The organism is Cupriavidus sp. H19C3 (assembly GCF_049393815.1).
GTDB lineage: Bacteria > Pseudomonadota > Gammaproteobacteria > Burkholderiales > Burkholderiaceae > Cupriavidus.
The window spans coordinates 398,705-454,089 of record NZ_CP184986.1 but is presented as its reverse complement, the minus strand read 5'-3'; the positions used below and the strand labels follow the sequence as shown (position 1 = coordinate 454,089).

The window sequence follows — 55,385 nt, the reverse complement described above, 5'->3', positions numbered from 1 at the left end:
CGCTTCGAGGTACTGTCAATCTTACTATTTTGGACATTCGTCGCACATACTATGGGCTCGCAGGTTCCTTGCCATGGATGGCGTGGCAAACCACGAGGCACGCATGACCGACATCTCGACCGTCATAGCGGAGATCGAAACCGCCGACCGTCATATTGCCGACGGCCGGCGACTCGTGCGCGGCCAGCTTGCGCTGATCCGCCGGCTGCGGGCCGACGGCATGCCGACGGCAGCCGCCGAGCAACTGCTCCAGGCGCTGCGCCAGACGGTGACGACGCTGCGCGGGCACCGCAGGCATCTCTGCCGGTATGCCGCCCGTCCGTCCACGGGGCGCGCCGGCGCCGACGGTAGCGCCCCTACTGCTTCCTGACGCGGATCAACGTGGTCAGCAATGCGTCTAGCGTGACCGGCTTGGCCAGGTGGGCGTCGAATCCCGCCCGCATGGCCGCCTCGATGTCGTCCTGGCGGCCGAAGCCGCTCAACGCGATGGCGTGAATGCCGGCCAGTTCCGGCCGCTGGCGCACGGCGCGCAACAGCTGGTAGCCGTCCATGTCCTGCATGCCGAGATCGGACAGCAACAGGTCCGGCCGCATCACCTGCATCCGCTGCAGCGCGACGGCGCCACTGGTGGCCACATCGACCGATGCGCCTTCGGCCTCGAGCAGCAGACGGAACGTTTCCACGGTCAGCTCGTCGTCGTCGACCAGTAGTACCCGCAATCCTTCCAGCAGGGCGGCGGGAAGCGTGGGCATATGCGTGCCCGACTCGCGCAGGGAGCCGCGCGGCAACTCCACCGTGAAGGTCGCGCCCTGCCCCACCCCGGGGGAGGCCGCCCGCACCGTGCCGCCCTGCAGCGTCACCAGCTCCTTGACCAGCGACAGGCCGATACCGAGTCCGCCACGACGGCCCTTGGGAAAGCCACCCTGCCGGAACATGTCGAAGATATAAGGCAGCGTCTGTGCGTCGATACCGGCCCCGGTATCCTGTATGGTCAGGCGAACACTGGCATCGTCGCTGGCCAGTACGACGGTAATCTTGCCTCCGGACTCGGTGAATTTGAGCGCATTGCTGCCGAGGTTCCAGACCACCTGCTCCATGCGCGTGAGGTCCGCATGCACCCATACCGGCTCGTCCGGGACCTCGCAATGCAGGTTCACGCCGCTGCGCTCGGCGTCGTCGGCAAGTGCGCCACAGACCCGCCTTACCACGGCACCCAGATCCAGCGTCTCGCGCACGATGGACAGCTTGCCCGTCCGGACCCGCGACATGTCGAGCAGATCGTCGATGATCTGCGCCTGGCCCATTACCGTGCGCCGAATCGTATTGGTGGCGCGCTCGATCGCCGGATTGCGGCGCGCCTCGGCCGAGCGCGCGATCAGCTCGCTGCTGGCGCTGATCAGGTTCAGCGGGTGCTTGAGCTCGTGCGAGACGATGGCGAGGAACTCGTCGCGACGGAGCTGCTCCTGATGCCAGTTCGACGCATCCTGCCGCGGCGCGCCTGCCGGCAGCACCTCGTCGAGATCGCGCGCGATCTTGGCAAAGCCGATGACGCCGCTCTTGTCGAGCCGCGACAGCACACCGCTCGAACGGAAGCGCTTGCCGTCCTTGCGCAGATGCCAGCGGTCCTCTTCCACGCGGCCGTACTTGCGCGCCTGTGCCATCTCGTAGGCGGGTATGCCGCGCTCGCGATCCTCGGGCGTGAATAGCACCTGGCCCGAGTGCCCCAGCATCTCCGCCTCGGTATAGCCGAAGATGCGCTGCGCGCCGCTGTTCCAGCTGGTGACCCGGCCGTCGTCGTCGAACGTGATGATGGCGTAATCGCGCGTGCTCTCGGCCACGATATTCATGCGGCGCTCGCCTTCGCGCAGCCGTTCCTCCGCCGCGCGACGCGACGTGATATCGATAAAGGACAGCACCGCGCCGTCGATGCGGTCCTCGGTGGTGCGGTACGGCAGAAAGCGCGCCAGATACCAGCGCCCGTCCGTGCTGTGCAGCTCGCGCTCGAGCAGGCGCAGGGAATCGAACGCCTCGGCGGCGTCGTCGGCCAGCTTGTCGTATTCGAGCCGGTGCGTGATGTCGAGCAGCGAGCGGCCGATATCCGACGGAATAATGCTGAACACATCGGTGGCGCGCGGGGTGTAGCGCTTGATGCGGATATTGCGGTCGACGAAGATCGTGCCGATATCGTTGGCGGTGATCAGGTTCTGCAGATCATCGTTGATCTTGCTGGTCTCCTCGACCTTCGACTTCAGCTCCGCGTTGACGGTGGTCAGTTCCTCGTTGATCGACTGCAGTTCTTCCTTGCTGGTCTCCAGTTCCTCGGTGGCCGAGCGCAGTTCCTCGTTGATGGCCTGCAGCTCCTCGTTGGAAGCCTTGATCTCCTCGGTGGAAGTCTCCGACTGCTCGATGGTGGCCTGAAGCTGGTCCTTGGTCCGTTGCAGTTCGCGTTCGAGCTGGCTGACCACGGGGTCGCGATGCGACTTGTGCGCGTCTTCCGCCCCGTCGCTCATGCTGTCTTCGACCTCGTCGAAGAGCACCAGCACGAAGTCGGCATTGGACTCCGCATCGTGCACCGGGCGCGCGATCATGTTGACGAAGAACCGTCGGCCATCGCGCGTCAGCTGTACCCGGCGCGCTTCCACGCTGTGATTGGTCTGGAGCGCCTGGAAAATCGCCGTGCGCAGTTCCAGCCGCAGTTCGGGCCGCACCACCGCGATGATGTTGTGCGATGGCTCTCCGCCCACGTATTGCAGGAACCGGCCGGCGCGGTCCGACAGGTGCACGATGTCGGAGTCGCGGCTCACCAGCACGCTCGGAGGCGCGTACTGCTCCACCAGACGTTGATGCAGGTCCCCGAACGAAAACTTGCGCTTGCCCGGGGGCGGCGGTACCGCCACGGGCATGCGCGCGCTATGCATGCCCGACGCCGCCAGCGGCATCGGCGCATCGGCGCGCACCGCCACGTTGGCGCGGTAGATACGGGCCTTCTTGTCGACCACCGTGAACAGGTTGGTCACGCTGTCGGCCGCCTCGGAGCTGCCCAGGAACAGGAAGCCGCCCGGCCGCAACGCAAAATGGAAGGTGCGCAGCACGTCGATCTGAGCCTCGCGGTCCAGGTAGATCAGCAGGTTGCGGCAGCACACCATGTCGAGCCGCGAGAACGGCGGGTCGCTGAGCACGTTGTGCAGCGCGAACAGGACGTGCTCGCGTAGCTCCTTCTTGACACGGTAGTGCGATGCATCCTTGGTGAAGAACTGCCGCACGCGCCCCGCATCCACATCAGCCACGATCGATTCGGGATACAGCCCGATGCGCGCCAGCGAGATCGCGCGCTCGTCGATATCGGTGGCAAACACCTGGTAAGGCACCGCCTCATTGCCGCGCTCGGAAGCTTCCTGCAGCAGCATCGCGATGGAGTAGGCTTCCTCGCCGGTGGCGCAGCCGGCCGACCATATGCGGATCGGCTCGTTGGTGGAGCGGTTCTGCACCAGATGGGGAATGACTTCGGTGCGTAGCGCCTCGAACGCTTCGCTGTCGCGAAAAAAATTGGTCACGCTGATGAGCATGTCCTGCAGCAGCAGCGGGGTTTCCTCGGGATGTTCGTGAAGATAGTCGCGGTACTCCTGCAGTTCGGTCAGGCCGTTGACCTGCAGGCGGCGCTCGATGCGGCGCAGGATGGTAGCGCGCTTGTAGTGGCGGAAATCGTGCGAGGTACGCGTGCGCAGGATCACCATGATCTCACGCAATACGCGTTCCGTACTCTCGGCGGCCTCCGCCTGCGCCTGGTCCGGCTCGACGTGCTCGGGCAGCTGGATGCGGCGCGCCGTGATCCAGAGGTCCATCAGCCGCTGGGGAATCTCGGCGACCGGCAGCACGAAGTCGATCATGTCGGTGACGATGGCCGCGCGCGGCATGCTGGCAAACGCCGCCTCGTCGGGGTGCTGCGCGATGGTGATGCCGCCGAGCTCCTTCACGCGCGTAATGCCGACGGACCCGTCCGACCCGGCACCAGAGAAGATCATGCCCACCGCGCGCTCGCGATGGCTGTCCGCGAGCGAACGCAGGAACAGGTCGATGGCCGCGCGGCGGTCGTCGTTCGACCTGGCCTTCTTTACCCGCAGGAAGCTGTCTACCATGGTCAGCACCATCGACGGCGCAATCACATAGACATGGTTGACCTCGATCGGCGTGGCATCGATGACCTGGACCACCGGCATCGCAGTTACCGCACGCAGTACATCGGGCAGCACGCTGGCGTGGTCGGGGGCCAGATGCAGCACAATCACATAGGCCGCGCCCGAGCGTGCGGGCAATGCTTCGAAGAAGGTTCTGAGAGCCTCGATGCCTCCCGCCGAGGCGCCAACGCCGACAATGGGAAAGGTGAGCTGGCTGGGGGTGGATGCAGGGCGCGTTTTGGCCATCGTCTGGATTCGGAATTGGGCTCGCGGAACCGTCCGCGAGGCTCCGCCGGCCGAGGCCGAGGGGCCGCCATGCGGCGCCTTCTGGCATCCCCCACCCTGCGGGTGACGCCACGGCCGCCATGATACTCCGTGCCGGCGCGGGCGCGGCAGTGGGCCGCCCCGGCGCCCATCCAGCTTCCCTACATCGAGATGACGACCTTGACGCAGCCATCCTGCTTGTCGCGGAACGTCTTGTACATGTCCGGGCCGAGATCGATCGGTACCCGATGCGTGATCACGAAGCTTGGGTCGATCTGCCCTTCCTGGATCCGGCGCAGCAGGTCGTCGGTCCAGCGGTTCACGTGAGTCTGGCCGGTGCGCAGGGTCAGACCCTTGTTCATGAGCGCGCCCATCGGGATCTTGTCGACCAGCCCGCCATAGACGCCTGGGACCGACAGCACACCCGCGGGCCGGCATACATAGATCATCTCGCGCAAGACGTGCGGGCGGTCGGATTCAGCCATGACGGCCTGCTTGACGCGGTCGTACACGGAATCGAGCGAGGCGGTCGCATGGGCCTCGAGGCCCACGGCGTCGATGCACTTGTCCGGGCCCTTGCCGCCGGTCTGCTCGTTGAGCGCCTCGACCACGCTGACCTGCTCGAAGTTGAGCGGGGTAGCACCAAGACGCTCGGCCATGGCGAGCCGCTCGGGTACCCGATCGATGGCAATCACGCGCTCGGCGCCGAGCAGCAGCGCGCTCAGGATGGCGAACTGTCCCACCGGCCCGGCGCCCCATACGGCGACGATATCGCCGGGCTGGATATCGCATTGCGCGGCGGCCTGCCAGCCGGTGGGCAGGATATCGCCGAGGAACAGCACCGATTCGTCACTGAGCCCGTCCGGAATCTTTACCGGCGCGACGTCGGCATAGGGCACACGCACGTATTCGGCCTGCCCACCCGCATAGCCGCCGGTCAGGTGGCTATAGCCGAACAGGCCCGCCGTGCTATGGCCGAAGACCTTGTCGGCGGTCGCCTTGTTGCGGTTGGTCCGCTCACACACCGAGAAATTGCCGCGCCGGCATTGATCGCATTCGCCACAGATGATCGTGAACGGCACCACCACACGGTCCCCCACCTGCAGACGGCGGTTCTCGGCGCCGACTTCGACCACCTCCCCCATGAACTCGTGGCCCATCACGTCGCCTTCCTTCATGCCGGGAATAAAGCCGTCGAACAGATGCAGGTCCGATCCGCAGATCGCGCAGCTCGACACCTTGATGATGGCGTCGCGCGGGTGCTCGATGGTCGGGTCGGGCACCGTATCGCACCGAATGTCATGCTTGCCATGCCAGCAGAGCGCTTTCATCTCGATCTCCTTGTCCGCGGTTGGCCCGTCTGGGCTTGCGGCATCCATGCAACTGCCATTCCAGTGCGGAAAAAGGCCCGCCACCATGGACGGGCCAATCAGGGAGAAAGCGCCCGGCAGGGACCGGGCACAAGGGATTCAGCATGCGGCGTGCCTGCTGTCCAACTGCCGGCGGCGATGCGCTCCAGCGCGCGCGCGGCGTGCAAACTTGCAGAGGTCATCTCCAATACTGCAAAAGCAGGATGCAACGCGGCTCATCCGCGGCGTCCGGCCGGAGAGACGGACCGCTATCTGGGTCTGGACTTGCCCGATACGCCGACGATGGCTTCGCGGCGCGCACGCAGCGCATGGATCGACTGGCGCAGCGCGACCGCACTGCCGCCATCGCTGCCGGCAGTCGCATTACGCGCTTCGCATTCCTTCAGGCGTGCCTCGCTATCGGCGATATAGCGGTCCAGCACTACCAGGTCGCGGAGGCGTTTTCCTTTCAGCATGGATTGTTCTCCTCCTGCTCCATCGACGACAAAGCGTGAAAATCCGGTTCCGGGATGCGCCCTGCATGGACATTCGGTGCGGGCGGCACGGCGCGCGCGGCACGGGCATGGATATAGCTTCGCACAGCACCGGCACGGTTTGTCCTGTCCGTTACCGAAGCATTACGGACGGGTACGGAGACGGTGCCGCGCACTACCCTGCAAGGGTCGCGTGCGTGCCAGAGCCACCCCACGAGATCCCTTGGTCCTCGATTCTGTCGCCCGTCCGCGTGACGGGCTTTTTTTGTTCGTGCGGCGCCGCCTCCAGCCGCACCTTCAGCCGCACCTTCAGCCGCCATGCGTCGAACGGCGCCTTGACCTTCATGTCGTTGTCGAAATAGCAGAAGACATCGCAGCGCACACGTGATCGCAGGCCGGGGCCGCCTCGTCGCGAAAACGCAGCCAATGGGTGAGATAGCGCGGCCCCTTCACGCTGAACACGAAGTTTCGCGGCACCGCGTCATGCCATGTCCGGTAGCTCTCGATCGACTGCAGCGAATAATGGGAGCCGTTGATCTCGATGGTATCGGCATGGCGCGCGGCGAACGCGAGTTCATCGGACTGACGCAGCCCCACGGGGTAGAACGCCCCGCGCCAGCCCGCATACCGCCAGCCCGAGATGCCGATGCGGACTGTCACGGGCGGGTGCGGACGGGCGCGGCGGCACGCCCCGTCAGGCAGCCTGGCCCATCAGTTCGAGCTTGCGCTGCTCCAGGCGCTCGGCAATCTCGCGCAGGTCGATCTTGGCCTTGATCACGGCGGGGAACAGTTCTCCCTCCTCCTCTTCGACATGGTGGCCAACGTACTCGGTGAGGACCTTGTAGTTGGCTTCGAGCATATCGGATTTGCCGGACTCGATCTGGGCGATCAGGTCCTTGGCCACGCCGTGCTCGACCTTGGCTTCGTCGAGCATGTCATCGAGCTTGTCGGAGGCGCCGCGCAGCGACGGATAGAAAATTTCTTCCTCGATCTGCGCGTGCACGGTGAGCTGGCGGCACGTCTCCATGGCGATGGACTGCTTTTCGCCGTCGTCCCTGGCGTCCTCGAATTGCTTGAACAGCTTCTTGACGGCGCGATGGTCATCGGCGAGCAGACCGAGGGCGGCACGTTGGTCGACGGGTACTTTGGATTTGTCCATGATGATCTCTCTCTCTGAATTGTGGGGATGGAGGCGGCAGCGTAGGGTGGCGGTCCGTGCGGGATGCGCGGAGAATCCATGCGTCCCCGGTGCATTTTCCCGCCGGCGCCGGTACGAGCCCCGGGAAGGCTTCTGCAAATCGCGTTCCAAGCCATCATGCGGCCGATAGACGGCCTCGCGCGCGCGCTTTTGTAAGTTCTGCGTACCGCCCGCGTGACCGGGGTTCGCCAATTACATACTTGCGCCACGCCGATGGCACGCGTCACCAGCGCCGCCGATGTGGCGCGCGGACACCAGACCCCGTGGCTAGACCCCGTGCGCGGCGCGAATCTCGTCGGCCGCGCGTTCGCCGATCACCACGCAGGGCGCCATCGTATTGCCGCTGGTCACATGCGGCATGACGGAAGCGTCGGCAATCCGGAGTCCTTGCATGCCGTAGACATTGAGCTGCCCGTCCACCACCGACATCGCGTCGCGACCCATTTTGGCCGTACAGGACTGGTGCCAGTACGTGACCGCCGCATTGCGAACGTACTGCGCCATGGCGGTTGCGTCGAGCTTGCCCGGCAAGGCCTCGCGCACGGCCACGTTGGCAAAGGCGGCATGGCCGCCCAGCGCGCGCGCGAGTTCGATGCTGGCAATCGCGGTACGCAGGTCGTCCGGGTGCGACAACGTGTTGGGCGCGATGATCGGTACATCGTTGACGTCGGCGCCCGACAGCGTGACACGCCCGCGACTCTGCGGGTGCGCAAGACCGGCGAACATGGTCCAGCCATGCGCCGGCACGCCCATGCAGGCCACCTCCGCGCTCGGTACGGGAAACTCGAGCTGGCAATGGAACAGGTCCGGCAAGCGCTGCTCCGCCGCCGTCGACCAGTACAACGTGACCTCCGAACCGCCAAAGCGGACCGGCAGCGGCTCGCGGTACTCGAAAATGACGCCGCATGCCACGTGGTCCTGGTGGTTCTCGCCGACACCGGGCAGGTGCTGCACGATCGGAATCCGGTGCCGGCGCAGTTCCGCCTCGGGGCCGATCCCCGACTGCATCAGCACCTTGGGGGTCTGGATCGCGCCCATCGACAGCACCACCTCGCGGTCGGCCAGGAACCGTTCGCGCCGCCCCGCGCGGATGGCCTCCACGCCGATCACGCGCGTGCCGCGCAGCAGCAGCCGCGACACCATCGTATCGGTCAGCACGGTCAGGTTGCCGCGTCCGCGCCGCCCGTGCACGTAGGCGCGATAGATCGACGAACGCTTGCCGTCGCGGACGATGAGATCGTTCACGGCGCAACCGCCGCGGCCTTCCATCATCTCGCCGTTGGGATCGTCGAATACGGGCAGGCCGTGCGCGCGCGCGGCCTCCACCAGCGCCCGCGCCGCCGGCTGGTCATCCGATGCCGGTGCCACGTAGACCGGTCCCTCGGTGCCGCGCCGGAGCGGGTCGGCCTTGCCCTGGTAGGTCTCGATGCGCCGGTAGATCTCCAGCACCGACTCATACCCCCACTTCGGATTGCCGGTGGCCTCGGCAAAGTCCTCCCAGTCGTTGCGATGTCCGCGTGCCCACACCATGACGTTGATGCTGGAGCCGCCGCCCAGCACCTTGCCCATGCTCAGCGGCATGGCCCGGTCGTTGAGATGCGGGTTGGGTTCGCCCATAAAGCTCCAGTCGCGCGCCGAGGCCAGGTTCAGCGGCCATTGCGAGGGCATCATCACCTCGGGCACGTCGTCGTCGCCGCCGGCCTCGATCAGCAATACGCGCAGGTCCGGGTTCTCCGCCAGGCGCCCCGCCACGACGCAGCCGGAAGGACCGGCGCCGCAGACGATAACGTCGAAATGGTGGCCGGGGCCGGCAAGGGATGGGGAAGTGGAAGCGTGATCGGTCATGGCCTTCAGTGGAAATCTTCGGTGGAGGAATGCGCTCTCGCGCCGCCTGTGCACGGCGCCCCGGCAATCTGTGCCGCCCGCGAAGTCTATTTCAAATAAAATAATTCCATCAATTTTGTATGAATTTTCTTGCCGATTCGCACGATCGGATCGGCACCACGCCGGCCTGACAGGCGCCGCCCGACGCCCATGTCGGTTCGTCGCTACACTACGCAGCACACTGCCATCATGTTTTTCATGGAAGACCACGTCCTCACCACCTCCCAGGCCGCGCGGCTGCTGGGAATTTCCGTGCGCACCGCACAACTGCTGATCGAGGCCGGCACGCTGCCCTCGTGGAAGACACCCGGCGGCCATCGGCGGGTCTATCGCGCCGAGGTGCAGGCCTTGCTGTCGCGCAGCCAGGCCGCACCGGCGCCGGAATCGGCCATGGTGATGGTGGTGACCGCGGAGCGGCGACAGCCGCGCTTTGCCGCGGCACTCGCAGCCCACGGCGCGCTCGACGTGCAGATGCGCGCGGACCTGTGGGCGGCCATGCTGGAGCTCGGAGCGCTCGCGCCCGCGGCGGTGGTGATCGACCTGGCCGACAGCACCGAGCTCGCGCCGGACGCCGCGCTGGACAGCGACGCCCGCCTCGCGATGCTGGCGCGCCTGGCCGCTGATACGCGCCTGGGCGAGACGCTGCTGGTGCTGGTCAAGCCTGTCGCGCGCAAACTCGATCCGGCCGCGCTGCCAGCACGCGTTCGCGTTGCCACGCTGCGCGAGCTGCCCGGACTGCTGGGCGGAATCGCGGGCAAGGCCGGCGATCGCAATGGAAGCGATGGGGGCCGCGGCGTGGACCCGCGCGGTGGTGGTGGCGGTGGCAGCGGTGGCAGCGTCGGCGGTGACGGCAGCCCCGACGCGCTCGCCAGCCTCGGACTGGAATTTCCGGTGACTTATCCGGTGGCGCCCAACGAAGGCCGGCGCCTGCGCGCGGTGGAGCGCTCGGGCCTGCTCGATACGGGCGCCGATGCGGCATTCGACCGTATCACGTGGCTGGCCGCCCAGGCGCTCGACATGCCCATCGCGCTGATGACGCTGGTCGCCGCCACGCGCCAATGGTTCAAGTCGCGCCGCGGCATCGCGCTGACCGAATCGCCACGCAGCGTTGCCTTCTGCAATCACACCATCCTGCAACGACGCGTGTTCATGGTGCAGGACCTGTCGCAGGACCCTGCCTTTACCACCAGCCCGGTCGTGGCAAGCGCGCCGTACTTCCGCTTCTACGCGGGCGCGCCCGTGCTCGATGCGGACGGCTTTGCGCTGGGCTCCATCTGCGTGATGGACTATCGTCCGCGCACGCTCGATGCCGCGCAGTGCCAGATGCTGGAGGCGTTTGCCGCGATCGCGTCGAGCGAAGTGCGCGCGCTGAGGGTAGACCGCGACCTGCGGCGTACGCGCGAACAACTGCAGCGGCGCGAGCGTCTTGCCGGGTAGATCGCCTCCAGCGCCTCCCAACACCGCAAATCATGTGTCGCGCGCATGCGCCCCCATGTGACGGACAAGCGCCGGCAGCACCGGGGGGCGAACGAGCGTTCTTTCCGTCCGGCGTAAAAATCCGCGCCGCAGCTTAATTGACGCGACCTTCGCGCCTCTCTATCGTGGTCTCCATATAAGTCATACAAGATTCATGGAGCGAGACATGTCCCACCTGTTCCGTACGTCGTAGCCGTTGCCGTGGCCAACGTGGCCCCCGGTCGTCCTCGCATGCCGGGCATGCATGCCGGGTAGCCCGTCGGTCGCCCGGAACGCGGGTTGACCGCATTCGCGGCCGCCACGGTCCGCGGTTCCCACGTGTCCAATGGGCCCTCCGCCCCGGTCGCGCATCGTGCCGCGGCCATGGCCCGGCCCTTCCCTTCCTTACCGCATATCGCATCTGGCGAGGCGTGCTGGCGCGCGTTCGCCGTGGAGTCCCTCATGTCGCAACATGTTCTGTCCATCTCGGTGCTGGCGCTGATGTTTGTGGTCGCGACCGTCCTGCCGATCAACATGGGCGTGCTCGCCTTCGTCGGCGCATTCCTGGTAGGCACCTTCGTGGTGGGCATGTCGGCCAAGACCATCTTCATGGGTTTTCCCGCCGACCTGTTCCTGACGCTGGTCGGCATTACCTACCTGTTTGCCGTGGCGCAGAAGAACGGCACCATCGACTGGCTGGTCAGGCTATCGGTACGCGCTGTGGGCGGGCGCATCGCTGCCATTCCATGGATCATGTTCGGCATCGCGGCGCTGCTGACCTCGGTCGGGGCCGTCAGCCCGGCGGCGGTGGCGATCATCGCGCCGATCGCGCTCGGCTTTGCCGCGCGCTATGGCATCAATCCGCTGTTGATGGGCCTGATGGTCGTGCACGGCGCGCAGGGCGGCGGTTTCTCGCCGATGAGCATCTATGGCGGCATCACCAACAAGATCGTGCACAAGGCCGGCCTGCCGTTGAACGAGATGGCGACCGCCTTTGCCAGCCTTGGCTTCAACCTGGCGGTGGCCGGCGGCCTGTTCTGCCTGCTCGGCGGCCTCAAGCTGATGCGCAAGGGCAGCCCGGCCACGCACGCTACCGCGGCCACCCGAGCCGGCGCCGGCGTGATGGCGATGAACGACCCGTTCAGCGCCCGCGCCATGGCCGGTGCCACCGTGGTCGCGCATCCGGATGACATCGCCGGGCATGGGGGGCATGGCAGCCCTGGCGCCACTGCGGTCAGCGCGGATGCGGCCGGCACGCTCTATCAATACCTGACCGTCACCTGCCTGGTGGCGCTGGCCGTGCTCACGCTGTACTTCAAGCTCGATATCGGCTTTGTCTCGCTCACGCTCGCGCTGCTGCTCACGCTGATGGCGCCCAATCTGCAGAAGCAGGCGCTGAGCCAGGTGTCGTGGCCCGAGATCATGCTGATCGTCGGTGTGAGCACGTACGTTGGCGTGATGGAAAAGATGGGCACCATTGCCTATGTCGGCGACAGCGTGGCCGGCTTGACGTCGCCGCTGATCGCCGCGCTGCTCCTGTGCTTTATCGGCGCGGTGGTGTCGGCGTTCGCGTCGTCCACCGCGGTGCTCGGGTCCCTGATTCCGCTGGCGGTGCCGTTCCTGCAAGGCGGGGACGTCAGTGCCATCGGCTTTATCGCCGCCATGGCGGTGTCGTCGACCATCGTCGATGTCAGTCCGTTCTCGACCAACGGCGCGCTGGTGCTGGCCAATGCGCAGGGCGTGGACCGGCAGGCGTTCTTCCGCAAGCTAATGGTGTATGGCGCGCTGGTGACGCTGATCGCGCCGGTCGTACTGTGGTTCCTGTTTGTGGTGTTGGGCGCCTAGTGCAACTTCGGCATGCAGGATTTACACAAGGGCGCGCGGACGGGGCCGCACGCGCGCCGCGGCCGCGGTACGGAATTTGCCTGTCGTGACGGAGCACGTAACGAGGACCGCTACAGGAGAACGCCATGACCGCATCGAACCAGGATCGCGACAACCGCATGCCGCAGCACAAGGACGAGAAAAGTCCATGGCCGGGCTGGAAGCCCGGCATGGCGGACACCGGCCCGTCGCGCCACCGCAGCGACCAGCCCGACCGCCCCGACAAGATGGACGAAGGCGGCGATCTTGCCGCCCACGATTTTCTCGAGGATCAGGCGGGTAACCGGCAGGACCAGGCACCGGACCCCGCCAGACAGGAACCGGCCAGGCCTCAGATCCGCAAGTAGCGCAAGCCACGGTATCGCGGCGTAACGCGATGCGGGTGACCCGATGCGCGTCACCCGATGCACGTCATGCGCCGCACTCGGCGGCAACGAGGCGACGAGGCAACAAACGCGGCAACAAAGGCGGCAACAAATCAGCGCGCCACCGCAAGCGCGCCGCCGCGTCGGGCGCTTGCCAGCGACAGCGCATACACGCCGAGGCCGCCCAGTGCGAGCACCAGGCCGACCCAACCGGTCGAGGTCCAGCCGTAGCCGGCCGCGATGGTCGCGCCGCCGAGCCATGCGCCCAGCGCGTTGGCCATGTTGAACGCCGAATGATTGAGTGCCGCCGCCAGCGTCTGCGCGTCGCCGGCCACGTCCATCAGGCGGATCTGCAAGGCCGGCCCGATCGCCACGATGGTGCCGATCAGCAGTACATTGGCCGATGCCAGCCAGGGATGGTGCGCGCTGTAGACGAAGGCCCCCAGCACCGCCGCCGACCACACCAGCATGCCGCCGATCGCCGGCATCAACGCCTTGTCCGCCAGCTTCGAGCCAATCAGGTTGCCGGCCACCATGCCCACGCCAAACAGCGCGAGGATCAATGGAATGGTGTCCACCTGCAGATGCGCGACGTCAAGCATGGTCGGCTTGATATAGCTGAACACGGCAAACATCCCGCCAAAGCCGATCGCGCCGATGCCGAGCGTGAGCCATACCTGCTTGCGCGCGAGCGCCGACAATTCGCGCAGCGGACTCGCCAGCCGGTCGCCCGGCACGTACGGTACCCACAGCCAGACCAGCAGCACCGTCAGCATGCCGATGGCCCCGACCATCGCGAACGCGGCACGCCAGCCGAGCCATTGACCCAGCGCGGCGGCAATCGGCACGCCCACCAGCGTCGCCGTGGTCAGCCCCAGCATCACCATGCCGACGGCCTGGGCGCGCGCATGGCGCGGCACCAGGCTGGCGGCCACCAGTGCCGCCACGCCGAAGTACGTGCCATGCGGAAAGCCGGTCAGCAGACGCGCAACCAGCATCGAGCCATAGGTCGGCACCATCGCGCTGGCGAAATTGCCGAGCGCGAAGACCGCCATCAGCGCCAGCAGCAGGTTGCGCCGCGGCCAGCGCGCGCCGAGCACGGCCAGCAACGGCGCGCCGATCACCACCCCGAGTGCGTAGGCGCTGATCAGGTGTCCGGCGGCGGGAATCGAAATGGACAAATCGCGCGCCGCGTCGGGCAGCAGGCCCATGATGACGAATTCGCCGGTGCCGATTGCAAAACCGCCCACGCCCAGCGCAAGCAGGGCCTTGCGGCTGGTGCCGCGGTCGGGGGTATCGGAGAGCGATGGCGGGGGGGTCTGGTCTGGCTTTTCCGGTGTTACTACCATGAGGAGAGATCGCTTGCGTTATATCGTTATCTTCCCTGGCGGGAAGGCGATATTGTCCGCTAAACGGGCGCGCTCTGCAGGCGCGGGACAAGCGCGCCACCTTCGTCTTCAGCGCCGCGCTCGTCAGCGTCGCGCTCGTCAACGCCCCCCTTCAGCGCACGCCCTTCACCGTGCACGCCCTTCAGCGTGCACGCCCTTCAGCGCGCGGAATACCTCCCCCAGCCCGGCATGCAAGCGTTTGTCGCGCCGGATCACGACCGCGAGCTTGCGGTGCAGCCGCGGCGAGAGCGGCCGGACTACCACCTCGGCGCGCGCGGCTTCGCGCCGCACCGCCATGGCCGGCAGAATGGCGCAGCCCAGGCCCGCCGCCACCAGTTCCTTGATGGCCTCCACGCTGCCCAGCGACATCACGGGCTTGACGCCGATGCCGTCGCGGGCGAACCAGGCATCCGCGAGCCGGCGCGTATTGCCGCCCTCGAATGCCAGCAGCGGCCGCGTGGCGAGCGCGGCCGCCGTCATGCGCGCCGGCAACGCCATGCTCGCCGGCGCGAACAACAGGAATTCATCCTCCATCACGGGCGTGACGTCGAGGCTGCGGCTCGCTACCGGCAGCGTGACCAGGCCGATATCGAGCAGGTTCTCTTCCACCGCCTTGACCACATCGGCGGTATTGCCGGTGGTCACGGCAAGTTCGAGATCGGGATGACGTTCGCGCAGGTCGCGCAGCAGCGGCGGCAGCAGAAAGATGCACGCGGTGGCGCCCGTGCCGATGCGCACCGGACCGGCCGGCCCCGCCGCGCGATGGGTCACGGCTTCCACGGCGGCGTCGACCGCCGCATGGATCGGCGCCGCATGCGCCAGCAGCTCGGCCCCGGCCGCGGTGACATGCACCCGGCGACCGACGCGCTCCAGCAAGGGCGCGCCGAGGCTACGCTCCAGCTGCCGGATCTGCTGGCTGACCGCCGGCTGCGTCAGTTCCAGCCGTTGCGCGGCCGCCGAGAAGTTCCCGTGCGCCACCACCGTGACGAAGGTATGCAGGTAATCGAGATTGAGCCGTTTCATCTCAAACAAATGCTTATGCATTGCATAAATCAACAAACCTTTATTTATGCTAGTCATTCCGGCATCATGGCGCAACATCATGCTTGCCGGGGCTTGCCGGCCCCTGCCTGTTCCCCTGCCCTGCCCGCATCGAACCGACCGCACATGTCCGCCCCGCTCGCATCCCCTCGCTCCACCCTTCACGTGCACGTCCGCGATGCCGCCGACGACGACATGGCGGCGCTTCACGCCATCTACGCGCACCACGTGCTGCATGGCCTGGCCAGTTTCGAGGAAGTACCGCCCACGGAGGACGAGATGCACGCGCGTCGCGCCGCGGTGCTGAAGCACGGCTTGCCGTACCTCGTCGCGGAACTCGACGGACGGGTGGTGGGATATGCGTATGCCACGCTGTACCGGCCGCGCTCGGCCTACCGGCATACGATCGAGGATTCGGTCTATGTGGCCGACGGCCTGGCGGGCCGCGGCGTCGGCAGCGCGCTGATGTCGGCCCTGATTGCCCGCTGCGAGCAAGGGCCGTGGCGCCAGATGATTGCCGTGATCGGCAATAGCGGCAATGCCGGCTCGATCGGGCTGCATGCACGCCATGGCTTTCGCCATATCGGCACGCTGCCCGATATCGGCTTCAAGTTCGGCCGGTGGGTCGACTCGGTGCTGATGCAGCGCGAGCTAGGCGAAGGGGCCCGCTCGCTGCCGCGCTGATCGACTCGCTCCAGGCCGCCCCTGCTGCCCTCAGCGCCCGCGCAGCCACGCGCCCAGCTGATCCACCAGCATGTTGGTGCCATGCTCGCGCGCACCGGCGTCGTCGTAGCCATCGAGGAACGCGCCCTGCTCGGTCAGCACCAGCTGCGTGCCGCTGCCGTTCGGCTTGAGTTCGAACGTCGCCAGCGATACCGAGATCTTGCGCGTATCGATATGCATCTCGTACGCATAGACCAGGCGCGCGTCCGGCACCACGTCGAGGTACGTCGCATCGAAGGTCGATACCATGCCGCTGGTCCAGCGTCCCTGCACATGCTCGCGGCCGCCCGGGCGCACGTCCATGGTGCGCGCCAGGATGGTCTGGTCGGCGCCCCCGCGAAACCATTGCGACTTGGCGTCCAGCTCGGTGAGCGCACGATAGACCTGCGCCGGCGTGGCATCGAAATTCCGCTCGATGCGAAACTGCCCATGCACCACGGAACGCGCTGCCGGCGTGGTGGCAACGATGCGCGCAACTTCCTGCTCGAGCTTGTCGAGCGTCTGGCGCCAGCCTTCCTGCGCGCCGCGCGTAAAGTCGCCCGCCGAAGGATCGAGCGCCGTGTATTGCTGCGTCACCTCCATGCGCGTACCGCCTTTGACCGGCTCGAAACCGACCGTGGTGAGCGCGGAGAACAGGGGCTTGCCGTCGCCCGAGACCACCGTGATATCGATCACCAGCCGGGCATGCGGCACGATTTCGACGTAGTGGCCGCGCATCCAGTGGTCCAGGCCTGCCGGCGAACGCATGCAGAGATCGAACTTGCCGCCCACGCGGCACTGGATATCGGCCTCGGGCAGGCTGTAGCCGGTGGGGCAGAACCAGTGTTGCAGGTGTTCCGCCGCGGTCCACGCCTGGAATACCAGTTCGCGCGAGGCCGCAAATACGCGCGATACCGTCAAAGCCGGCAGATGCGCGGTGCGGGAAGTGTCAGTTGCCGTCGTCATCGGGGGTTGCCTCCTTTTTCATGGTTGCCAGATATGCGTCAAGCCGGTCCAGATGGCCGCCTTTGCCTTCCCATTCGGCGCGGCGTTGGCTGATCCACTGCTCGGCCTGGCTGAGCGAACTCGGCACCATGCGGCAGGTCCGCACGCGCCCCACTTTCTCCGACTGCACCAGGCCGGCCTGCTCCAGCACCGCGAGGTGCTGCATGACGGCCGGCAGGGACATCGACAGGGGCCGCGCGAGGTCGGTCACGGAAGCCGGGCCGCGCGACAGTTGCACCAGCAGCGTCCGTCGCGTGGTATCGGCCAGCGCCTGGAACGTGGCGTCGAGGGGATCTTGATAGTTAAGCATGTGCTTTAGTATAGCGACGCACGATAGTTAAGCAAGAACTTTAGTAAATCGTGGGGGAAATGCGCGGAAGGCCGCGCGCGGGTTGGCACGGCCCCGCGCGCGGAGGTGAGCCGCTATCGGGATCCCGACGGCGGCGGTGGCACGGTCACTCGGCCTTGGCGCCCGAGTCTTTCACTACCTTCGCCCACTTGGCGATCTCGGAGCGCTGGTACGACGCCAGTTTCTCCGGCGTGCCAAGCACGGGGTCGAGGCCCAGCGTGGCGAGCTTCTGCCTGACGTCGGGCAACTCGAAGATGCGGTTCAGTTCGGCATTGAGCTTGCTCACCACCTCCTTGGGCGTACCGGCCGGGGCGAACACCGCGAACCACGATTCGGCTTCATAGCCGGGCAGCCCCTGCTCCGCGATGGTCGGAATATCGGGCGCCGACGACGAGCGTTTGGCACTCGTCACGCCCAGCGCGCGCAGCTTGCCTTCCTTCACCACCGGCAGTGCCGACGGCAGGTTGTCGAACATCATCGTGATATGGCCGCCCAGCAGGTCCGGAATCGCCATGGCGCGGCCCTTGTACGGCACGTGCGTGATCCTGGTGCCCGCCATGGTGTTGAACAGTTCGCCCGACACATGCAGCGAGGTGCCGACGCCCGGCGTGCCAAAGGTCAGCCCACCCGGCTTGCTCTTGGCCAGCGCGATCAGCTCCTGCACGTTCCTGGCCGGCACCGACGGATGCACCACCAGCACGTTCGGCGTCGAGGCCAGCAGGATCACCGGCACGAAGTCCTTGACCATGTCGTACGGCATCTTGCTGTAGAGCGCGCCGTTGATCGAATGTGTACCGACCGTGCCGAGTGCGAGCGTATAGCCGTCCGGCGCGGCATGCGCGACCGCTTCCGCGCCGATATTGCCGCCTGCGCCGGGCTTGTTGTCGACCACCACCGGCTGGCCCCACGACGGCGAGATCTTCTCCGAGAAGATGCGCGCGAGGATATCGGGCGCGCCGCCCGACGGAAAGCCGACCACCACGCGGATCGGCTTGGACGGATAGCTTTCCGCACGCGCGGCCGGCGGCGCCAGCGCGGCCACGGCGGCGACGCTGGCGAGCGCAGCGAGCATCCAGGTGCGGCGGAAAGGGTTCGATGTGGAACGCATGAGGGCTGTCTCCATTATTGTGTTGTGATGGTGCTGCCAGGTGCGTCGTCAGAGGCCGATGCCGCTGACGCCAAACTCCTTGCTGACCTGCTCCTGCAGCCGGCGCATGCCGCGCAGCCAGCGGTCGTAATCCTGTCCCTTGCGCCGATAATATTCGAGCACCTCGGCATGCGGCAGGATCAGAAAGCTTTCGTTCGCCACGCCTTCCAGCGTCTTGTCGGCAACGTACTCCGGCGTGACCGAGCCCGCCTGCAGGAATCCCTTGCGCTCGCCGTGCTCGCCAAACAGCATGCGCGTCTGCACACCCTGCGGGCAGATGCAGCTCACGCGGATGCCCCGATCGCCGTACGTGATCGACAGCCACTCGGCAAAGCCGATCGCTGCATGCTTGGTCACGGCATACGGTGCCGAACCGATCTGCGACAGCAGCCCCGCCGCCGAAACCGTATTGACGAAATACCCGTCGCCGCGCGCGAGCATCTGCGGCAACGCCGCCTGCGCCGCATGGATATGGGCCATCACGTTGATCTCCCAGATCCGCTGCCATTCGTCGGCGGTGGCCTCCAGCCCCTTGCGCAGGATGATGCCGGCGTTCGAGCAGAACACATCGACCTGCCCGAAGCGTTCGGTCGCGCGATCGACGAGGCCCTGTACCGCGGCGGCATCCGCCACGTCCACGCGCTGCGCGAATACATTGCACTGCGGCATGGCCGCGGCAGCCTCGGCGGCCACCTGGGCCGCGCCGGCCTCGTCGAGATCGGCCACCGCCACGCCGCGCGCGCCGGCCCGGGCAAACGCCAGAACCAGCGCGCGCCCGATCCCGGTAGCGCCTCCGGTCACGACGACTGTCTTGTTGCGAATCTCCATGCTGGTCTCCTTGCCATCATCGGTTTCGTTATGGATTGGCTTGACGGGGGTTTACGCGGGGTGGTGCCAGAGGCGGGTCTGCAGCGTCTCGGCCAGCTCGCGGATGCGCGGCCCCAGGTTGGTCTCCAGGATCTCCGGCGAGAGCCGCGTGGCGGCGCCCCCGATATTGATCGACAGCACCTCGCTGCCACCCGCAAGCCGCACCGGCGCGGCCACGCCGCTGACCGCGCGATCCCACTCGGCATGCGCCAGGCAGAAGCCGCGCCGCGCATGCTCGCGCAATGCCCGCTCCAGCTTGTTGCGCAGGCCCGGCCAGCGGGTGCCGTAATGCCGCTCGAGCTCGGCCATGACCGCGGCGCGCCGCCCCGGCGCCAGGCCGGCCAGCCACGCCCGCCCGATCGCGGACGTCGCCATCGGCAGCCGCGAGCCCGGCGTCAGCCGCATCACCAGTGCGCCGCGCGGCTGGCATGCTTCCAGGTACAGCATGTCGTGTCGATCCGGCGCGGCCAGCGCCACGGTGCAGCCGGTGGCAAAGGCGAGCGACTGCATCAGCGGCTGGGCGATATCGCGAATGCCGGCGCCGGACAGGTAGCGATGCGCAGGCAGCAGCGCACCCTGCCCCATGCGGTATTTCTCCTGCGCTTCGACATAGACGAGGTAGCCCAGGCTCGCCAGCGTGTAGGTCAGGCGCGATACCGTGGGCCGTGGAATGCCGGTACGGCGCGACAGCTCCGCATTGCCGAGAAAGTCGTCGCCGGGGCCGAATGCGCGCAGCAGCTCCAGCCCCCGCGCCAGTGCGCCCACGAAGTTGCGATCGGCCTCGTCGAGCGGATGCACGGTCTCGCCGGAGACCAGCGCCGCATCGACGGGCTGGGGAATCGAGGTAGTGCGTTTCATGCCAGCTTTGATATCAGGTTCCGGCGCATGGCAGACGGATATGTGGCAAGAACATGCCGGCTATCAACGCCAGACATGCCGCATCCCGTCGCGCGATGCGCGCGCCATACAACGCGATGCACTGTCCGCCACCACCGCCGCGCGCGCAAATCAGGGATAACACGGAGGCAAAAACGCGGGGCTGCGCGGGGGTATTTCGATACGCGGAATACTCTGGCATATCGCTTGACGCTTGCCAAACGGCTATGCAAAAGTCGGCCGAAAACGAACGACCGTGCTAGAACGGCGTCACGGGACGTGCAACGCCATGACCCCGCTCATGCGCTCGCACGTCATACGAGCAGCGCGAGCGCCGGCCCTCCGGGGACCGGTGCCGCAGCGAAGGAGACAACCGTGGCATTGTTTTTCCAGCAGTTCCTCAACGGGCTGACGCTCGGCGGCGTCTATAGCCTGGTCGCCCTCGGCCTCACGCTGGTCTACGGCATCCTGCACGTGCCCAATTTCGCGCACGGCGCGTTCTATATGGCCGGCGCCTACGTGTCGTACTTCCTCATGACATCGTATGGCGTGAACTACTGGCTCGCGATGCTGGCGGCGGCCTGCGTGGTGGCGGCGATGTCGATGCTGGCAGAGCGGCTGGTGTTCCATCCGCTGCGCAACGCGCCGGAGATCCACGACATGATCGCCGCCATCGGCATCCTGCTGTTCCTCGAAGCCGGCGCCCAGGCGCTGTGGGGCGCGGACTTCCATCGCATGCCCACGCCGTACGGCCAGATGGTGGAAGTGTTGGGCCTGACCGCGCCCATGCAGCGGCTGCTGATCATCGTGGCCGCCTTCGGGCTGATGGTGCTGCTGCACCTGTTCCTGACACGGACCGTCACGGGCTCGACCATCGTCGCGATGGCGCAGAACCGCGAAGGCGCCGCGCTGGTCGGCATCGATGCCACGCGCGTCACGCTGCTGGTGTTCGCCATCTCGGGCGCGCTGGCGGCCATTGCCGCCACGCTCTACGCGCCGATCAACCTGGTCTACCCGAGCATGGGCAACCTCGTCATCACCAAGGCGTTCGTCATTATCATCCTGGGCGGCATGGGCAGCATTCCGGGCGCCATTGTCGGCGGGCTGATCATCGGCATGGCGGAGAGCTTCGGCGGCTTCTATGTGTCCACCGACTACAAGGACATCATCGCCTTCCTGCTGCTGGTGGTGATCCTGTCCGTGCGGCCCCAGGGCCTGTTCGCCAGCAAGATGGCGTGAGGAGAGCGACATGAAAGCACTGCAAGGCAGGACCGGCTGGGCACTGCTGCTCGCGGCCGCGATCGCATTCCCGCTGGCGGTACCCAACAGCTACTTCCTGACCGTGATGACGCTGGCCTTCATCTACGCCATCGCCACGCTCGGCCTCAACCTGCTGACCGGCTACACCGGCCAGCTCAACCTGGCGCACGGCGGGTTCATGGCGATCGGCGCCTATGCGCTCGGCATCCTCACGGTCGACCACCAGGTGCCGTTCTGGCTTGCGTTCGCGCTGTCCGGCTGCATCTGCATGGCCCTCGGCGTGGTGATCGGCGCGGTCTCGTTGCGGCTCAAGGGGCATTACTTCTCGATCTTCACGATGTGCATCGGCTACATCATCTACCTGCTGATCGAGAAGTGGGAAGCGCTCACGCACGGCACGGTCGGCCTGATCGGCATTCCGGTGCCGGCATCGCTCGGCCCCATCGCGTTCGACAGCGTGCCTGCGCAGTACTACCTCGTGCTGTGCTTCCTCGTGCTGGGCACCTGGATCATGCACCGCATCGTTACCTCGCTGCTCGGCCGCAGTTTCATGGCGGTGCGCAACAGCGACATGCTGGCCGAGGCGCTCGGCATCAATCTCATGCGCACCAAGCTGCTGTCGTTCGTGCTGTCGGTCGGCTATGCCGGCTTCGCGGGCGCGCTGTACGCGGGACAGGTGCGCTTTCTGGGCCCCGATATCGCGCGTACCGACCTGACCTTCGACATGGTGATGGCGATGCTGGTCGGCGGCACCGGTACCCTGCTCGGGCCGCTGCTGGGCTCGGTCCTGGTGCCGTGGGTCACGCAGACGCTGCAGTTCCTGCAGGACTACCGCATGCTGGTGTTCGGACCGGTGCTGGTGCTGCTGATCATCTTCTTCCCCGACGGCATCGTCGGTTCGTTCGTCAAGCGCCAGGCGCGCCGCGCCGCCGCCCTGCGCCGTGGCCAGGGCACCGCCGCGCGACCGTTGCCGGCGGCGCCGGTTGCCACCCCGCACGCAGGAGCCGACCATGCTTGAAGTGCGCAACCTGACCCGCAAGTTTGGCGGCCTGACCGCGGTCGGCAATGTCTCGGTGACGTTCGAGCCGGGCCATATCAATGCCATCATCGGTCCCAACGGCGCGGGCAAGACCACCTTCTTCAACCTGATCGCCGGCACGCATGCGCCAACCTCGGGCGAGATCCGGTTCAAGGGCCGCAATGTGGCCGGGATGCGCGCGGACCAGATCGCGCGCCTGGGCGTGGCGCGCACGTTCCAGGCCACCTCGCTGTTCGACCGCGCCACGGTGCTGGATAACCTGATCGTCGGGCACCGGCTACGTACGCGCGCCGGCCTGGCCGATGTACTGTTCCACACGCGCCGGCTGCGCGACGAGGAAGCGCTGTGTCGCGCCAAGGCCGAGGAAGCGCTCGACTTTGTGGGCCTGTCCCACCTCGCGCACGAGCTGGCGGCCGATATCACACAGGAAGCGCGCAAGCGCGTGGCCTTCGCCCTGGCCTGGGCCACCGGGCCGGAACTGCTGCTGCTCGACGAGCCCGCCGGCGGCGTCAACCCGGAAGAAACCGTGGGCCTGGCCGAACTGATCCGCAAGATGGTGCGCCATGGCAAGACGGTCTGCCTGATCGAACACAAGATGGACATGATCATGCGCCTGGCCGACAAGATCATGGTGCTCAACTACGGCGAAAAAATCGCGGAGGGCACGCCGGCCGAGATCCAGCGCAATGCGCAGGTCATCGAAGCGTATCTGGGAGCCGACCATGTTGCAGCTTGAGCGCGTCTCGCTTTCCTACGGCAGCTTCCGCGCACTCGACGAGATCTCGCTCCACGCGGCGGCGGGCGAACTGGTGGTGCTGCTCGGCGCCAACGGTGCGGGCAAGAGCTCGATCTTCCTTGCCATGAGCGGCATCCACCGCACCAGCGGCGGCAGCATGCGCTTCGACGGGCGCGAGCTGGCGGGCATGAAGCCATCGCAGATCGTGCAGGCGGGCCTGGTGCACTGCCCGGAAGGCCGCAAGCTGTTTCCGGCCATGTCGGTGCAGAAGAACCTGACGCTCGGCGCCTATGTGCACCGGCGCGACGGCGCCGGCATCCGCCGCTCGCTCGACGAGGTCTACGCACTGTTCCCGATTCTCCAGCAGAAGCGCGACGATCCCGCCGGCTCGCTCTCGGGCGGCCAGCAGCAGATGGTCGCGCTCGGCCGCGCGCTGATGGGCCGGCCCCGCGCGCTGCTGCTCGACGAACCGTCGCTCGGCCTGGCGCCGCTCGTGGTCAGGCAGATGTTCGAGGTAATCCAGCGCATCAACCGCGCCGGCACCACGGTGCTGCTGGCGGAGCAGAACGCGTATGCCGCGCTCGGCATTGCCCATCGCGCGTACGTGATCGAGAGCGGCCGCATCGTCATGGAGGGCGATCGCGAGACGTTGTTGCGGGACGAAGGCATCAGGAAGGCTTACATCGGCGGGTAAGTGGTGGTTAGTGATGGGCAAATGGCGGGGACAGCCGGCCGGCGACGTGCCGGATGATCCGTGCCGCCGGACACATAACAGGAGACAAGACATGACCATGAAGACGATCCGTCTGGCCGCGGGAGCCATGGCGGTAATGCTGGCCACGTTGCCGGCGTTCGCGCAGGAAGTCGTCAAGCTCGGCTATACCGGTCCGCTCTCGGGCGGCGCGGCGCTGTATGGCAAGAACGTGCTGTCCGGCGTGCAGATGGCCGTCGACGAAATCAACGCCACCCAGCCGGAGATCGGCGGCAAGAAGGTCAGGTTCGAAGTGGTCGCGCTCGACGACAAGTACTCCCCCGCCGAGGCTGCCATCAATGCGCGCCGGCTGGTGCAGCAGCACAAGACGCCCGCGGTGTTCGTGCCGCACTCGGGCGGCATCTTCGCGCTCCAGGCCTTCAACGAGCAGGAGAAGTTCCTGGTCATGGCCTACTCCAGCGTGCCGCGCATCACCGATGCCGGCAACAAGCTGACGATTCGCATCCCGCCCGCCTACACCGGCTATATCGAGCCGTTCATCAAGGCGCAGATGAAGCGCTTTGGCAAGAACGTGGCGCTGGTGCCGGCCGACCACGACTATGCCAAGGCCTGGGTGCAGGCCTTCGTGCCGGCATGGGAAGGCGCGGGCGGCAAGGTGGTCGGCAACAACCCGATGTCGTACACCAAGGCCACCGACTTCTACACCGGCGTGTCGCGCGCGATTGCCGACAAGCCCGATGTGATGTTTATCGGCGGCCCGTCCGAGCCTACCGCGCTGGTGGTCAAGCAGGCGCGCGAACTCGGCTTCAAGGGCGGCTTCATCATCATGGACCAGGCCAAGATGGACGAGATGGCCAAGGTCACCAATGGCATGTCCATGCTCGAAGGCTCGATCGGCGTGATGCCGCTGGTCAACGACGCGCGGCCCGTCACGCAGGCTTACAACGCGCGCTATCGCAAGTTCCACGACGGGCGCGACGCCACCACCGAGATGTCGCTCAACTACACCGCCGTCTATGCGCTGGTGGGCGCCATGAAGCTGGCCAACACCACCACCGACGTCGGCGCCATTCGCGCGAAGATGGGCGATGCGTTCAAGGGCCTGCCCAGGGACGCCAACCCGAACGAGGTGGAAGGGCTCGACGCCAAGGGCGGCACGGTGGCCGATACCGTGGTTGGCTGGGTGCAGAACGGCAAGATCCAGCCGGTGCGGCTGTCGGAACTGGCGAAATGACGACCACGACGAAACCGTAGCGCGCGATACATCGACGGAGGGAAGACCGGCACCAGCCGGCGCTGTTGGGCAGTGAGCAGTGGGCAGTACCAAAAAAGAGAGAGAGAAGGGGATCGAGGGCGCCACGCGAGTGGCGCCCTCTTCTTTTTGCACCACCGCTGGGCAACGAAGGTGCAGTGAAAGTGCATTGAAAGCGAGTTGAAAGCAGATCGCAATGCTTTAACGCAAGATTGCCGAAATAGCATTCAAGGTGGTATTTCCGCACGCCGTAAACAGGGACACGTTTTATTGCGGACAAACCAACATGTTGAAAAATCTCTCCATTCGCGGTGGCCTGTCGATCGTGACGGCACTGTTTGTCGCCCTGGTGCTCGTGGTCGGCGCCTGTGCCTTCGTGGCGCTGCAACGCTCCAGCCATGCCCTCAACGCGATGTACGAGCAGGATATGGTCGCCATGACGGCGCTGGGCCGCAGCTCCGAAATGCTGCTGCGCTGCCGCTCGGCCAAGAACCGCTACCAGACCCTGACCACCGAAGGGCAGGACGCCGGCGCGGCCAGACAGCTTGCCGCTGCACGCGAATACTGTGCGGAATCGCAGAAGCAATGGGACGCCTTTGCCGCCGTGCCCGCCACCGGCGAAGGCAAGACGCTGCTCGACAACGCCAACGCGAAGCACAAGGCGATGATGGACCAAGGCATCATGCCCGAGTTCGGTGCGCTCGAAGCGAAGGACTTCGAGGGCTACACCCGTATCCAGCTCCAGTTCAGCAGCCCGCTCTACAAGCAGCTCGACGAACTGTCCCAGCCGCTGCAGCGCTATACGGCGGGCCGCGCGCAGGAGCGCTTTGCCGCCGCACAGCGCAGCGCGCGGATCGTCAATATCGTGCTGGCCGCGTGCGCGCTGCTGGCGCTGGTCATCAGCCTTGCCCTGCGCGCGGCGATGACGCGCCTGGTAGTCCAGCCGATCGCCACCATGGCCGACGACATGGGCCGTATCGCCGCCGGCGACCTGCGCATCTCGGCCCATGACTTCGGCAACAACGAAATCGGCAGGCTGCAGCAGGCGCTCACGCGCATGCAGGATCAGCTGTCCGCCACAGTGCGCAATATCCGCCGGTCCGCCGATACCATCACCGGCGCCGCGGGCGAGATTGCCAGCGGCAATATGGACCTGTCGGCGCGTACCGAGCAGCAGGCGGCCTCGCTCCAGCAAACCGCGGCCAGCATGGAGGAGATCAGCGGCACGGTAAAGCTCAACGCCGACAACGCCTCCCACGCCGCCGCGGTAGCCAGCGAGGCTTCGCACAAGGCCACGCAAGGCAGCGAAGTGGTGGGCCAGGTCATCTCCACCATGGAAGACATTTCACAGAGCTCCGCCAGGATTGCCGACATCATCGCCATCATCGAGGGCATCGCGTTCCAGACCAACATCCTGGCGCTCAACGCCGCCGTGGAAGCGGCACGGGCCGGCGAGCAGGGCCGCGGCTTTGCCGTGGTGGCCGGCGAGGTACGCAACCTCGCGCAGCGCTCCTCCACCGCGGCCAAGGAGATCAAGGAACTGATCGACAGCTCGGTGGCGCGCGTGCGCGCGGGCTCCGGCTACGTGCAGCAGGCCGGCGTGGCGATCAACGAAGTGACCGCGTCGGTGCACAACGTCACGCAGATCATGAGCGAGATCTCGACGGCGTCCGCCGAACAGAGCCGCGGCATCGGCCAGGTGGCCACGGCGGTCACGCAGATGGATGGCGTCACGCAGCAGAACGCCGCGCTGGTGGAAGAAGCGGCAGCGGCGGCACGCTCGCTCGACGAACAGGCGCGTCTGCTCAAGGAAGCGCTGGCCACGTTCATCATCGACGAAGCGCCGGCGGGCCCGCGCCGCATCGCGCTGAACGGCCCCGCGGCGCCGCTGCGGCGGCTTGCCGCCTGACGGCGAGCACTGGCAAGGGAGGTGACATCGACCAGGTCGGCGTCATCTTCCCTCCCTGGCCTGGCGGCAATCCCGCCCATGCCATGGTCACCATCGCGCCAGCGGCAAAGGCATCGCAACCGTTCCTGCTATTTCTTCGGCGCGGCCTGCTGTTGCTGCTTCTGCATGGCCTCCGCCACCTGGTGCTTCACGCGCTCGACGGCCTGGTCGATGGTAAAGCTGGCCGGCAACTGGCTCGGCGGATAATCGACGAAGGTCTGCAGGAAGTTGGCGGCGCGCCGGTTGCCTTCCAGCAGCACGTAGGGATTCTCGGTCTGAATCTGGAAGTACTGATTGGTCGGCCCCGTGTCGGCACGCTCGTAAGGATCCATGCGCAGATTGAAGTATTTGGGCGCGCGCAGGCACGTGAGCGGCTCCGCCCAGATCATGAACGAGCCCGGCGAGCGCTGCTCGCAGAACACGATCTTCCATGCGGTTGGGTTGACGGCGTCCTGCTGCATGACGTCGTAGCGCATGGCGACGAGCTCGCCGTCATCGTCGAAGTAGTAGAACTCGTTGCGCGCGCTCTTTTCCGACTGGCCGGTCAGCAGCGGCAACTGGTTGTAGCCGTCCAGATGCACCTTGAAGGTCTTGCCGCCGATGCCGGCGCCCTTCAGCAGACGATCCTTCACGTCGCCGTCGCCGGCGGCGGCCAGCAGCGTCGGAAACCAGTCGAGTCCCGAGAACAGGCCGTTCGACACCGAGCCCGGCGCAATGCGGCCAGGCCAGCGAATCATCGCGGGTACGCGGAACGCGCCCTCCCAGTTGGAGTCCTTCTCGCTGCGGAACGGGCTGTTGGCCGCGTCGGGCCACGAAAAGAAGTTCGGGCCGTTGTCGGTCGTGAAGATCACGATGGTGTTGTTGGCGATGCCGGCATCATCGAGCGTCTTGAGCAGCTTGCCGACGTTCTGGTCCATCTCCCACATGCCATCGGCATACTCGTTGCCGCGCCCCAGCCCGGCCTTGCCGCGATACTCGGGACGGACGTGCGTGAACACGTGCATGCGCGTGAAGTTCATCCACAGGAAGAACGGCTGGCTGGCCTGCGCCTGCTTCTGGATATACGAGATGGCCGCGCCAGTGGTCTCGTCGTCGATGGTCTCCATGCGCTTGCGGTTCAGCGGCCCGGTATCCTCGATCTTGCCGTCGGCGGTGGCACGCAGCACGCCGCGCGGATTGTAGAACTTGATGAAGTCCGGGTTGTCCTTGAACCAGTACGGCCGCTCGGGCTCCTCCTCGGCGTTCAGGTGATACAGGTTGCCGAAGAATTCGTCGAAGCCATGGCGCGTGGGCAGGAAGCGGTCCTGGTCGCCAAGGTGATTCTTGCCGAACTGCGCGGTGGCATAGCCAAGCGGCTTGAGCGCCTGCGCGATGGTGACGTCGCGATCCTGCAATCCCACCGGCGCACCGGGCAGGCCCACTTTCGACAGACCGGTGCGGAAGGTCGACTGGCCCGTGATGAAGGTGGAGCGGCCGGCGGTGCAGCTGTTCTCGGCGTAATAGTCCGTCAGCATCATGCCTTCGCGCGCGATCCGGTCGATGTTCGGCGTCTTGTAGCCGACCAGCCCGTGGCTATAGGCACTGAGGTTGGATTGCCCCACATCGTCGCCAAAGATCACGACGATGTTCGGCTTGCCGCCCTGCGTCCCGGACGACGACGCCGCCGGCACGCCTGGCGCGGCGGGCGCGCCATCGGCCGCGGCCGGCGGCGCCGTGGTAATCGGCGACGACGGTGCCATGCCCGATGTCGCCGGTGCCTGCGCCGCGGCGGGCGGCGACTGCGCCGGCGTCTTGCCTTCCTCCGCCTTCTTGCAGCCGGCCACCGCGACCAGTGCGATCAGGGCCAGCCGGCACGCCAGGCGTCCCTTCCCTGCCGGAGATCTTGTTCTTGCGAATGTCATGTTGGACTCCATCCTTTACTGCTATTGCCGCCCGCTCGCCGGGGCCTGCGCGAGTGGCAACTGTTTGCGCGCCTCCGCCCACCGGCTGTCGTCCATGACGAGCCGGAAGCCCACATGCGACATGCTCGTATAGGGATCGGTGCCGCGCCGCGCACTGGGTCGATAACTGAGGCAGAAATCCTCATTGCATAGAAACGACCCGCCGCGCGTGACACGCTTGGGCGCTGCCACGGGAACACCGGGCTCGGTCGGGTCCCACGAATCGGTGGGCCCCGTCGGGTTCTCGGGCAGCGCTCCTTTGACGGCCTCGCGCCGGAACTGGTCGGCGCGATACCAGTCGGCCACCCATTGCCACGCGTTGCCCGTCATGTCGTAAAGGCCATAACCGTTGGCCGGGAAGGTGCCGACCGCACTGGTGCCAAGCGCGCCACCGGCCTTGGCGCTGACGCTCGGAAAGTCCTGCCGGTACTGGCCCTCCCAGACGTTGGCCATCTGGCGCCCGGCCGGCGCGAACTGATCGCCCCAGGTATAGGTGGCCTGCTCCAGGCCGCCGCGTGCCGCGAATTCCCATTCGGCTTCGGTCGGCAGACGCTTGCCGGCCCACCTGGCGTAGGCCTGCGCATCCTCGTACGAGACCTGCACCACGGGATGGTCGTCCTTGCCTTCGATGGTGCTGTCCGGCCCGGTGGGATGACGCCAGTCGGCGCCCGGTACATAGCGCCACCAGCGCCAGTATTCGCGCAGCGAGGTCGGTCCTTCGGTGCCCACGAACACCATCGCGCCCGGGACCAGTGCACTGTCGGGCGGACGCGGTGTGCCCGGCGGCAGCTGGACCTGCATGGTTTCCCAGTCGGGCGGACGCTCGGCGGTGGTGCGATAACCGGTGGCTTGCACAAAGCGGCGGAACTCGGCATTGGTGACGTGATGCCGGTCCATCCAGAACCCGTGCACGCGCACCTTGTGGGCGGGCCGCTCGTTGGCCTGGGCAAGCTTGTGATCGCTGCCCATGAGAAATTCCCCGCCGGGAATATGGACCATGCCGAGAGGTCCGCCGACGCCGTCACCGACCGTTATGCGTGGCGACGCGTGGGGTGACGCGTCAATGCCGCCGGTCGTGTACCGCAGGTACCAATATGATGCCGCGGCACCGCTCGCTCCCATGCCGATCACCACTGTCAGCAACCCGGCCCAGCGCCGCCAGGCGACTCGCTTCTGATGCATCCTGATATCCTCTCCGGCCCATCACGCGTGGGCATCGCGTCAAGTATGTGGCGCGGAGGGGGCACAGCGGAATGCAAAGTTTTCGTCGGCGGATCTGAACGATTTCGGTGCTTTGCCAACTTCGATGTCTGGTTGACGAATATCTTTCTGGTCGGAAACGCTATGGTCCGAATGCGCTGAAACGTGACGCGAGGAATTCGACGAACAGGCGAATGCGCGAGGACAACTGATGCCTTGGCTGGTACACGGCATAGATATTCGCCTCGGGCGTCGCGTATTGCGGCAACACCTGTACCAGGCGTCCGCTGCGCAGATAGCGCCGTACGTCCCACTCGGCGCGCATCACGATGCCGTGCCCCTGCAGCGCCCAGTTGACCGCGATCTCGCCATCGTTGGTGGTGAGGTTGCCGCGCACGTGAATCGCCTCGGCTCCCGGCTTGTGCCCCGCCTTCTTTCCCTTGAGCGGGGTCAGGCGCCAGATGCCATAGGCATCGCTGCCCTGGCGAATGCCGATGCAGTTGTGCCGCAGCAGGTCGGACGGCGTCGCGGGCTCGCCGTGCTCGCGCAGATAGCGCGGCGAGGCACACAGCAACCGTCGGTTGGGCGCAAGCTGGCGGGCAACGATGCGGGCATCGCGTGGCTCGCCAAAGCGTACGCAGACGTCGAAGGCATCGTCGGTCAGCGGGGGCGGATCCGCCGACAGCTGCAACTGGACATCGACATGCGGATACGCACGGCTGTACTCGGCGATGACCGGCGCCACATGCATGCGGCCAAAGCCGAGCGTGGCGTTGACGCGCAGCAGCCCGCTCGGGCGGCCCTTGGCACTGGTGAGCAACTGCTCCAGATCGTCGATCTCGCCAAGGATGCGGCGCGCGTGTTCGAGGAACACCTCGCCTTCCGGCGTCAGGCTCATGCGGCGCGTGGTGCGGACCACCAGCGGCATGCCGATGCGTGCCTCCATCTGGGCCAGGCGCTTGCTCACCGCCGCGGTCGTCACGCCCAGGTCGCGCGCCGCCGCGCTCAGGCTGCCAGCGGTGGCCAGGGCCGCAAAGAAGCCGAGCTCGGCGGGCTGGATGGCGCTGGGAGTGGCCATGGCATTGTTAATCTGAAGTTGAAGATGGTTTAACTTTAGCCGCGATCCAGAACCTCGTCCACGCTCGAGAATTTCCTGCACGCATGGATAGCGTGAGCACCAGGAGAGAGCAAGGATGAAGACGTACAAGATCGCGACCATTCCCGGCGACGGCATCGGCAAGGAAGTGGTGCCGGCCGGACGCGAAGTCATGGAGGCGCTGACGGCCACGGGGGCGGGCTTCCAGTTCGCGTTCGAGAATTTCGACTGGGGCGGCGACTACTACCGCAAGCATGGCGCGATGATGCCCGAGAACGGTCTCGACGCACTGCGCGACAAGGACGCCATCCTGTTCGGCTCTGCCGGCGATGCCCGCATTCCCGACCACATCACGCTCTGGGGCCTGCGCCTCAAGATCTGCCAGGGCCTCGACCAGTACGCCAACGTGCGTCCGACCCGCATCCTGCCCGGCATCGATGGCCCCCTCAAGCGCTGCGCGCCGGGCGACCTCGACTGGGTGATCGTGCGCGAGAACTCGGAAGGCGAGTACTCCGGCGTGGGTGGCCGGGTGCACCAGGGCCATCCGATCGAAGTGGCGACCGATGTCTCGATGATGACGCGTGCCGGCGTCGAGCGCATCCTGCGCTTTGCATTCCGCCTGGCCCAGTCGCGCCCGCGCAAGCTGCTGACCGTGATCACCAAGTCCAACGCACAGCGCCACGCCATGGTGATGTGGGACGAAGTGGCCGTCCAGGTGGCGAAGGAATTCCCCGACGTGACGTGGGACAAGGAGCTCGTCGACGCCGCGACCGCGCGCATGGTCAATCGTCCGCGCTCGCTCGACACCATCGTCGCCACCAACCTGCACGCCGACATTCTCAGCGATCTGGCGGCGGCGCTTGCCGGCAGCCTCGGCATCGCGCCGACCGGCAATATCGATCCGGAGCGCCGCTACCCGTCGATGTTCGAGCCGATCCACGGTTCGGCATTCGACATCATGGGCAAGGGCCTCGCCAATCCGGTCGGCACGTTCTGGTCGGTGGTCATGCTGCTCGAACACCTCGGCGAAGCGGCCGCCGCGCAACGCCTGATGGCCGCCATCGAAGCCGTGACCGCCAATCCGGCACTGCATACCGGCGACCTCGGCGGCAAAGCCACTACCGTACAGGTCACGCGCGCCGTGTGCGATCTGCTCGCCAGCGGCGCACAGGCCCGCGCGGCCTGAGCCGGCACGCACCGTTCGAGAAGCCACCCATGGCTTCAGTGGGCACGCGGCATCCCGGTGCCGCGTGCCCACAGCAATGCGCCGCACCTCAGGTGCGGCGCCTGGCCATCCAGCGGTCCATAGAGATCGGGCCCATCACAACAGGAGACAACCATGCGTACCCTTCCCGCCTTGCGGCTGGCCGCCGGACTTGCCGCACTCGCGTTCGGCCTGTCGGCGCCCTCCGTCGGCCATGCCGACGACGCGCAGCCCTGGCCCGCCAGGCCGCTCACGCTGATCGTGCCGTTTCCCACGGGCGGTACCACGGACGTGCTCGCGCGCGCCATCGGCGACCAGTTGTCGAAGAACCTGGGCCAGCCGGTCGTGGTGGAGAATCGTCCGGGCGCGGGCGCCACGGTCGGCGCCGACTATGTCGCCAAGGCCAGGCCCGATGGCTACACGCTGCTGATGGGGGCGGTGCACCACACCATCGCCACCAGCGTCTACAGGAAGCTGCCGTACAGCTTCCAGAAGGACCTTGCGCCGATCGCCACCATCGCCACCGTGCCGAACGTGCTGGTGGTCAATGCCGAGCGTACGCCGGCGCGAAACGTGGCGGAGCTGGTGGCGCTGGCGAAGCAGGCGCCAACCGAATTTTCGTTCGGCTCCAACGGCAACGGTACCGCGCAGCACCTGATCGGCACACAGTTCCAGGCCGAGACCGGCATCAGGCTGCTGCACGTGCCCTACAAGGGCAGCGGCCCGCTGACCACCGACCTGCTCGGCGGCCAGGTCACGATGTCGTTCGACACGCTCACGCCGGTACTGCCCCATATCAGGTCGGGCAAGCTGCGCGCGCTGGCGGTGACCACGGCCAGGCGTTCGAGCGTGCTGCCCGATGTGCCGACCATGGAGGAAGCGGGACTCAGGCACTTCGATATCGGGACGTGGCTCGGCATCCTGGCACCCGCGGCCACGCCCAGGCCGGTGGTCGCACGCCTGGGCACGGAGATCACCAGAATCGTGACCTCGCAGGACTTCCGGCAGCGCATGCTCGCGGTGGGCGCGGAGCCGATGGCCAGCACGCCCGCGGAGTTCGCGCGGCGCATCGACGACGAGACCGCCAAGTTTGCCCGGCTGGTCAAGGAAGGCAACGTCACCATCGAGTGAGCGCGTGGATGGGGGTCATGTCGGTTCCGCGACCAGGCCCGGCGAACCCGGCCGGCAACCGGACCGGGGGACGGCCAGGCGTGCGCGATTCCATGCTATAAACATCGCCGCACGCTTTCACCCTGCCCGCGCCATCATGACCCGCGACGATCCCGCCCACCTTCCGTCCAACCTTCCGTCCAGCCTGCCATCCCAGCCCGCTATCCCCGGCGCGGCCCCGGCCGACGCCCGGAGTCCGCTCCAGGCGGCCTTCCTGAAACATGCCTCGTCCCTCGCCCCGCCCGGGCGCGCGCCCGGCGAAGCCGACGGCACGGTCTACCGCACCTTGCTGGAATCGACCAAGGCGATTCCGTGGCGCATCGAGTGGGCCACCATGACGTTCACCTATATCGGGCCGCAGATCGAGACACTGCTCGGCTGGGAGCCTGGTAGCTGGAAGACCGTCAACGACTGGGCCGAGCGCATTCATCCGGACGACCGTGCCGCCGTGGTCGACTTCTGCGTGGCGCAATCGCAGGCCGGCGCCGACCACGAGGCCGACTACCGCGCGCTGACCCGCGACGGCGGCTACGTCTGGATGCGCGACGTGGTGCACGTGGTGCGCGACGACAACGGCGTGCAGGCGCTGGTCGGCTTCATGTTCGACATCAGCGAGCGCAAACGCATGGAAGAGCAGCTCGCCCAGGCACGGAGCGAGCTGGAACGCCTGTCCTTTACCGATGGCCTGACCGCGGTCGGCAACCGGCGTATGTTCGACCAGGTCATGGCGCGCGCGTGGGCCGCCGCCGACAGGCAGCGGGGACCGTTGTCGGTGATCCTCGCGGACATCGATTTCTTCAAGTCCTACAACGACTACTACGGCCACCTGCAGGGCGACGACTGCCTGCGACGCGTGGCCGCCGTGCTGGCGGAAGCGGCCGGGCCCGAGGCCTTCCTCGGCCGCTTTGGTGGCGAGGAGTTCGTGCTCGTGCTCGCCAATACCGACGCCGAAGCCGCGGTACGCATGGCCGAACGGTGTCGGGACCTGCTTGCCCGGGCCGCCATTCCCCATATCCGTTCGCCATACCAGCAGTGCGTGACCATGAGCTTTGGCGTGGGGACCACCGTGCCGAACGATCGCGGCGATATTGCGACGTTCATGAACCTGATCGACGCGCAGCTGTATCACGCCAAGGACAACGGCCGCAATCGCATCGCGGCCGTGGACCGCACCGGCATGCAGGGCGAAGCGTTCCGCTCGCACTCGCGCTGAGACGCGCGCGCGGCAGCTCAGGCCGCCGCGCGCATCGTATCGAGTTCCGCCATGACCTCCGGCGGCAGCGCCAATCGCGCGGCCGCGAGGTTCTCGCGCAAGTGCGCCACCGACGCCGTACCCGGGATCGGCAGCACGTTCGGCGCGCGATGCAGTAGCCACGCCAGCGCGACCTGGCGCGGCGTCGCCTGCAGCCGGCGCGCCACGCGGTCCATCGTCTCCGACTGGATCGGCGTGAACCCGCCCAGCGGAAAAAACGGCACGTACGCAATACCGTGCGCGGCCAGTTCGTCCACCAGCGCATCGTCGTCGCGCTGCGCGACGTTGTACAGGTTCTGCACGCACACGATCTCGGTGATGCGACGCGCCTCGGCCACCTGCGCGGCAGTCACGTTGCTGAGGCCGACATGCCGGATCAGCCCGGCCTGCCGCAGCTCGGCCAGCGTCGTGACCTGCGGCTCGATCGAGCCTTCCGCCGGAAGATGGACATTGCCGAAGATGCGCGCGTTGACCACGTCGAGCACGTCGAGCCCGAGGTTGCGCAGGTTGTCGTGCACGGCGCGGCGCAGATCCGCCGGTTCTCCCGCCGGCAGCCAGGCACCGGCATGGTCGCGCACGGCACCGACCTTCGTCACCAGCGCAAGGTCACCCGGGTACGGATGCAGCGCCTCCCGGATCAGCTGGTTGGTAATGTGCGGGCCGTAGAAGTCGCTGGTGTCGATATGGTTGACGCCGGCGGCGACAGCTTCCCTGAGAACCTGCAACGCCCCCGCGCGGTTGGCGGGCGGGCCGAACACACCGGGCCCGGCAAGTTGCATGGCGCCGTATCCCATGCGGTTGACGGTACGGCCGGCAAACTCGAAGGTGCTGGCAAAGCGAGGCATCGAATCGCTCCTGTTCTGAGTACAGGCGCCAGTCTGAGCAAGATTGCGTTGTTTGATAAGCCAGCCTAAAGTTGACGGGTTGTTTATCGAAATAAACAGTCCCGGGAGCCCGACAGCCCATGCAAGTGAACGATCTCGCGGTGAACGACCTGGCCGCCTTTGTCGCGGTGGCGCGTGCCGGCGGCTTTCGCGATGCCGCACGCAGCGGCGGCGTCTCGCCGGCGAGTCTCAGCGTGGCCGTGCGCCGGCTGGAGACACGGCTCGGCCTGCGCCTGCTCAATCGCACCACCCGTAGCGTGGCCCCGACGGAGGCGGGCCAACGCCTGCTCGACCGGCTGGGACCGCTGTTCGGGGAGATGGAAGCCGCGCTCGATGCGCTCAATGCGTTTCGCGACAAGCCCAGTGGCACGCTGCGGCTCAATGTGCCGGCCGGCGTGGCGCGCATCGTACTGCCGCGCATCCTGGCGTCATTCCTGCAGACGTATCCGGATATCCGCGTGGAAGTGGTGGTGGAGGACAGCTTTGTCGATGTGCTGGCGGCCGGCTGCGATGCCGGCATCCGTTACGACGACCGTCTTGCGCAGGACATGATCGCGGTACCGATCGGCCCGCGTACGCAGCGCTTTGCCACCGCCGCCGCGCCGGTCTATCTGCAGGCGCGCGGCAAGCCGCGCCATCCGCGCGATCTGCTGAAGCATGCGTGTCTGCGCGGCCAGTTTGCCGGCGGAGCCATGCCCACGTGGGATTTCGAACGTCAGGGGGAGATCGTGCGGGTCGACCCGCCGGCACCGCTGGTGGTGCGCCCCGGCATGGCCATCGACCTGGCCATCAGCAGCGCGGTCGCCGGGCTCGGCGTGGTGCACTTCTATGAGGAGGGGCTGCGCGCGCAGCTGGACAGCGGCGCGCTCGTGCCGGTGCTGCAACCGTGGTGGCAGCGCTTCTCCGGCCCGTTTCTCTACTATCCGGGGCGCCGGCACGTGCCCAGCCCGCTGCGCGCCTTCGTCGACTTCGTGAAGGCGCGCCCCGAGGGCTGAGCACCAGGAGCGCGTAGCCGGCTTACTCGTTCACCGCGAGTTCCGTGGACGGAACCTCGATGGCGGATTTGCGACCGGCATGGCTGCGCCACGCCGACCAGGTCACGCCGATCAGCAGCAGGGCCGAGCACACCACGAAGGTACAGCTGATCGGACGCTGCAGGAACACCATCATGTCGCCACGCGAGAGCAGCAGCGCGCGACGGAAGTTCTCTTCCACCATCGGTCCCAGCACAAAGCCGAGCAGGATCGGGGCCACCGAGAATTCCAGGTAAATCAGCAGCGCGCCGATCAGGCCAAAGGCCAGCACTTCCCAGATCTGGAACAGGCTGCTCTGCGTACTGAACACGCCCACCGCGATAAAGAACATCGCCGACGGGAACAGATAGCGGTATGGCACCTGCAGCAGCTTGACCCACACGCCGATCATCGGCACGTTCAGAACCATCAGCAGCACGTTACCGATCCAGAAGCTCGCGATCAGGCCCCAGAAGATGTCCGGGTGGTCGCTGATCAGCTGCGGACCCGGCGTGATGCCCTGGATCATCAGCGCACCCAGGATCAGTGCCATCACTGCGTCGCCCGGAATGCCGAGACTCATGGTGGGAATAAAGTCCACCTGCGTCTTGGAGTGCGAGGACGCTTCCGGCGAAGCCACGCCCGCAATCATGCCGGTACCGAATTTCTCGGGCGTCTTGGAGATCTTGCGCTCCAGCGCATAGGCCACGAAGGTCGTGATGGTCGGACCGGTACCGGGCATGGCACCGAACAGCGTACCCACGCCGGTGCCGCGTACCATCGGCCAGAACGCCTCCTTCAGCTCGGCCAGGCTCGGCCGCATATCGCGGATGCGCAGCTTGGTCTTGCTGGTCACCGTGGTCATGCGGTTGACGTTGAGGATAAAGTCCGCCACGCCGAACAGGCCCATCGCGATGGCCACCAGTTCCAGGCCGTCGCTGAGTTCGGGAATGTCCATGGCAAAGCGGAACGTGCCGGTGTTGACGTCCGTGCCGACCACCCCGCACAGCAGGCCGAACAGCGTCATGGCCACGCCCTTCAGCGGCGAGCCACGCGACATGGTGGAACCCGCCAGCAGGCCCAGCAGCATGATCGAGAAGATCTCCGCCGGACCGAACTTGAACGCGATTTCCGTCAGCAGCGGCGAGGCGAAGATCATCACGAGAATGCCGACCGAGGCGGCAAAGAACGAACAGATCATCGTGATGCCGAGGGCCGTGCCGCCCTTGCCGGCGCGCGTCATCGGATAGCCATCGAGACACGTCACCGCATGCGGAGGATGCGACGGCAGGTTCAGCAGGATGGCGCCGATGGCGCCGCCGTATTGCGAGCCATAGAAGATGCCAGCCAGCATCAGGATGGCGGGCACCGGATGCATGACGTACGTCAGCGGCAACAGGATCGAGATGGCGGACAGCGCGCCCATGCCGGGCAACACCCCGATCAGGTTGCCCACCAGCACGCCGAAGAATGACCACATCAGGTTGGTGCCCTGGAAGGCCACACCAAACCCGAACCAGAGATCGTGCAAAGCACTGGAAACCATGATGCCTATGCCCCCCAGGTAAACAACGGCAATTGCAGTTCGAGCGCCCACCGGAACACCACCGCCGCCACCACGCACATGGCGATCGCCAGTGCCAGCGCCTGCTTGATGGTGTTGGTGCGGTCGCCAAGCGCGGAAATGAAGACGATGGCAAAGGTGGCGGGAATCATGCCGCCGTACTCGCCGAGCAGCAGGAACGCGAGCACGCCCAGCACGATGCACACGGTGCCGCGCAGGTCGGGCGCGCCCTGGGCATGGCCATGGCCCGCGGCCGGCTTGGCATCCTGCGGATTGTCATTGCGCGCGGAGAACGCGATGAGAACGCCGACGAACGCCAGCAGGGCCCCTACCGAGACCGGGAAGAAGCCCGGACCCATATGGCTCAGCGTGCCGGTGTGGTAGCGCATGCCGGCGAAGACTGCCGCCAGCCCCACCAGCGTCATCAGCGCGCCGCCGTAGTAATCCTTCTTGAAACGAGTGCCTGTACTCACGGGAATGCCCTCCTGGGGTGACCTGCAGTCAGGGGGGCTGCGACGCGGTTCGCCAGCGGATGGCGAACGCCGAAGCTTACGTCGGAGAGTCGACGGGTCATGGGGTCTCCTGCATTTCTGAATACCCCGATAGCCGCAATGGCCGCCCGGGGTCAACGAAATCTACAGGGCCGTTCTTCCAATCGCCTTACTGATAACTTGCGCCTAGCTTTCAATTTATATCACGTTGTGATCTATCGGAGGCAGGACGCAGGGAACTAGGTGAAATCCCTAGTGGGTAGCGTAGGCCGGCGGCCTTTCAAAAGGTTTACAGCGACGCGTGCGGCGCGGATCGACGTTGCCGCGGCACGACGCCCGCGTCGGGACCGCCCGGCGGGGTGGCCGACACTATGGTGCAGAGGTCCGCCCGAGGTCCCCCACCATCGCCGCCAGGCTCGGCGGCACGGGGGTGAGCGCGCCGGCCAGCGCCGCGCGGTAGGGCAGACGTTGCGAGGCGCGCAGCCGCGCGATCTTGCGTGCAAGTTCGGGCGTCTGCGCCGACAGCCGCTCGATCAGCGCGTGCCGGGACGCGTCGAGTCCGCCGTCCACATAGGCCAGCAGATCGCCGTCGTCGATGATCGGTGCGGGATTCATCTGCGGCCTGTGCGGGATCGCCCCTAACTCCGGTAGCGCGGCGCGGTGCCGTCCGCAATCTGCCTGGCAATGGCCTCCAGATCCAGGCCTTGCGTATTGCCGAGCAGGGCATAGCCGAGCCTGGCCCGCCGCCAGGTCATGACGCGCATCGCGTCGACCTGGCTGGCGGTCACGCCCTGGTCGTCCTTGGGCTCGGCCAGGATACACAGCGAGACTGGTGCACCTTCCCTGGGCAGGTACACGATCTGCACCAGCGCCTTGTTGCGGAAACGCAGGCGCGCCACGGACTTGAGCTCAAGTCCGGCGGCACTCAGGTCCGGCACCTGGAAGTCGAGCTTGTCCTGGTCGCGGGCGTCGTCGACAAAGCGCGCCAGCGTCTGCTGGTCGACATCGGGCACATAGGCCACGCTGTCCCGGGTATAGAGCTGCTGGTACTCCATCGCGGCCTTGACCCACGGCGACAGTTGATTGCCCGCCACGGTGACCGGCGGTGCGGCCGGTCCTCCGGGAGTACCGGGCAGGCCGCCCCGGATCACCAGACCAGCGCCAAACGCGCCGGCCATGCAAGCCGCCGCCAGCCTACGGGCACACCCCGACGCCGCGCGCGGGCGGCCTCCAGGCTGGTGACATTGGCCGGCGCCGGCGCCGGCGCCCCGGGAGCGGGTTCGGCAACAGCGGCCGGTGCGGGCACTGCCGTCGGCGCGGTCGTGGCCGCACCGGCGCCAGGCATCGTCCCGGCACGGCGGCTGGCGATCAGCGCATCGACGCTTCGCACCAGCGACTCCGGCACGGGCGGCAGCGGCTGGGCGGCAAACGCACCGGCATAGTCGAGCTTCGAGGCTTCCAGCGCGGCCACCAGCGCGGCGGCATCGGGGTCGCGCGCCACCAGCGCCTCCACCTCGGCGCGCTGCGCGGGCGGCAGTTCGCCATCCACGTAGGCCATCAGCAAAGTTTCGTCGATAGTCATGCGATCGAGTCCTTACTGTTGGCGGCGCCGGGCGAGGCCCTGCCGGTCGCGGCAAATGCGCTGTCGGCGGGAGTGCCCGCGCGGGCACCGGCCCCGGCGCCAAAATGCGCGCCAATGGCCTGTCGCGCGCGCGACAGACGGCTCATGACCGTGCCGATGGGCACGCCGATCGCTTCCGCTGTCTCCTGATAACTGAGTCCTTCCACCGCGACGAGCAACATCACGGCGCGCTGGGCTTCGGGCAGCCGCCTGAACGCATCGACGATCTGCCCGTGCATGGCCTGCTCCTCCGGCGTGCGGCCGGCCGGGTCGGCGACATTCTCGACGAACTGGTCATCCCATTCCATGCTGGCGCGACTACGCACGCTACGCGCGCGCACCTCGTTGATCCACACCGAATGGATGATGGAAAACATCCAGCTCAGTGGGGCCGAACCTGGCTGCAACTGATCCGCGCGCTCAAGCGCCCTTACACAGGCGCGTTGCACCAGGTCTTCCGCATCATGCTTGTCTCCGGTGAGACGCAGCGCGAAAGCCCAGAGCCTTGGCAGCATCTCAGGCAGCATGTCCGGTAATTGGTCACCGGTCATCGACGTGAATTCTCCCTGCAATCCAGACGCATCCGCGCGCGTGGCATGCCAGCCGCGCCGATGGAAATTGACCGGCGCAGCATAGCATGAACGCTGCGGCAAATAATCGCATGCGGCACGCCCGACGACAGGCGCGCGCGCCCCACGCCTGTCCGGGAATGCCATCAAAACCGCCAGATGCGCGGTCTTCCCCTGCCAGACAGCGGAAAGCGGAGTTTTATTCCATCGTGCGCATAAAAATTTGCGGTTGCGGCGCCGTTGCCAATTCGCACGATGCGCACCGCCCAACGGGCGTCATGCGCGGGCCGGCATGCCGGAACAAAAAAAGCGTGGAATAAGTACCTGTGGTCGAGCGTTATCCGGACATACGTTCTTCCATCCGGGTCTCCCATGAAATCCTCCATGCCATCCGTCCCCGCTTCCGCCCGCCGTGCCACGCTGCATGACGAAGTCCGCAAGTACACGCGCGTCGCCATGTTGCTGCACTGGGTCATCGCGTTGCTGATGATCGCCAATGTCCTGCTTGCGCAGGCCGCGTCCAGCCTGCCCGACGGTGTGCTATCGGACGACGCGCTGCGCGTCATCATCGACCTGCACAAGTCCATCGGCATCACCGTGCTGGGCCTCTCGATCATGCGCGCGATCTGGCGCGCGACGCACCGGCCGCCGGCGCTCTCGCCATGGTTCCACGGCTGGGAACGCATGGCCGCGCACTGCGTGCACATGGGGCTGTACGTGCTGATCTTTCTCATGCCGCTCTCCGGCTGGATGCACGACTCGGCGTGGGTCGCGGCGGCATCGCACCCGATGTCCCTGTACGGCCTGGTGCCGTGGCCACGCCTCGGCTTCATCCTGCATCTCGCGCCGGACCTCAAGGAGCAACTGCACACATGGTTCGGCACGCTGCATGCCGCCTGCGGCTATGCGCTCTACCTGCTGCTGGGGCTGCATGTGCTGGGGGCGCTCAAGCACCAATGGATCGACAGGCAATCCGTGCTGTCGCGGATGCTGCCGTGAAGGAGGCCCACCCCATGGTGCATCTCAAGCTTGTCGGTCACTGTCGTCAATACGCGCTGGAGCTGGCGCGCATGCATTCGTCGTCACGCCTTGCGCCGCCGCGTACGCCCTGGACCAGCATCGCGATCCACCTCGTCGTGTTCCTCCTGTGGGGCCTGCTGTTTGGCCGCGCGTTCTTTCTCGATGGCATGGCCGCATGGTCCATCGGCATGGCGTATATCGCCTACGACACCCTGCTGCTCGCCCTTGTCGCATGGAAGGCGCGCGCACTGCTGCGACCCGCGCCGCACGAGCAGGCACACCTGGTGCTGAAGCTGCCGACGCTCGGCGTGATTGTCGCCGCCCACAACGAGGCCGCCGCGTTACCCGTGACGCTCGATGCGTTGTTCCGCCAGACTCGCGTACCCGACCAGATCGTGATTGCCGACGATGGCTCGACCGACGGCACGGCCGCCCTGCTGACCTCGCGCTACGGGCTGGCCCAGCCCGCCGATTGCAGGCTGAGCGCGCCGTCGACGCGCTACCCTAACCTGCGCTGGCTACGCGTTCCCCACGGCGGCAAGGCCGCGGCATTGAACGCGGCACTGGTGAAACTGCGCACCGAAGCGGTCATGACCGTCGATGCCGACACGTTGCTGGAGAACGGCGCTTGCGAGGCGATGGCCCAGGCATTCGCGCGCGCGCCGCGCCTGGTTGCCGCCACCGGCCTGCTGACACCGGTCTGCGGCCGCACGCTCGGCGGGCGCTTCTTCCAGTGGTTCCAGACCTACGAGTACATCCGCAACTTCATCTCGCGCTTTGCGTGGATGCGGATGGACAGCCTGCTGCTGGTCTCGGGCGCGTTTGCCTGCTATCGGCGTCAGCCGGTGGTGGACGTGGGGGGCTTTGATCCGCAGTGCCTGGTCGAGGACTACGAGCTGATCCATCGCCTGCGCCGCCACTCGGCCATGCGCGGGCTCGACTGGGATGTGCAGGTAATCGGCGCCGCGCGCGCCACCACCGATGCGCCGGGCACGCTGCCGGCCTTCCTGCGGCAACGGCGACGCTGGTTTGCCGGCTTTCTGCAAACCCAGTACTGGTATCGCGAAATGACCGGCAATCGCCGCTACGGCAAGCTTGGCCTGCTGATGCTGCCGGTGAAGGCATTCGACACCATGCAGCCGATCTATGGCGTGACCGCGTTCCTGCTGCTGACGACGTTCCTGCTGCACGGCAAGTTCACGATCGCGTTACCGGCGCTCGCCATCATCGCCGGCAAGATCGCGCTCGACCTGGCCTTCCACTTCTGGTCGCTCCATCTGTATCGGCGCTGGAGCGGCGATACCCGCAACACCGGCTTTGCGATGGCGTTGGTGGCGTCGGTGCTGGAACCGTTTTCGTTCCAGCTGATGCGCCACAGCGGCGCCGCCATCGGCTGGCTGCACTTCCTGTGTCGACGGCACCAGTGGGGCATGCAGCCACGCACCGGCATCGTGCGCGAGCGCTCGGAGGCATAAGTGCTGGCCGGGTCCGCCCGCGGCAGCACGCGGGCGGGGTGAGTCACGACACCTCAGAAATCGACCTTCTGCCCCGGCTCCGGCACGATCACCGTGGTCGCGCTCGCGCCCAGCGCCGCGGAGAACTCGGCCGGCGTGCCGCGCAGCAACGGAAAGGTCAGGTAGTGGATGGGAATCGCGTATTTCGGCTTGATCATGTCGCGTACCGCGAGCGCGGCATCCTGCGGCCCCATGGTGAAGTGACCGCCGATCGGAATCAGGACGAGGTCGGGATGATAGCGCTCGGCGATCAGGCGCATATCGCCGAACAGGCCGGTATCGCCCATATGCCAGATCCTGAAGCCATTCTCGAGCTCGATGATGTAGCCCACGGGCTCGCCACCGTAATGCGTTTCGTCCTTGCCGGTAGCCGGGTTCTTCCACACCAGTTCCGACGAGTGCTCGGCATGCACGGCCGTGATCTTCACACCGTCGGGGCCGAACGGCATGATTGTGCCGCTCTTGCCAAATCGCTGCGCGAGCGCGGATGGCACCATGCCCAGCGAGACCAGGGCCTGCCCCATGCCGCCACCGTTATAGATCGGCGCCTGGTTCAGCCGCGCCAGCGCCGGCGCATCGGCCAGATGGTCGTTGTGAGCATGCGTGACGAGAATCAGGTCCACCTTGCCCAGCGCCGCCAGGTCCTTGTAGGCAGGCGGCGTCTTCGGGTTGGTGATCAGCCAGGGATCGATCACGATGACCTTGCCCCCGGGCGTGGTGATGCGCGTGGCCGCCTGCCCCAGCCACAACACTTCGGTCTTGCCCGCCGCAATCTTGCCCGGCGCCTGCGGCTGCAACGCGGCGGTGGCGGGCGCGGACGCGGAAGTGGCACAACCCGCCAACAGCGCCACGGCGGCGGCGAGGCAAAGCATGCTGCGTCTGATCATGGTCATCCTTTCGTGGGTTTTGTATGGACATCCGAAACCGCAGCAGCGTGACTAACCGCGGACCAACGTCGCTGCGTGGGGCAGGAGGAGTATTCGCATCGCCGGCGGCGGTGTCAACCCGGCTGCGCTGCCGCGCTTCGCCTAGCCCCTTTGCAGGGACGCCACGAACGCATCGGCGACCGGGTTGCCCTCGCCCGCGCGCGTCACGGCCACCAGCGTGGCGGCAATGCCGAGATCGGCAATCGGCACGAATGCCACATCGGGCCGGTTGCGTTCCGCAACCGAGCGGCCCACCAGCGTAAAGCCCAGCCCCGCCGCCACCAGGCCCAGCGCGGTGTGAATCTCGATCGCCTCGTGCCCGGCCGGCGGATTGGCGCCGGCGGCGCGTAGCGCCGCCAGCGTCTGGCTCGCGAAAATGCTCTGTGGGTCCTTGGGATACTGGATCAACGGCAGCGCGTCGAGCTCGGCCGCGCGGATCGACTTGCGTCGCGCGAGCCGCGCATGCGCCGGCAATGCCGCCACGAACGGATCCTCGAACAGCACGGTATGGGTGAGATCCGCGGGCTGTTCGAACGCGCCGATATAACGCGAGATGCCAACGTCGATGCGATGGCGGCGCAGCTGTGTGGGCTGGTGTTCCGACAGCAGCTCGAGCATATCGAGTTGCACTTCTGGATAGCGACCACGGAAATGCCGCACCGCGGCCGGCAGGATCGAGAAGATGGCCGAACGCGTAAAGCCGATGCCAAGCCATGCCCGGTTACCGGCCGCGATCGCGCGCGCCTCTTCATCGAGCCGCTGCATCTGCGAGAGCAGGTCGCGGGCGCGCGGATACAGAAACTGGCCCGCCGCGGTAAGCGTCATCGGCCGGCGCGAACGGTCGAACACCGGCGCCCCGAGCAGCGTCTCCAGTTGCGCGATCTGCATGCTGATGGCGGTAGGTGCGACAAACAGGCGGTGGGCGGCTTCCGCGGCGCTGCCGGCATCGACCACCTCACAGAAGTAGCGCAGTTGTCTCAAGTTCATTTTTATTGAAGTTCGGTGCAATTTTCAATGATTGATATCGCCCGGACTTTACTTGAAACTGAATCGCGTTGACAGCACACCGCAGGAGACCTGCCATATGAGCCCTACCTCCACAGCCGACTGGCAGACGCACGCCAGGCAGTTGTCCACCGCCGAGATATCCGACGCGCTCGACGCGCTGCGCCTGCCGGGCAGCGCACTGGGCATCGGCCATATTGCCGGCACACCGAGCGTATTCGGCCGCGCCTTCACGGTCGCGTTCATTCCCATCGACCTCGATGCGCCCGGCACGGTCGGCGATTTCCTCGATGACATCCCGGCTGGCGCCGTGGCCGTGCTAGACAACGCGGGCCGCATGGACTGCACGGTCTGGGGCGGCATCATGAGCCAGCTTGCCGTGCGCCACGGCGTGGGCGGCACCGTGATCAACGGCGTCTGCCGCGATACGGCGGAAGCGGACGCCGCCGGCTACCCGCTTTATGCGCGCGGCCGCTTCATGCGCACCGGCAAGGACCGCGTGCAGGTACGCGCGGTGGAACAACCGGTCAGCCTCGGCGACGTACGCGTGGTCAGCGGCGACTACATCGTGGCCGATGCCGACGGCGTAGTGGTAGTGCCGCAGGCGCGCGCGCAGGAAGTGTTCGAGCGCGCGCTGCGTACGCGCGACGTCGAGGCGCAGATTCTCAACGCTGCGCTCGGGGGCGTGGCCTTGCGCGACGCGCGCCGGCAGTTCGGGTATCACACGCTGCAACGCGCGGCGCATTGAGCCCGCCTATCGCCGGCAACACGCGCCACCAACACTCGCCGGGCCAGACCACGGCGAGACCAGAACAGAACGGAGACATCATGACGACATCCCGCGCGCCAAGGCGCCTGCCCACCGCCTTGCTTCGCACCACTACCCCGCGCATCACCCTCGCCGCAGGCATCGCCGGCGCCAGCATGCTGTTCGCCTTCGCCACCCCGTCCAGCGCCACCGAGCCTTATCCGTGCAATCCGTTGCGCATCGTCTCGCCATACCCACCCGGCGGCACCACCGATATCCTCGCGCGCTTCCTGGCGCCGGGGTTGTCGAAGCGGCTCGGCGTGACCGTGATCGTCGACAACCGCGGCGGCGCCAGCAGCAATATTGGCACTGAGTATGTGAGCCGCGCCAAGGGCGATGGCTGCACGGCCTTGCTTGGCAACAACACGGGCCTCGTCATCAACCGCAATCTGTACAAACTGAAGCTCGATCCCACGCGTGCGCTGACCCCGGTGGGCGAGGTGGCGGCGGTACCGCTGGTGCTGTACGTGAATACCTCGCTGCCGGCGACCACCGTGCAGCAGCTCGTGGCACTGACCAAGGCGGCGCCTGGCAAGTACAGCTATGCGTCGGGTGGCAGCGGCAGCCCTCAGCACCTGGCGGGCGAGATGCTGAAGCTCGAGCGGCAGCTCGATATCGTGCACGTGCCGTATCGGGGCCAGGGCCCGGCCCTGAGCGACGTGATCGCCGGCCAGGTGCCGATCGCCTTCGAAACCACCACCGCGATCGCGCCGCAACTCAAGTCCGGCCGCATCCGGCCGCTGGCGACCACGGGAGCCAGGCGTGCCAAGGCGCTGCCGGACCTGCCGACGATGGAGGAGGCCGGCTTTCCTGGCTTCGTGATCGAGAACTGGTATGGCCTGTTCGTGCCGGCCGAGACCCCGACCCCGCTCGTGCAGCGACTCAATGACGAACTCAATGCGGTGCTCGGCGAACCCGATGTCGCGGGCAAACTGTCCGATATGGGTTCGAGCGATGTACGCGGCTCGTCTGCCCAGTTCCGCGCATTTATCGGCAAGGAACTGCCGTACTGGGAGAACCTCGTCAAGCGCTCCGGGGCCACCGTCGACTGAAGCGAATCATCATGACCGCATTGACCGAACTGACCGACCAGCTGGCGCGTGCGCAACGACTCGGCACCGCCACCATCCATGAAGCACAGGGCCAGCGCGGCGCGGTGGAGGCGCGCATCGCCGCGCTCGATCCCGGCATGCGCCTGGCCGGCCCCGCGCTCACCGTGGACATCCGCCCCGGCGATAACCTGATGATCCACTATGCGCTGACCAAGGCGCGTCCCGGCGATGTGCTCGTGGTGGACGCCAAGGGCTTCGTTGACGCCGGCCCGTGGGGCGACGTGCTGACCTTTGCCGCGCAGACCATCGGCCTCGCGGGTCTCGTGATCGACGGCGCCGTGCGCGATGCCGCCAATATCGTCGACATGGGTTTTCCGGTGTTCTGCCGCGGTCTCAGCATCCGCGGCACCAACAAGCATCAGCCCGGCAAGCTCAACGTGCCGCTGGTGCTCGGTGGTGTGATGATCCAGCCCGGCGATATCGTGGTGGGCGATCGCGACGGACTCGTGGTGATCGCGCGTGACGAACTCGATCGCGTGATCGAAGCGGGTGAAGCGCGCGAACGCAAGGAGAGCGCGATGCGCGACAAATTGGCGCAGGGGGCCACCATGGTTGAGCTGCTCGGACTGCAGGCCACGCTCGCCGCGCATGGCCTGACATAACCCTTTCGCGATGGGTGACGGCGCCGCCCATGGTGCGGTGTCGCCATCGTGCATTCTCGCAATGTATCGCGATCCACCCGCAATCCGTGCGCATGCCCAGGGAATAAAGCCGCTCGTCGAAGCGTTTACCGGGTACATGGGACGCAGTGCTCATGCTTCTTTTGCTTCGGTATCGACACTTTCCTGAGGACCTATCATGCGTACGAACTTCATCAAGCTCACTTCCTTCCTTCTCGTTGCCATCGCCACTGGCGTTGGCGCCGCATCGGCGCATGCCACCGAGATGGCTGCCCACTCCGGCGACCGCAGCGTGTATCTCGACGGCGCACGTCTCTCTTCGCACGACGTATTCACCGACGGGGCCCGCAATGGCCAGCGCGACCCGTACCTCGACGGCGCACGCGTGAACACCCCGCGCGACGAATACACCGACGGGGCCTGATCCGCATCGAGGCCCGCACGCCCGTCACCTGCCCTTCTTTCTCTCCGCACTGCATCCTCCTTGTGCCCGCGCCCCCTGACCCCGGGCGCGGGCGGGGGGGAGGGTTCCCCGCTTGCCGCGCCCTTCCCCCCGTTTTTCACCGCCGGCTTTTCGCCTCGCCCTACATCTCCGCCCTGCATCTCCGCCCTGCACCTGCGCTTTCCGCCTGCGCTTGTCCTTTCCCGCGTTTGTCCCGCGCGTTTTCCTCTCTCGTTCCCCCTCCCGCCCCTGACCCACGTCGTCGTCCACGCCGTGGCGTCCGTGCCCGTCCCTACTTGACACCATAAACGCTGCCGGGGGAATATAGCCGCTATACGAACATCTGTGCGCATAGCGCACAGCAAGACGTTCACGCCATGGCACCTGCCCCTATGCCCGACTGGCCTTGCCATGCGTGCCTCGACGTGGACCTCGCTACCCATGACTCTCGACATCAGGACCCGACATGGCCGCTGATCCTTCACTACGGCTTCACCGCGCCGGCACCCCCGGCGCTCCGGCGCTGGTGCTGGGCAATTCGCTCGGTACCGACCGGCGCCTGTGGCACGCCACCGTCCAGGCATTCGCCAACGACTACGAGGTGATCCGCTTCGATGCGCCCGGTCATGGCGGGCAGGACGCCTTTGCGTTCGGCAGCCTGCGCGAGCTGGCGACACGACTCGCCGGCGCACTGGCGGACGCCGGTATCGATACGTTCCGCTATTGCGGGGTATCGATGGGCGCGGCGATCGGCATGGAACTCGCGTTGACGCACGGGCCGCGCGTGTCCGCCCTCGTGCTCGCCAACACGGCGCCACAGTTCGGCCCTGCCGCGTTCTGGCAAGGCCGCATCGACCAGGTGCGCGCCGGCGGCACTGGCGCGATTGCCGAAGCCACGGTGTCGCGCTGGCTCACGCCAGCGCATGCGGCACGCGATCCCGCGCTGCGCCAGTGGCTGGTGGACATGTTTGGCGCCACCACCGCGGCGGGATACGTAGCGTGCGCACAGGCCGTGATGGCTTTCGATGGGCGCGACGCGCTGCGCCATATCGGCGTACCCACGCTGGTCATGGCCGGCACCGAAGACCTCGCCACGCCACCCGCACAGGGCCGCGCATTGCATGCCGCCATCGCCGGCAGCCAGTATCTCGCGCTACCCGCCGCACACCTGGCCCCACTCGGCGCACCGGATGCGTTCCACCGCGCCGTGCGCGATTTCCTGCAGGCCACCCGGGCGAACCCCTGATTCCCTGATCCACCCACCCCCTGATATCGCCGAGCACAACACCATGGCAGACGAAAAAACCGAGATCGACGCGGCATGCCGCGCAGTACTGGACCGTTTTATGGAAGCGCTGAATGCCCACGACGCCCGCGCGATGGACGCCTGCATGCACTTTCCGCACGTCCGCTTTGCGGGCGGCAACGTGAAGGTGTACGAGGCCCCCGGCAGCAATCCGATGGACCTGTTCCAGAAACTCCGCGACGAAGACGACTGGCGTCACAGCACCTGGCGCGCACGCGAAGTCGTGCAGTTCAACCGCGACAAGGCCCATGTGGCACTGAGCTATACGCGCTTCCGCAGCGATGGTTCGGTGATTGGGGTGTACGACTCGCTGTATGTGCTGACACGCGTGGAGGGCCGCTGGGGCATCCAGATGCGTTCCAGCTTCGGCCCCTGAATACACGCGCTCCGCTGCCGCGTGCGCGCAACAAAGCGTCATCCAGCCCAGAGCAACGCCCACACCGATATCGAAAACCCAAGGAGACCAATCGTGAAGACCCTGTTCAAGGCTGCCCTGCTCGCAGCCACGCTGTGCGCCGGCACGGCCGCCCATGCCGAATTTCCCTCCGCCCCGGTGCGCCTCGTCGTGCCGTTTCCCGCCGGCGCCGCCTCCGACGTGATTGCGCGCGCGCTGGCGCGTTCCGCTGCGACCAGGATCGGCCAGTCGATCATCGTCGACAACAAGGCCGGCGCGGACGGCATGATCTCGGCGGCGGAAGTCGCGCGCGCCAAACCCGACGGCCTGACGCTGCTGTTTGGCACCAACAGCGCGCTGTCGGCCTCGCCCGCACTGCGCGTCAAGCTGCCCTACGACCCCGTGAAGAGTTTTGCACCGATCACCGAGCTGGGCCGCTATACCTTCTTCCTTTATGTGAATGCGGCCACGCCGGCGAGGACGCTGCCCGAATTTGTCGCCTACGCCAAGGCCCATCCCGGCAAGCTCAACTTCGGCACCGGCAATACCACGGCACTGGTGTCGTCGCTGCAGTTCAACGCGATCGAAGGCCTCGACATGGTGTCGGTGGCATACAAGGGTGAACCCGCCGCCATCGTCGACCTGCTCGATAACCGCATACAGATGATGTTCGGCAACCCGACCCTGGGCCTGCCCCATCTCGCCTCGGGCAAACTGCGCGTACTTGCCACCACGTCAGAACGGCGCAGCCCGCTGCTGCCCAATGTGCCGACCATGAAGGAAGCCGGCGTCAGCGGCTTCACCATTACCTCGTGGGCCGGCCTGTTCGCGCCGGCCGGCACGCCGGAGCCGATCCTGGCAAAGATCCGCGCGGCCTTTACCGCGGCGATGCAGGACCCGGAAGTGATCGAGGCGCTCGACAAGCAAGGCTTTACGGCCACGCCGTCGAACGCCGCCAGCCTGGCGAAGCTGGTCGACGAGCAGATGGTCCGCTATCGCACCACGATCCGCGCGGCCGGCATCCAGGCCGAATGACAGCGCACCCGGCCCGGCGCGCCGGGCCGGCACGCGGGCACCGCGGCAAGGGTAAGGAAGTAAGGAAGCAAGTCAGGTGGGGCGGGCGGGAGGAAGGCGGCACGCTAGAATAGCCGCGTTCGTCCACCCCCCACTGCCACGCCATGCCTCAGGAACCCGATTCGTCGATCGGCCCCAACAATTTTGTCGACTCGTTTGCGCGCGGCCTTGCCGTGATCGAGGCATTCGGTGACGATCGCGCGGAACTGACGCTGTCGGAGGTGGCCGAAGCCGCCCAGGTCAGCCGCGCCGCGGCGCGGCGCCTTTTGCTGACGCTGTGCCACCTTGGCTATGCCACCCAGAGCGGACGCGTGTTTCGCCTGACGCCAAAGGTCATGCGGCTTGGCTATTCCTATCTGTCGGGCCTGACCGTGGCCGAGATCGTCGAGCCATACGTCGTCGCCGTGGCCGAGAAGACCGGCGAATCGTGCTCCGTCTGCGTGCTCGACGATGTCGACGTGGTCTACGTGGCGCGCGCGTCCACGCGTCGCGTCATGTCGCTGAACCTTTCCGTCGGGACACGCCTGCCTGCCTGGGCCACCGCGCATGGCCGCATCCTGCTCGGCGCGCTGGACGATGCCACGCTGGCGGACCGGCTGCGCCGCAGCGATATCCGCAAGTTCACCCCGCACAGCACCACCGACGTGGCAAAGCTGACGCGCCTGATCGTGCAGACGCGCACACAGGGCTACTGCTTCGTGAACCAGGAGCTCGAGTCCAGCCTTGTCGCGCTGGCCATGCCGCTGCGCAATCGCGCGGGCGAGGTGGTGGCGGCGATCAACCTGGCCGGTCACTCACAGCGCCTGACCGAAGACAAGATGATGCAGACGTTCCTGCCGATTCTGGCCGCGGCCGCGGACGATATCAACGAGGCCCTGCGCACGCGCTGAACCGCGCCTCGCTTACGCTTCCGCGTCCACTTCCGCTTCGCCGTAGCGCTGGCCAAGCCGGCGTTCGATCTCGCGCACGGTCTCCAGCAGGCGCGGTGCCACTTCGTCGCGCAGCCGCGCCTCGGGGAAATACTGCGCCGCGCCCGCCGCGCTCATCGCCATCAGCGGCAGCCCGCGTCCCGGGTTCAGCGTGGTGGCCACGCCGTGCACTTCCCTGACCCAGTCGCCTACCGAATACGCACATCGACCGCGCCGGTATTCGGCAAGCGCGCCCTCGATGCCGCGCTGTACCGCCGGCCAGTTGCCTTCGTCGAGCGCGCGGATGCGCTCCATCAGGCCGGCGCGCTCGCTCGGCGCCACGCCGGCCAGCAATGCGCGGCCCGCCGCGGACGTGCCGAGCGGAATGCGCGAGCCGACGTCGAGACTCAGCGTCACGATCGAGGTGCTGCGGCAGCATTCGAGATACAGCATGGAGAGCTGGTCGCGCGCGGACAGCGCGATCACCGCGCCAGTCTCGGCGGCGAGCGCCTGCATCAGCGGGCGCGCCACCTGGCGTACGTCGAGGTTGGCCAGCATGGCGCTGCCCAGCGCGCCGGTCGCGGTGCCGAGGCGGTACTTGCCGCTCTCGGGCACCACGTGCAGGTAGCCGAGCCGGGTCAGCGTATAGGTGAGCCGCGTGACCGTGGACTTGGGCAGGCCGGTGCGTTCGGCCAGCTCATGATTGGCCAGAAAGCTGTCGCCGCTGCGAAACGCGCTCAGGACCTCGAGCCCGCGCGCCAGCGCCGTCACGAAATGCCGGTCCTGCGCAGGGTCCGCGGTGTCGTCGTCGACGCGCGCGTCAGGGGGATCCTGCGTGTCGTGCGTATCCTGGACGAGTGACCGGTCATTGAGACTTTTCATGCTGCCTTTCCATGGCACCTGCGTTGGAGGGAGAAGCCCTACCGTGCCGCCGCGGCGAGCTTCCTCAGTTCGTGCTTGAGTATTTTACCCGTGGGCGCGGCCGGCAATTGCGGCAGGAAGCGGATCTCCGACGGCAGCTTGTACGGCGACAGCCGTTCGCGCAGATAGGCGGCCAACGCGTCGGTGGCCAGCGTGGCATGCGCGGCCAGCTCGACAAAGGCCACCACTTCCTCGTTGTCCTGCACCTCCCGCCCCACCACCGCGGACTGCACCACATCGGGATGGCTGTTGATGGCCTGCTCCACCTCCACCGGATAAACGTTGAAGCCCGAACGGATGATCAGCTCCTTGGCGCGGCCGACGATAAACAGCGCGCCGTCCCCCTCCTGGCGCGCCATGTCGCCGGTATGGAACCAGCCGTCGGCGTCGATCGCCGCGTGCGTGAGCTCCGGCGCGCGATAGTACCCCTTCATCAGGTTGGGGCCGCGTACCCACAGCTCGCCCACCGCGCCCCGGTCGAGCGTCTGGCCAGTCAGGCCGACGATGCGGACCGCGACGCCCGGCACGGGTTGACCCACCGAACAGTCGGTGCGCGGTGCATGCATGAGCGTCTGCGCCACCGCCGGTGCCATCTCGGTCAGGCCATAGCCGTTGTGCAGGGTCTGACCGAGCAGTGCTTCCGCATTGGCCTTCAGTTCCGGCGTCAAGGGCGCGCCGGACGCGCCCATGAAGCGCAGTCGCGAATGGTCGAGCTGCACGCCGTGGGTCCGGCACCATTCCACCAGCCGGGCAAACATGGCCGGCACACCGAGCAGGATCGTCACGCCGTCTTCGCGCAGCGCGCGCACCAGGCCCTCCGGACTGAAGCGTTCCTCGAACACGATCGACGCTCCGCTCGAGAGCGCACCGATCAACTGCGACGACAGGCCGACGATATGGGCCATCGGCAGCACGCCATAGAACCGGTCCGCGGGGCCGAGCGCACGCAGCGTGCGCGACACCGCCGCCACGTGCAGCAGGCTTGCATGCGTGAGCATCACGCCCTTGGGACTGCCCGAGGTACCCGACGTGTAGATCAGCGCCGCCACCTGTGCGTCGGCCGCGTCGGCCACCGGCTCGGCCACGGCGGCCGCATTGAGCGGTGCCACCGCGAGTTCGCCCAGCGCGCCGAGCGCGCGCAGTGCGCCGGCGTCGGCAATCCCGGACCAGATCAGCGGCACGGCGCCGGCGCGTGCCGCATGCGCGCGCGCCTCTGCCGAGACCGCCGTGGCGTACAGCACGCGACGCGCCCCCGAGTGGTCGACGAAGTTATCGATCTCGCGTGGCGACAAGCGGGCATTGACCACTGCGATCCACGCATCCAGCGCGCTCGCGGCCAGCACCAGCACCCCGACCGCCACGCAGTTCTCCGCCACCAGCAGGATGCGGTCGCCCGGCCGCACCCCCAGTTGGCGCAGCGCCTGCGCGGCGGCCTCCACCGCGCAGGCAAGCTCGCCGTAGGTCAGCCGGCCGCGCCGGTCCTGCAACGCGGGGGCGCCGGGCTGGCAGGCCACCCATGGCGCGATGACGTGATGAATGCGGCGGAAAGGGGTCGTGGCGGTGGCCGTGACGGTCGCGCTCGGTTCCATGCGGTGGGTCTCCTGTTGCGTGGTTGTGGTGGTGTCGGATGCCGCCCAAAAGGACCGCAATGCAGTTCAATATACTGCTTGTCGGTTTTATTTTCCATTTCCCGTCCATTTTTGCGCTGTTTAAATCACAAATATCGGCCGCTTCGTTTGACTGTCGCAGAAACGCGTTTCATACTGAACCGATATGCAGTCCTATATCCCAGAACCAGGAGACACCATGACGGACAGGAAGGCGGTATTGGTGATTGGCGCGGGCGACGCGACCGGCGGCGCGATCGCGCGCCGTTTTGCGCGCGAAGGCTATATCGCCTGCGTGACGCGCCGCAGCGCCGACAAGCTCGCGCCGCTGGTC

53 protein-coding genes and 1 pseudogene (1 of these 54 cut by a window edge) are annotated in these 55,385 nt (G+C 66.7%); 26 read left to right on the top strand and 28 right to left on the bottom strand.

Annotation, left to right across the window (positions count from 1 at the left end):
• The first annotated feature begins 103 nt into the window (after positions 1–103).
• Positions 104–370, top strand: a complete 267-nt coding sequence (locus DFLDMN_RS21570; protein ID WP_423199906.1) for a hypothetical protein — start codon at positions 104–106, stop codon at positions 368–370.
• Here DFLDMN_RS21570 and DFLDMN_RS21565 read toward each other — a convergent pair.
• From DFLDMN_RS21565 to DFLDMN_RS21535, 7 genes and pseudogenes are all read right to left on the bottom strand, one after another.
• Positions 357–4,421, bottom strand: coding sequence for a CheR family methyltransferase (locus tag DFLDMN_RS21565; protein ID WP_423199905.1), 4,065 nt, complete (start codon positions 4,419–4,421; stop codon positions 357–359). The genes DFLDMN_RS21570 and DFLDMN_RS21565 overlap by 14 nt on opposite strands.
• 179 nt (positions 4,422–4,600) lie before the next feature.
• Entirely contained in the window at positions 4,601–5,770 is a 1,170-nt protein-coding gene (locus DFLDMN_RS21560) for a zinc-dependent alcohol dehydrogenase (protein ID WP_423199904.1), read from the bottom strand.
• Positions 5,771–6,057: 287 nt separating this feature from the next.
• On the bottom strand, positions 6,058–6,264 hold the full coding sequence (locus tag DFLDMN_RS21555; RefSeq protein ID WP_423199903.1) for a hypothetical protein: 207 nt from the start codon (positions 6,262–6,264) through the stop codon (positions 6,058–6,060).
• 193 nt (positions 6,265–6,457) lie between these two features.
• A complete protein-coding gene (locus DFLDMN_RS21550; RefSeq protein ID WP_423199902.1) occupies positions 6,458–6,628 on the bottom strand; it encodes a hypothetical protein in 171 nt (56 codons plus the stop codon).
• Between the two features lie 53 nt (positions 6,629–6,681).
• Positions 6,682–6,942 (bottom strand): annotated as a pseudogene (locus DFLDMN_RS21545) (DUF72 domain-containing protein); the annotation flags it as partial.
• 34 nt (positions 6,943–6,976) lie between these two features.
• Positions 6,977–7,441 carry a hemerythrin domain-containing protein gene (locus DFLDMN_RS21540; protein WP_423199901.1) on the bottom strand — a complete coding sequence of 155 codons (465 nt, stop codon included), beginning with the start codon at positions 7,439–7,441 and terminating at the stop codon, positions 6,977–6,979.
• A gap of 306 nt (positions 7,442–7,747) precedes the next feature.
• Positions 7,748–9,325, bottom strand: a complete 1,578-nt coding sequence (locus DFLDMN_RS21535; protein ID WP_423199900.1) for a GMC family oxidoreductase — start codon at positions 9,323–9,325, stop codon at positions 7,748–7,750.
• Between the two features lie 237 nt (positions 9,326–9,562).
• On the opposite strand from DFLDMN_RS21535, the gene DFLDMN_RS21530 reads away from it, so the two are divergent.
• From DFLDMN_RS21530 to DFLDMN_RS21520, 3 genes are all read left to right on the top strand, one after another.
• Complete coding sequence (locus DFLDMN_RS21530; protein ID WP_423199899.1) at positions 9,563–10,801, top strand: excisionase family DNA-binding protein; 1,239 nt, start codon at positions 9,563–9,565, stop codon at positions 10,799–10,801.
• Between the two features lie 480 nt (positions 10,802–11,281).
• The gene (locus tag DFLDMN_RS21525) at positions 11,282–12,664 is read left to right on the top strand and encodes an SLC13 family permease (protein ID WP_423199898.1); all 1,383 of its coding nucleotides are present in this window, start codon (positions 11,282–11,284) and stop codon (positions 12,662–12,664) included.
• A 125-nt stretch (positions 12,665–12,789) separates the two neighbouring features.
• Positions 12,790–13,050 carry a hypothetical protein gene (locus DFLDMN_RS21520; RefSeq protein WP_423199897.1) on the top strand — a complete coding sequence of 87 codons (261 nt, stop codon included), beginning with the start codon at positions 12,790–12,792 and terminating at the stop codon, positions 13,048–13,050.
• Between the two features lie 131 nt (positions 13,051–13,181).
• Here the strand turns inward: DFLDMN_RS21520 and DFLDMN_RS21515 are convergent, their stop codons facing one another.
• Both DFLDMN_RS21515 and DFLDMN_RS21510 read right to left on the bottom strand, forming a co-directional pair.
• A complete protein-coding gene (locus DFLDMN_RS21515) occupies positions 13,182–14,417 on the bottom strand; it encodes an MFS transporter (RefSeq protein ID WP_423199896.1) in 1,236 nt (411 codons plus the stop codon).
• Between the two features lie 165 nt (positions 14,418–14,582).
• On the bottom strand, positions 14,583–15,479 hold the full coding sequence (locus tag DFLDMN_RS21510; RefSeq protein WP_423199895.1) for a LysR family transcriptional regulator: 897 nt from the start codon (positions 15,477–15,479) through the stop codon (positions 14,583–14,585).
• Positions 15,480–15,623: 144 nt separating this feature from the next.
• On the opposite strand from DFLDMN_RS21510, the gene DFLDMN_RS21505 reads away from it, so the two are divergent.
• Positions 15,624–16,181 carry a GNAT family N-acetyltransferase gene (locus DFLDMN_RS21505; protein WP_423199894.1) on the top strand — a complete coding sequence of 186 codons (558 nt, stop codon included), beginning with the start codon at positions 15,624–15,626 and terminating at the stop codon, positions 16,179–16,181.
• 30 nt (positions 16,182–16,211) lie between these two features.
• Here DFLDMN_RS21505 and DFLDMN_RS21500 read toward each other — a convergent pair whose 3' ends face one another.
• The 5 genes from DFLDMN_RS21500 to DFLDMN_RS21480 form a co-directional block, all read right to left on the bottom strand.
• Positions 16,212–17,165, bottom strand: coding sequence for an SRPBCC family protein (locus DFLDMN_RS21500; protein WP_423199893.1), 954 nt, complete (start codon positions 17,163–17,165; stop codon positions 16,212–16,214).
• Positions 17,149–17,514, bottom strand: a complete 366-nt coding sequence (locus DFLDMN_RS21495) for an ArsR/SmtB family transcription factor (protein ID WP_423199892.1) — start codon at positions 17,512–17,514, stop codon at positions 17,149–17,151. The genes DFLDMN_RS21500 and DFLDMN_RS21495 overlap by 17 nt, the downstream gene beginning before the upstream one ends.
• Positions 17,515–17,659: 145 nt before the next feature.
• Positions 17,660–18,661: a tripartite tricarboxylate transporter substrate binding protein gene (locus DFLDMN_RS21490; RefSeq protein WP_423199891.1), complete on the bottom strand. Its 1,002-nt coding sequence runs from the start codon at positions 18,659–18,661 to the stop codon at positions 17,660–17,662.
• A gap of 48 nt (positions 18,662–18,709) precedes the next feature.
• Positions 18,710–19,528, bottom strand: coding sequence for an SDR family oxidoreductase (locus DFLDMN_RS21485; protein ID WP_423199890.1), 819 nt, complete (start codon positions 19,526–19,528; stop codon positions 18,710–18,712).
• Between the two features lie 51 nt (positions 19,529–19,579).
• Complete coding sequence (locus tag DFLDMN_RS21480) at positions 19,580–20,425, bottom strand: IclR family transcriptional regulator (protein WP_423199889.1); 846 nt, start codon at positions 20,423–20,425, stop codon at positions 19,580–19,582.
• 393 nt (positions 20,426–20,818) lie between these two features.
• On the opposite strand from DFLDMN_RS21480, the gene DFLDMN_RS21475 reads away from it, so the two are divergent.
• The 6 genes from DFLDMN_RS21475 (at position 20,819) to DFLDMN_RS21450 (ending at position 27,351) form a co-directional block, all read left to right on the top strand.
• Positions 20,819–21,682, top strand: a complete 864-nt coding sequence (locus DFLDMN_RS21475) for a branched-chain amino acid ABC transporter permease (RefSeq protein WP_423199888.1) — start codon at positions 20,819–20,821, stop codon at positions 21,680–21,682.
• Positions 21,683–21,692: 10 nt separating this feature from the next.
• The gene (locus DFLDMN_RS21470) at positions 21,693–22,721 is read left to right on the top strand and encodes a branched-chain amino acid ABC transporter permease (RefSeq protein ID WP_423199887.1); all 1,029 of its coding nucleotides are present in this window, start codon (positions 21,693–21,695) and stop codon (positions 22,719–22,721) included.
• On the top strand, positions 22,714–23,478 hold the full coding sequence (locus DFLDMN_RS21465) for an ABC transporter ATP-binding protein (RefSeq protein ID WP_423199886.1): 765 nt from the start codon (positions 22,714–22,716) through the stop codon (positions 23,476–23,478). The genes DFLDMN_RS21470 and DFLDMN_RS21465 overlap by 8 nt, the downstream gene beginning before the upstream one ends.
• Positions 23,465–24,172, top strand: coding sequence for an ABC transporter ATP-binding protein (locus DFLDMN_RS21460; protein WP_423199885.1), 708 nt, complete (start codon positions 23,465–23,467; stop codon positions 24,170–24,172). The genes DFLDMN_RS21465 and DFLDMN_RS21460 overlap by 14 nt, the downstream gene beginning before the upstream one ends.
• Positions 24,173–24,263: 91 nt before the next feature.
• Positions 24,264–25,424: an ABC transporter substrate-binding protein gene (locus DFLDMN_RS21455; RefSeq protein WP_423199884.1), complete on the top strand. Its 1,161-nt coding sequence runs from the start codon at positions 24,264–24,266 to the stop codon at positions 25,422–25,424.
• A 304-nt stretch (positions 25,425–25,728) separates the two neighbouring features.
• Positions 25,729–27,351 carry a methyl-accepting chemotaxis protein gene (locus tag DFLDMN_RS21450; protein WP_423199883.1) on the top strand — a complete coding sequence of 541 codons (1,623 nt, stop codon included), beginning with the start codon at positions 25,729–25,731 and terminating at the stop codon, positions 27,349–27,351.
• Between the two features lie 128 nt (positions 27,352–27,479).
• Here the strand turns inward: DFLDMN_RS21450 and DFLDMN_RS21445 are convergent, their stop codons facing one another.
• The 3 genes from DFLDMN_RS21445 to DFLDMN_RS21435 form a co-directional block, all read right to left on the bottom strand.
• The gene (locus DFLDMN_RS21445; protein WP_423200531.1) at positions 27,480–29,129 is read right to left on the bottom strand and encodes an arylsulfatase; all 1,650 of its coding nucleotides are present in this window, start codon (positions 29,127–29,129) and stop codon (positions 27,480–27,482) included.
• A 183-nt stretch (positions 29,130–29,312) separates the two neighbouring features.
• Positions 29,313–30,512 (bottom strand): formylglycine-generating enzyme family protein, encoded by a 1,200-nt coding sequence (locus DFLDMN_RS21440; protein WP_423199882.1) that lies wholly within the window; start codon positions 30,510–30,512, stop codon positions 29,313–29,315.
• A 160-nt stretch (positions 30,513–30,672) separates the two neighbouring features.
• A complete protein-coding gene (locus DFLDMN_RS21435; RefSeq protein WP_423199881.1) occupies positions 30,673–31,608 on the bottom strand; it encodes a LysR family transcriptional regulator in 936 nt (311 codons plus the stop codon).
• Between the two features lie 115 nt (positions 31,609–31,723).
• Between DFLDMN_RS21435 and DFLDMN_RS21430 the strand changes: the two genes are divergently transcribed.
• From DFLDMN_RS21430 to DFLDMN_RS21420, 3 genes are all read left to right on the top strand, one after another.
• Positions 31,724–32,812 (top strand): tartrate dehydrogenase, encoded by a 1,089-nt coding sequence (locus DFLDMN_RS21430; protein WP_423199880.1) that lies wholly within the window; start codon positions 31,724–31,726, stop codon positions 32,810–32,812.
• Between the two features lie 153 nt (positions 32,813–32,965).
• Complete coding sequence (locus tag DFLDMN_RS21425) at positions 32,966–33,961, top strand: tripartite tricarboxylate transporter substrate binding protein (protein ID WP_423199879.1); 996 nt, start codon at positions 32,966–32,968, stop codon at positions 33,959–33,961.
• Between the two features lie 136 nt (positions 33,962–34,097).
• The gene (locus tag DFLDMN_RS21420; protein ID WP_423199878.1) at positions 34,098–35,213 is read left to right on the top strand and encodes a sensor domain-containing diguanylate cyclase; all 1,116 of its coding nucleotides are present in this window, start codon (positions 34,098–34,100) and stop codon (positions 35,211–35,213) included.
• Between the two features lie 17 nt (positions 35,214–35,230).
• On the opposite strand, the gene DFLDMN_RS21415 is transcribed toward DFLDMN_RS21420, so the two are convergent.
• Positions 35,231–36,097 carry an aldo/keto reductase family oxidoreductase gene (locus DFLDMN_RS21415; protein ID WP_423199877.1) on the bottom strand — a complete coding sequence of 289 codons (867 nt, stop codon included), beginning with the start codon at positions 36,095–36,097 and terminating at the stop codon, positions 35,231–35,233.
• Between the two features lie 119 nt (positions 36,098–36,216).
• On the opposite strand from DFLDMN_RS21415, the gene DFLDMN_RS21410 reads away from it, so the two are divergent.
• A complete protein-coding gene (locus DFLDMN_RS21410; RefSeq protein WP_423199876.1) occupies positions 36,217–37,131 on the top strand; it encodes a LysR family transcriptional regulator in 915 nt (304 codons plus the stop codon).
• 22 nt (positions 37,132–37,153) lie between these two features.
• On the opposite strand, the gene DFLDMN_RS21405 is transcribed toward DFLDMN_RS21410, so the two are convergent.
• The 6 genes from DFLDMN_RS21405 to DFLDMN_RS21380 form a co-directional block, all read right to left on the bottom strand.
• Positions 37,154–38,695: a tripartite tricarboxylate transporter permease gene (locus DFLDMN_RS21405; RefSeq protein WP_423199875.1), complete on the bottom strand. Its 1,542-nt coding sequence runs from the start codon at positions 38,693–38,695 to the stop codon at positions 37,154–37,156.
• A 5-nt stretch (positions 38,696–38,700) separates the two neighbouring features.
• Positions 38,701–39,138 (bottom strand): tripartite tricarboxylate transporter TctB family protein, encoded by a 438-nt coding sequence (locus tag DFLDMN_RS21400; protein WP_423200530.1) that lies wholly within the window; start codon positions 39,136–39,138, stop codon positions 38,701–38,703.
• Between the two features lie 435 nt (positions 39,139–39,573).
• A complete protein-coding gene (locus DFLDMN_RS21395; protein ID WP_423199874.1) occupies positions 39,574–39,819 on the bottom strand; it encodes a hypothetical protein in 246 nt (81 codons plus the stop codon).
• Between the two features lie 23 nt (positions 39,820–39,842).
• Complete coding sequence (locus tag DFLDMN_RS21390; RefSeq protein WP_423199873.1) at positions 39,843–40,382, bottom strand: hypothetical protein; 540 nt, start codon at positions 40,380–40,382, stop codon at positions 39,843–39,845.
• Positions 40,352–40,786 (bottom strand): anti-sigma factor family protein, encoded by a 435-nt coding sequence (locus tag DFLDMN_RS21385; protein WP_423199872.1) that lies wholly within the window; start codon positions 40,784–40,786, stop codon positions 40,352–40,354. Before DFLDMN_RS21385 ends, DFLDMN_RS21390 begins: the two co-directional genes overlap by 31 nt.
• Positions 40,783–41,376 (bottom strand): RNA polymerase sigma factor, encoded by a 594-nt coding sequence (locus DFLDMN_RS21380; RefSeq protein WP_423200529.1) that lies wholly within the window; start codon positions 41,374–41,376, stop codon positions 40,783–40,785. The genes DFLDMN_RS21385 and DFLDMN_RS21380 overlap by 4 nt, the downstream gene beginning before the upstream one ends.
• 402 nt (positions 41,377–41,778) lie before the next feature.
• Here DFLDMN_RS21380 and DFLDMN_RS21375 point away from each other — a divergent pair, with 402 nt between their 5' ends.
• Positions 41,779–42,393 (top strand): cytochrome b, encoded by a 615-nt coding sequence (locus DFLDMN_RS21375; RefSeq protein WP_423199871.1) that lies wholly within the window; start codon positions 41,779–41,781, stop codon positions 42,391–42,393.
• A 14-nt stretch (positions 42,394–42,407) separates the two neighbouring features.
• Positions 42,408–43,889: a glycosyltransferase family 2 protein gene (locus DFLDMN_RS21370; protein ID WP_423199870.1), complete on the top strand. Its 1,482-nt coding sequence runs from the start codon at positions 42,408–42,410 to the stop codon at positions 43,887–43,889.
• A gap of 53 nt (positions 43,890–43,942) precedes the next feature.
• On the opposite strand, the gene DFLDMN_RS21365 is transcribed toward DFLDMN_RS21370, so the two are convergent.
• Both DFLDMN_RS21365 and DFLDMN_RS21360 read right to left on the bottom strand, forming a co-directional pair.
• Positions 43,943–44,815, bottom strand: coding sequence for a metal-dependent hydrolase (locus DFLDMN_RS21365; protein WP_423199869.1), 873 nt, complete (start codon positions 44,813–44,815; stop codon positions 43,943–43,945).
• A 141-nt stretch (positions 44,816–44,956) separates the two neighbouring features.
• Complete coding sequence (locus DFLDMN_RS21360; RefSeq protein ID WP_423199868.1) at positions 44,957–45,841, bottom strand: LysR family transcriptional regulator; 885 nt, start codon at positions 45,839–45,841, stop codon at positions 44,957–44,959.
• A gap of 97 nt (positions 45,842–45,938) precedes the next feature.
• Here DFLDMN_RS21360 and DFLDMN_RS21355 point away from each other — a divergent pair, with 97 nt between their 5' ends.
• The 8 genes from DFLDMN_RS21355 (at position 45,939) to DFLDMN_RS21320 (ending at position 52,505) form a co-directional block, all read left to right on the top strand.
• Positions 45,939–46,607, top strand: coding sequence for an RraA family protein (locus DFLDMN_RS21355; protein ID WP_423199867.1), 669 nt, complete (start codon positions 45,939–45,941; stop codon positions 46,605–46,607).
• An 80-nt stretch (positions 46,608–46,687) separates the two neighbouring features.
• Positions 46,688–47,719 (top strand): Bug family tripartite tricarboxylate transporter substrate binding protein, encoded by a 1,032-nt coding sequence (locus DFLDMN_RS21350; RefSeq protein ID WP_423199866.1) that lies wholly within the window; start codon positions 46,688–46,690, stop codon positions 47,717–47,719.
• Positions 47,720–47,730: 11 nt separating this feature from the next.
• Positions 47,731–48,381, top strand: coding sequence for a 4-carboxy-4-hydroxy-2-oxoadipate aldolase/oxaloacetate decarboxylase (locus tag DFLDMN_RS21345; RefSeq protein ID WP_423199865.1), 651 nt, complete (start codon positions 47,731–47,733; stop codon positions 48,379–48,381).
• A gap of 196 nt (positions 48,382–48,577) precedes the next feature.
• Positions 48,578–48,823 (top strand): hypothetical protein, encoded by a 246-nt coding sequence (locus DFLDMN_RS21340; protein WP_423199864.1) that lies wholly within the window; start codon positions 48,578–48,580, stop codon positions 48,821–48,823.
• Between the two features lie 484 nt (positions 48,824–49,307).
• A complete protein-coding gene (locus tag DFLDMN_RS21335; protein ID WP_423199863.1) occupies positions 49,308–50,087 on the top strand; it encodes an alpha/beta fold hydrolase in 780 nt (259 codons plus the stop codon).
• Between the two features lie 43 nt (positions 50,088–50,130).
• On the top strand, positions 50,131–50,523 hold the full coding sequence (locus DFLDMN_RS21330) for a hypothetical protein (RefSeq protein WP_423199862.1): 393 nt from the start codon (positions 50,131–50,133) through the stop codon (positions 50,521–50,523).
• Positions 50,524–50,616: 93 nt separating this feature from the next.
• Entirely contained in the window at positions 50,617–51,576 is a 960-nt protein-coding gene (locus DFLDMN_RS21325; RefSeq protein WP_423199861.1) for a Bug family tripartite tricarboxylate transporter substrate binding protein, read from the top strand.
• Between the two features lie 143 nt (positions 51,577–51,719).
• Complete coding sequence (locus DFLDMN_RS21320; RefSeq protein WP_423199860.1) at positions 51,720–52,505, top strand: IclR family transcriptional regulator domain-containing protein; 786 nt, start codon at positions 51,720–51,722, stop codon at positions 52,503–52,505.
• Positions 52,506–52,517: 12 nt separating this feature from the next.
• Here the strand turns inward: DFLDMN_RS21320 and DFLDMN_RS21315 are convergent, their stop codons facing one another.
• Positions 52,518–53,405 (bottom strand): IclR family transcriptional regulator, encoded by an 888-nt coding sequence (locus DFLDMN_RS21315; RefSeq protein ID WP_423199859.1) that lies wholly within the window; start codon positions 53,403–53,405, stop codon positions 52,518–52,520.
• A gap of 38 nt (positions 53,406–53,443) precedes the next feature.
• The gene (locus tag DFLDMN_RS21310) at positions 53,444–55,033 is read right to left on the bottom strand and encodes a class I adenylate-forming enzyme family protein (RefSeq protein WP_423199858.1); all 1,590 of its coding nucleotides are present in this window, start codon (positions 55,031–55,033) and stop codon (positions 53,444–53,446) included.
• A 217-nt stretch (positions 55,034–55,250) separates the two neighbouring features.
• Between DFLDMN_RS21310 and DFLDMN_RS21305 the strand changes: the two genes are divergently transcribed.
• Positions 55,251–55,385: the 5' end (the start) of an SDR family oxidoreductase gene (locus tag DFLDMN_RS21305; RefSeq protein ID WP_423199857.1), read on the top strand. The gene runs 594 nt beyond the window's last position; only the first 135 of its 729 coding nucleotides appear in the window; it begins with the start codon at positions 55,251–55,253; its stop codon lies off the right edge, out of view.

Excerpts from the sequence above, each read along its gene's own strand:
- DFLDMN_RS21440 (WP_423199882.1), bottom strand. The coding sequence starts at position 30,512 with ATGCATCAGAAGCGAGTCGCCTGGCGGCGCTGGGCCGGGTTGCTGACA.
- DFLDMN_RS21460 (WP_423199885.1), top strand. The coding sequence starts at position 23,465 with ATGTTGCAGCTTGAGCGCGTCTCGCTTTCCTACGGCAGCTTCCGCGCA.
- DFLDMN_RS21395 (WP_423199874.1), bottom strand. The coding sequence starts at position 39,819 with ATGAATCCCGCACCGATCATCGACGACGGCGATCTGCTGGCCTATGTG.
- DFLDMN_RS21550 (WP_423199902.1), bottom strand. The coding sequence starts at position 6,628 with ATGAAGGTCAAGGCGCCGTTCGACGCATGGCGGCTGAAGGTGCGGCTG.
- DFLDMN_RS21350 (WP_423199866.1), top strand. The coding sequence starts at position 46,688 with ATGACGACATCCCGCGCGCCAAGGCGCCTGCCCACCGCCTTGCTTCGC.
- DFLDMN_RS21310 (WP_423199858.1), bottom strand. The coding sequence starts at position 55,033 with ATGGAACCGAGCGCGACCGTCACGGCCACCGCCACGACCCCTTTCCGC.
- DFLDMN_RS21540 (WP_423199901.1), bottom strand. The coding sequence starts at position 7,441 with ATGGACAAATCCAAAGTACCCGTCGACCAACGTGCCGCCCTCGGTCTG.
- DFLDMN_RS21450 (WP_423199883.1), top strand. The coding sequence starts at position 25,729 with ATGTTGAAAAATCTCTCCATTCGCGGTGGCCTGTCGATCGTGACGGCA.
- DFLDMN_RS21380 (WP_423200529.1), bottom strand. The coding sequence starts at position 41,376 with ATGACCGGTGACCAATTACCGGACATGCTGCCTGAGATGCTGCCAAGG.
- DFLDMN_RS21430 (WP_423199880.1), top strand. The coding sequence starts at position 31,724 with ATGAAGACGTACAAGATCGCGACCATTCCCGGCGACGGCATCGGCAAG.
- DFLDMN_RS21455 (WP_423199884.1), top strand. The coding sequence starts at position 24,264 with ATGACCATGAAGACGATCCGTCTGGCCGCGGGAGCCATGGCGGTAATG.
- DFLDMN_RS21315 (WP_423199859.1), bottom strand. The coding sequence starts at position 53,405 with ATGAAAAGTCTCAATGACCGGTCACTCGTCCAGGATACGCACGACACG.
- DFLDMN_RS21445 (WP_423200531.1), bottom strand. The coding sequence starts at position 29,129 with ATGGCACCGTCGTCGCCGATTACCACGGCGCCGCCGGCCGCGGCCGAT.
- DFLDMN_RS21410 (WP_423199876.1), top strand. The coding sequence starts at position 36,217 with ATGCAAGTGAACGATCTCGCGGTGAACGACCTGGCCGCCTTTGTCGCG.
- DFLDMN_RS21375 (WP_423199871.1), top strand. The coding sequence starts at position 41,779 with ATGCCATCCGTCCCCGCTTCCGCCCGCCGTGCCACGCTGCATGACGAA.
- DFLDMN_RS21360 (WP_423199868.1), bottom strand. The coding sequence starts at position 45,841 with ATGAACTTGAGACAACTGCGCTACTTCTGTGAGGTGGTCGATGCCGGC.
- DFLDMN_RS21400 (WP_423200530.1), bottom strand. The coding sequence starts at position 39,138 with ATGACGCTGGTGGGGCTGGCGGCAGTCTTCGCCGGCATGCGCTACCAC.
- DFLDMN_RS21500 (WP_423199893.1), bottom strand. The coding sequence starts at position 17,165 with ATGACGACGGCAACTGACACTTCCCGCACCGCGCATCTGCCGGCTTTG.
- DFLDMN_RS21335 (WP_423199863.1), top strand. The coding sequence starts at position 49,308 with ATGGCCGCTGATCCTTCACTACGGCTTCACCGCGCCGGCACCCCCGGC.
- DFLDMN_RS21515 (WP_423199896.1), bottom strand. The coding sequence starts at position 14,417 with ATGGTAGTAACACCGGAAAAGCCAGACCAGACCCCCCCGCCATCGCTC.
- DFLDMN_RS21495 (WP_423199892.1), bottom strand. The coding sequence starts at position 17,514 with ATGCTTAACTATCAAGATCCCCTCGACGCCACGTTCCAGGCGCTGGCC.
- DFLDMN_RS21330 (WP_423199862.1), top strand. The coding sequence starts at position 50,131 with ATGGCAGACGAAAAAACCGAGATCGACGCGGCATGCCGCGCAGTACTG.
- DFLDMN_RS21420 (WP_423199878.1), top strand. The coding sequence starts at position 34,098 with ATGACCCGCGACGATCCCGCCCACCTTCCGTCCAACCTTCCGTCCAGC.
- DFLDMN_RS21425 (WP_423199879.1), top strand. The coding sequence starts at position 32,966 with ATGCGTACCCTTCCCGCCTTGCGGCTGGCCGCCGGACTTGCCGCACTC.
- DFLDMN_RS21370 (WP_423199870.1), top strand. The coding sequence starts at position 42,408 with ATGGTGCATCTCAAGCTTGTCGGTCACTGTCGTCAATACGCGCTGGAG.
- DFLDMN_RS21340 (WP_423199864.1), top strand. The coding sequence starts at position 48,578 with ATGCGTACGAACTTCATCAAGCTCACTTCCTTCCTTCTCGTTGCCATC.
- DFLDMN_RS21480 (WP_423199889.1), bottom strand. The coding sequence starts at position 20,425 with ATGAAACGCACTACCTCGATTCCCCAGCCCGTCGATGCGGCGCTGGTC.
- DFLDMN_RS21385 (WP_423199872.1), bottom strand. The coding sequence starts at position 40,786 with ATGACTATCGACGAAACTTTGCTGATGGCCTACGTGGATGGCGAACTG.
- DFLDMN_RS21405 (WP_423199875.1), bottom strand. The coding sequence starts at position 38,695 with ATGGTTTCCAGTGCTTTGCACGATCTCTGGTTCGGGTTTGGTGTGGCC.
- DFLDMN_RS21535 (WP_423199900.1), bottom strand. The coding sequence starts at position 9,325 with ATGACCGATCACGCTTCCACTTCCCCATCCCTTGCCGGCCCCGGCCAC.
- DFLDMN_RS21520 (WP_423199897.1), top strand. The coding sequence starts at position 12,790 with ATGACCGCATCGAACCAGGATCGCGACAACCGCATGCCGCAGCACAAG.
- DFLDMN_RS21530 (WP_423199899.1), top strand. The coding sequence starts at position 9,563 with ATGGAAGACCACGTCCTCACCACCTCCCAGGCCGCGCGGCTGCTGGGA.
- DFLDMN_RS21505 (WP_423199894.1), top strand. The coding sequence starts at position 15,624 with ATGTCCGCCCCGCTCGCATCCCCTCGCTCCACCCTTCACGTGCACGTC.
- DFLDMN_RS21345 (WP_423199865.1), top strand. The coding sequence starts at position 47,731 with ATGACCGCATTGACCGAACTGACCGACCAGCTGGCGCGTGCGCAACGA.
- DFLDMN_RS21435 (WP_423199881.1), bottom strand. The coding sequence starts at position 31,608 with ATGGCCACTCCCAGCGCCATCCAGCCCGCCGAGCTCGGCTTCTTTGCG.
- DFLDMN_RS21320 (WP_423199860.1), top strand. The coding sequence starts at position 51,720 with ATGCCTCAGGAACCCGATTCGTCGATCGGCCCCAACAATTTTGTCGAC.
- DFLDMN_RS21365 (WP_423199869.1), bottom strand. The coding sequence starts at position 44,815 with ATGATCAGACGCAGCATGCTTTGCCTCGCCGCCGCCGTGGCGCTGTTG.
- DFLDMN_RS21355 (WP_423199867.1), top strand. The coding sequence starts at position 45,939 with ATGAGCCCTACCTCCACAGCCGACTGGCAGACGCACGCCAGGCAGTTG.
- DFLDMN_RS21565 (WP_423199905.1), bottom strand. The coding sequence starts at position 4,421 with ATGGCCAAAACGCGCCCTGCATCCACCCCCAGCCAGCTCACCTTTCCC.
- DFLDMN_RS21510 (WP_423199895.1), bottom strand. The coding sequence starts at position 15,479 with ATGAAACGGCTCAATCTCGATTACCTGCATACCTTCGTCACGGTGGTG.
- DFLDMN_RS21560 (WP_423199904.1), bottom strand. The coding sequence starts at position 5,770 with ATGAAAGCGCTCTGCTGGCATGGCAAGCATGACATTCGGTGCGATACG.
- DFLDMN_RS21470 (WP_423199887.1), top strand. The coding sequence starts at position 21,693 with ATGAAAGCACTGCAAGGCAGGACCGGCTGGGCACTGCTGCTCGCGGCC.
- DFLDMN_RS21465 (WP_423199886.1), top strand. The coding sequence starts at position 22,714 with ATGCTTGAAGTGCGCAACCTGACCCGCAAGTTTGGCGGCCTGACCGCG.
- DFLDMN_RS21555 (WP_423199903.1), bottom strand. The coding sequence starts at position 6,264 with ATGCTGAAAGGAAAACGCCTCCGCGACCTGGTAGTGCTGGACCGCTAT.
- DFLDMN_RS21490 (WP_423199891.1), bottom strand. The coding sequence starts at position 18,661 with ATGCGTTCCACATCGAACCCTTTCCGCCGCACCTGGATGCTCGCTGCG.
- DFLDMN_RS21570 (WP_423199906.1), top strand. The coding sequence starts at position 104 with ATGACCGACATCTCGACCGTCATAGCGGAGATCGAAACCGCCGACCGT.
- DFLDMN_RS21485 (WP_423199890.1), bottom strand. The coding sequence starts at position 19,528 with ATGGAGATTCGCAACAAGACAGTCGTCGTGACCGGAGGCGCTACCGGG.
- DFLDMN_RS21390 (WP_423199873.1), bottom strand. The coding sequence starts at position 40,382 with ATGGCCGGCGCGTTTGGCGCTGGTCTGGTGATCCGGGGCGGCCTGCCC.
- DFLDMN_RS21525 (WP_423199898.1), top strand. The coding sequence starts at position 11,282 with ATGTCGCAACATGTTCTGTCCATCTCGGTGCTGGCGCTGATGTTTGTG.
- DFLDMN_RS21415 (WP_423199877.1), bottom strand. The coding sequence starts at position 36,097 with ATGCCTCGCTTTGCCAGCACCTTCGAGTTTGCCGGCCGTACCGTCAAC.